This is a genomic window from Antarctobacter aquimaris, from assembly GCF_900184945.1.
Classification (GTDB): Bacteria; Pseudomonadota; Alphaproteobacteria; order Rhodobacterales; family Rhodobacteraceae; genus Maliponia; species Maliponia aquimaris.
On record NZ_FXYF01000008.1, the window covers coordinates 111121 to 167402 of the forward strand.

Genomic DNA, 56282 nt, shown 5'->3' on the forward strand with positions numbered 1-56282 from the left:
AGGGCAACCGCGACATCGACGTGAACGGCGGCGACAAGGTGGTGATGGAAGCGCTGCGCTGGAAACAGGCGTTTTCCGAGCGAACCGACGCGCAGATGGCGCTGGCGACCCAGTTCGCCTTCGAGGCCGATCCGATCATCGCCTGGGCCAACCGCCTGAGCGCCGAGGGCATCACGCTGCCGATCCATATCGGCATCGCCGGCCCGGCCAAGCTGCAGACCCTGATCAAGTTCGCCATCGCCTGCGGTGTCGGCCCCTCGCTCAAGGTCCTGCAAAAGCGTGCGATGGACGTGTCCAAGCTGCTGTTGCCCTACGAGCCGACCGAGGTGCTGACCGCGCTGGCCGCCCACAAGGCCGCCAACCCGGATTTCAACATCGAGCAGGTCCATTTCTTCCCGCTGGGCGGCATCAAGTCGAACGCCGAATGGGCGATCGAACACGGCGGCGCCTCGGCCCGCCCCGCGGCGGCGCACGGCTGAACGGATGACCCGACCGGCCCTGCTGTTCGACCTGGACGGCACCATGCTCATGACCGATGACCTTCATCGGGAGGTCTTTGTCGAGCTGATGAAGCCGCACGGGCTGGACATCACCGAAGAGTTCTACCTGGCGCATGTGCACGGGCGCATGAATGTGGACTTCTTTGCCGAGTTCCTGCCCCACCTCGAAGACCCGCAGGGCCTGTCGGACCACAAGGAGGCGCTGTTCCGCGAGCGGCTGCCCAGCCCCTACCCCGCCATGCCCGGCGTCGCGGCGCTGATCGACCGGGCGCAGGCAGAGGGCTGGGCGCTGGCCGTGGTGACCAATGCCAATCGGCACAACGCCGAGGCGATGCTGGAGGCAGTCGGCCTGCGCGCGGCCTTCGACACCGTCATCATCGGCGAGGAATGCACCCGCGCCAAGCCCGACCCCGAGCCGTACCTGGCCGCGCTGCGCGCGCTGGACGTGGCACCGGAGCGCACGCTGGCCTTCGAGGACAGCCCGTCGGGCCTGCGCGCGGCGGTGGCCTCGGGCGCCTATACCGTGGGCATCCGCTCCGGGCTGACCGACGCCGCCCTGCGCAGCCACGGCGCGCGGGCGACGCTACAGGATTTCAACGACCCCGCGCTCGAGGTGATCCTCGGGCGCCTGACAGGAGACTTTGTTCAATGACCCGCACCATCGTCGAGTCGAAAACCAAAACCGCGATCATCGGCTTTGACCAGCCGTTCTGCGTGATCGGCGAGCGGATCAACCCGACCGGCCGCAAGATCCTGAACGAGGAACTGGAGCGCGGCGATTTCTCCCGCGTGGAGGCCGACGCCATCGCGCAGGTCGCCGCCGGGGCGACGGTGCTGGACGTGAACTCGGGCGCGGTGTTTTCCAACAAGATGGCCGAGGATCCGCGCTACGCCGACAACAACTTTGTCGAACCGACCCTGATGAAACAACTGGTCGAGGTGGTGCAGCGGGTGGTCGACGTGCCGCTGTGCATTGACAGTTCCGTGCCCGGCGCACTGGAAAACGGCCTGGCCGCCGCCGAGGGACGGCCGCTGCTGAACTCGGTCACGGGTGAGGAAGAGCGGCTGGAACTGGTGTTGCCGCTGGTCAAGAAATACAACGTGCCGGTCGTGGCGATCTCGAACGACGACACCGGCATTTCCGAAGACCCGGACGTGCGCTTTGCCGTCGCCAAGAAGATCGTCGAACGTGCCGCCGACTTCGGCATTCCCGCGCACGACATCGTGGTCGACCCGCTGGTGATGCCGATCGGCGCCATGGCGACCGCCGGGCACCAGGTGTTCACGCTGGTCCGCCGCCTGCGGGATGAGCTGGGCGTCAACACCACCTGCGGCGCGTCCAACATCAGCTTTGGCCTGCCCAACCGCCACGGCATCAACAATGCCTTCCTGCCGATGGCGATGGGCGCGGGCATGACCAGCGCCATCATGAACCCGGTGGCGCTGCCCATCGGCCCCAAGGCCATCGCCGAGAAAAAGGCCGCGATCGAGGCCGCCGGCATCGTCCTGCCGCCCGACATGGACGACGAGACCTTTGTCACCCTGTTCGGCATGGGCTCGACCCAGCCGCGCCCGGGCAAGGAGATGGAGGCGATCCGCGCCGCCAACTTCCTGATGAACCAGGACGACGGCGGCGCCGCCTGGATCGAGTTCAACCGCCAGGCGCCCAAGGCCGGTCACGAAGGCCGCGGCCGCGCGGGCCGGACCGGCGGACGCCGCCGCAGCGGCTGAAGCGGACCGGTCCGGCGCGCCCGTCAGCAGCGTCGTGAACAGAGGTTCTCGCAGGGGATGCCGTCATTGTCGGCATCCCTTTTGCGTTGTCCGCACTGGATCAGCTTGAAACAGGCCTCCTCGCAGGACCTCAGCTTCTTGCAGCTGACATCGCGGCAGTCAAAGGCCTGCACGGTGCGGAACGCGTCCAGCCGTTCGCGGGGGGATGGCTGTTCCTGCGCAAAGCCTGTCGATGCCAGGACCCCCGCCAGCGCCAGCCCAAGGACAAACCGAGTCATGCCGGCCCCCAAATCGTTAACGAATGGTTAATGCTCGGGCAGGACGGGGCTCCTGTCAACGGGTCTGCGCTGCGCCCCAGGCCAGTCCCGGCAGGTCGATCACCACGGCCGCATGATCGCTGGCGTGGGGGCGGTGCTGGCCGGTGCCGGGCAGGCGCGGACCTGCCTCTCGTCGCGCCTCGCGGCCCAGGCCGCTGCGGATCACCCTTGGCACCGCCTCCGGCCACCTAGCCGCCAGCGCGGGTGAGGCGATCAGCCCGTCGGGAGTGTCATAGCGCCCGTCGTGCGGCTCGTGGTAGGTCCAGCGGTCGACTTCGGACAGGCGCGTCATCAGGTTGACGCCAAGCGCCTCCAGCGGCGCCACCGCCCTGTCACGCCCCGTAGGTTCGTTCAGGTCGCCGGCAACCAGCCAGAGCGGCCCCGCGGCCGACACCAGCCGCGCCGCCGCCGTCGCCTCCAGCCACCGCAGGGCAAAGGCGCGCTCCTTGTCGGGGTAAGGCGCCTTGAAATGCACCACGAACAGCGTCAGCGCGCCAAACCGCACCTCGAGGCAATCGCGCCGGAACACCGGTTGGCCGGGGTCCATGCCCTCGGGCAGCGCCATGCCGATCTCGGGCGCGGTCAGCGCCGCGTGGCTGATCACCGCGTCCCAGGGCCGGCGCGCCATGACCGCCACGTCCAGCCCGCGCCCGTCGTTGCCCGGCAGGCAACAGCGCCAGGGATAAGGCGCCGTCACCCGCCGCAGGTAGCGGTCGTGAAAGACGTCGAGGCTGTCGGCGTCAAAGACTTCCTGCAAGGCCACCACGTCGGCATCCGCCTCGGCCAGCACCTGCGCCGTCAGGCGCCGGTCCGCCGGGTCGAGCGTCGGGTCCTCGTCATCGTCCCGGTCGCGCGCGCCGTACAGCCTGCCGTCCGGCAGCAACCGCAGGTTCTGCATGTTGAGGGTGGCGATGCGCATGGCGCAGCCTCCGGCGGACCGCGCATGGCGTCAACCCCGCCGAAGCGCCCCACGCCAGTGCTGCACGACAGGCCGTTTGACCCGGCCCCCTGCGGCGGGGGATAGTACCCCATGCCTTTCATGACGGAGCTTCTTGATGAAACGCCTTGCCCTCGGCCTTTGCGCCCTGCTCGCCCTGCCCGGCCTCGCCGCCCAGGCCGCCGATCTTCAGATCATCGGCATGACCAACGAGGCCTACGACATCCAGGAGGCCGACCCGACCTTCGGCTGCACCCACCGCATCACCGGCGCCTTTGGCCCTGGCGACGGCGCGCGGATCGGCGCGGCGATCCGCCAGTCTTCCGACGCCTGGCGCGACCAGGGCCTCTACGGTGTCACCGTGGTCTGCCTCGACAGCCCCGGCGGCGCCTTGCCCGAGGCGCTGACCCTGGCCGCGCAGTTCCGCGAACAGGGCATCGGCACCAGGCTGGAGGCCGGCGCGCGCTGCGAAAGCGCCTGCGCGTTGCTGTTCATGGCGGGCAGCTTCTATGCGCATGAAAGCGGCCTCTACAAATGGCGCATCATGCACCCCACCGCGAAACTGGGCTTTCACGCCTTCAAGCTGGAGGTGCCACAGGGCCAATACGACGGCGCCACAGTCTCCAAGGCCTACGCCCTGGCGATGGAGACGCTGGCCCGCACCGTCGAGGACCTGATGCAGAACCGCGGCTTCGAGGACGGCGAGCACATCAAGCCTTCGCTAGTGGCGGCCATGCTGCGCACCCCGCCCGAAAGCATGATGTACGTCGAAACCGTCGACCAGGCCGGCCGCTGGGGCATCGACGTGGGGCCGCTGCGCACCGCCGGCATGACCCTGCAAGAGATGGACTTTCGTCGTGCCTGCACCAACCGCAAGGCCTGGGAAGCGGACGAGACAGCGACCCGGGACAGCTATTGGCAGGATCATTTCGTCACCTGGACCAGCGAGGACTGGGGCGACACGCTCGAGGTCACCACCAACGACATGAGCGGCGACGGCTGTCAGTACAGCCTGCCCACCGGGGCGGCCCGCAGCCGGTCGGCCCGGCTGGAAGATGCCTATATCAACGCGATCGAACCGCTGGACCCAATGTTGCGGCTGGACCGGCTGCCCTACTGACGGCCCCGAACGCTTGACCCCGATCAAGGCGGTTGCCCCACGCGCCGCCTAGGGTGCCCCCGTCACGCAACGACAGGGGGATGACATGCGCGCCATGGTCTTTGACGGCACATCGCCACGCCTGACGCTGCGCGAGATGCCACAGCCTCGGCCCGCCCCCGCGCAGGTTCTGATCCGGGTGGAGGCTTGCGGCGTCTGCCGCACCGACCTGCACGTGGTCGACGGCGACCTCACCGCGCCCAGGCTGCCGCTGATCCCGGGGCATGAGATCGTCGGACGGGTGGCGGGCCTGGGGGCAGATGTCACCTGGCTGCGTGTCGGACAGCGGGTCGGCGTGCCCTGGCTGGGGCACACCTGCGGCTGCTGCCGCTTCTGCGCGGAGCGCAGCGAAAACCTCTGCGATGCGCCGGGATTTACCGGCTACACGCTGGACGGCGGCTATGCCGAGGCCTGCGTGGCCGACGCGCGCTTTGTCTTTCCGTTGCCGGAGAAGGACGACCCCGCCGCACTGGCACCGCTGCTCTGTGCCGGGCTGATCGGCTACCGGTCCTATCGCCTGTGCGGCCCGGTGCGGACGCTGGGCCTCTACGGCTTTGGCGCGGCGGCGCATATCCTGTGCCAGTTGGCGGTGCACCAGGGCGTGACGGTGCATGCCTTCACGCGGCCCGGCGACACCGCGGCCCAGGATTTTGCCCGCAGCCTGGGCGCGGCCTGGGCCGGCGACTCGACCGATCCCGCACCCGAACCGCTGGACGCGGCGATCCTCTTTGCCCCGGTGGGCGCGCTGGTGCCGCAGGCGTTGAAGGCGGTGCGCAAGGGCGGCCGTGTCGTCTGTGGCGGCATCCACATGAGCGACATTCCCGGCTTTGCCTATGCCGACCTCTGGCAGGAACGGTCGATCCTGTCGGTCGCCAACCGCACCCGCGCGGATGGCGAGGCGTTCTTTCCGCTGGCACGCGCCGCCGGGGTGCGCTGCGAGACGGTGACCTACCCGCTGGAGCGCGCCAACGACGCGCTGGAGGACCTGCGGTCAGGCCGGTTGCAGGGCGCGGCTGTGCTGCTGCCCTGAATGGCGAAGCTGAAGAACGCCCCGCAACCGACTGAAAAGGCGAACCCTCTCAGGCTTTGGCCTGCTTCTTCGCGGCGCTGAGGATGTCCGCCAGGTCGCGGGCGATGGCAAAGGCCCCCTGGATCTTGTCCTTTTCGCGGGTCCAGTCGCGGCGGATGACGATCTTGTTGTCCTTGACCTTGGCCAGCCCGTTCTGATCCTTGAGGAATTCCACCAGCCCCTGCGGCGAGGCGAACTTGTCGTTGTGGAACTGGATGACCGCCCCCTTGGGTCCGCCGTCCAGCTTGGCGATTCCGGCTTTCTTGCACATGGCCTTGATCCGGACGACCAGCAGCAGGGTGTTCACCTCGCGCGGCAGCTTGCCGAAACGGTCGATCAGCTCGGCGGCAAAGCCTTCCAGCTCCACCTTGGTGGTGAGGTTCGACAGCCGCCGGTAGAGGCCCAGCCGCACGTCCAGGTCGGGCACGTAGTCCTCGGGGATCAGCACCGGCACGCCCAGGTTGATCGTCGGCGCCCATTGCCCGTCGGCCTCGGCCAGCCCTTCCATCTCGCCGGCGCGGATCTTGGCGATCGCCTCCTCCAGCATCGACTGGTAGAGTTCATACCCCACGTCGCGCATCTGGCCGGACTGTTCCTCGCCCAGCAGGTTGCCCGCGCCGCGAATGTCGAGGTCCTGCGAAGCCAGCGAAAAGCCTGCCCCCAGCGTGTCGATCGCGCCCAGCACGCGCAGCCGTTTTTCCGCCGTCACGGTCAGCTTGGTGCGCGGCTTGGTGGTCAGGTAGCAATAGGCGCGGGTCTTGGCGCGGCCAACCCGGCCGCGTATCTGGTAGAGCTGCGACAGGCCGTACATGTCGGCCTTGTGCACGATCATCGTGTTGGCGGTGGGGATATCGAGGCCGGATTCGACGATGGTGGTGGCCAGCAGCACGTCGTACTTGCCGTCGTAGAACGCGTTCATGCGCTCGTCGAGGTCGCCCGCCGCCATCTGGCCGTGGGCGACGACGTAGGTCACCTCGGGCACCTGGTCGCGCAGGAACTCCTCGACCTCGGGCAGGTCGGTCAGGCGCGGCACCACGAAAAAGGACTGCCCGCCCCGGTAATGTTCGCGCAGCAGCGCCTCGCGGATCGTCACGGGGTCGAACTCCGACACATAGGTGCGGATCGACAGCCGGTCGACCGGCGGCGTGCCGATGATCGAGAGATCCCGCACACCGGTCAGCGACAGTTGCAGCGTGCGCGGGATCGGCGTCGCGGTCAGGGTCAGCACGTGGATGTCGCTGCGCAACTGCTTCAGCCGTTCCTTGTGCTGCACGCCAAAGCGCTGTTCCTCGTCGATGATCAGCAGCCCGAGGTTGTTGAAGCGGATGCCCTTGGCCAGCAGCGCATGGGTGCCGACCGCGATGTCCACCGTGCCCTTGGCGATGCCCTCGCGGGTCAGCGCCGCCTGCCGGCTGCCGACAAAGCGCGACAGCGGCGCCACCTGCACCGGAAAGCCGCGAAACCGCTCGGCAAAGCCGTTGTAATGCTGGCGGGCCAGCAGCGTGGTGGGCGCGATCACCGCCACCTGCACGCCCGACATGGCCGCGACAAAGGCCGCGCGCATGGCGACCTCGGTCTTGCCAAAGCCGACGTCGCCGCAGATCAGCCGGTCCATCGGCATGCCGGAATGCATGTCCTCCATGACATCCTCGATCGCCTTCAGCTGATCGTCGGTCTCCTGGTAGGGGAACCGCGCGGCGAAGGAGTCATAGGCCCCCGGTGGCGGGTCCATGATCGGCGCTTTGCGCAGCGCGCGTTCGGCGGCGATGCGGATCAGCCGGTCCGCCATGTCGCGGATGCGCTGCTTGAGCTTGGCCTTCTTGGCCTGCCAGGCGCCACCGCCCAGCTTGTCCAGCAGGCCTTCCTCGTGGCCGTAACGGGACAGCAGTTCGATGTTCTCGACTGGCAGGTACAGCTTGGACCCTTCGGCGTATTCCAGCGTCAGGCATTCATGCGCCGCGCCCGCCGCCGTCACCACCTCGAGGCCGTGATAGCGGCCAATGCCGTGGTCGACGTGCACCACCAGGTCGCCGGGCGACAGCGACTGGTGCTCGGTCAGGAAGTTCTCGGCCTTGCGGCGCTTCTTGGGCTGACGGATCAGCCGGTCGCCCAGCACGTCCTGTTCCGAGATGACGGTCAGCCGCCCCTTGGGGCCTGCCGGCTCCCACGGCGCATCAAAACCCGCCTCCAGCGACCAGACCGCCAGGTGCAACCCGCGCTTGCCGATGCGGGTGCCGTTGGCGACGGGGATCGCCTCGGCCAGTCCCTCGTCCTCGATCAGGCCGGTCAGGCGCTCGCGCGCGCCCTCGGAATAGGAGGCGATCAGCACCGGGCCGTCCTGCATCCGCGCCTTCACATGCGCCGCCAAGGCTCCGAAAAGGCTGATGCTTTCCTGCTGGCGCTCGGGGGCGAAATTGCGCCCGATGCGCCCGCCCGCGTCCACCACGCCCGGCCCGCTGGCCTGCGGCAGCGGGTGGAACTGCACCACCCGGCGGCCGTCCACAGCCCTCTCCCAGGCGGCATCGTCCATGTACAGCAAACCCGGCGGGATCGGCTTGTAGACCGTGCTGCCCAGCGACTTCTTCTGGTTCAGGGCGTGGCGGCGGGCGTCGTACTGATCGGCAATGCTGTCCCAGCGCGACAGCCGCGAGGGCGTCAGCTGATCGTCCAGGCAGACCGGCGCGCCGGGCAGGTAGTCGAACAGGGTTTCCAGTTTCTCATGAAAAAACGGCAGCCAGTGTTCGACCCCGGCGTGCTTGCGCCCCGCGCTGACCGCCTCGTAGAGCGGATCGTCGGTGCCCGCCGCGCCGAACTCGATCCGGTAGTTCTGGCGGAACCGGGTGATGGCGCTGTCGTCCAGGATCACCTCGGACACGGGCGCGAGTTCGACCAGCTCCAGCTTTTCGGTGGTGCGTTGCGAGGCCGGGTCAAAGCGGCGCGCGCCGTCCAGCACGTCGCCGAAGAAATCCAGCCGCACCGGCCCGCCCTCACCCGGCGGGTAGATGTCGATGATGCCGCCGCGAATGGCGTAGTCGCCCGGCTCGGTCACCGTGGAGGCCAGCGAAAAGCCCATGCGCACCAGGAAGTTGCGCAGCGCCTCTTCGTTGACACGGTCGCCGACGCGGGCGGTAAAGGCCACCTCGCGCAGCACGCCCCGCGCGGGCACGTACTGCATCGCCGCGGAAAGCGTGGTCAGCAGGATATAGCGCGCCGGCATGCCGTGCACGAGGCCCGCCAGCGTCGCCATCCGCGCGGCGGAGATGTCGGCATTGGGCGACACCCGGTCATAGGGCAGGCAGTCCCAGGCCGGAAAGATCACCACCGGCATGTTGGGCGCAAAGAACGCCAGCGCATCGCGCAGCGCCGCGAGGCGCCGGTCGTCGCGGGCGACATGCACCACCGGGCCGCCGGCCCGTTCCACCTCGCGCAGGAGCAGGCGGGCGTCATGCCCCTCGGGCGCGCCGCCCATGATGATGCGTTCATTCGTCATGTTGGCTCACATGGCGCGGTCGGCGCGGCGCGTCAACCGGCCGGAGTGGATCAGAACACCAGCACGGTCATGTTCACGAACATGCCCCAGAGCGCGGTGACGAAGATCGACACGACGCCGATCAGCTGGGTCAGCATCCGGTGGATCCGCAGCCGGCGCCACAGCGGCTCGCCAGAGTCCTCGCCGCCCTTGATGCGGCGGGCCGAAGCAAGGCTGAGCAGCGCCACCAGCGTCATCGGAAAGGCCAGCAGGAACACCGCCTGCGCCCATTCCAGCCAGTAGACGAAGCCCAACAGCGCCATTCCCGTCAGGAAGGCCGAGCCGAGCGCGACCAGCCACAGACCGGACTCCTGGGCGATGAACAGCAGGCGGTTGGTGTTGATGCGCACCAGGTCTTCGAGGTCCTGCTCGGCCTGCCCTCCGACGCGCCGCGCGCGCGCGACCATGTCGTAGGGCACCCCCAGCACCCAGTGACTGGTCGAGGACCACAGCACCGCCAGCATGATCCAGAACCAGAGGTTCGAAAACGACCTGAGGTCGATCACTTCGAAGACCGTGCTGTACCAGTCCAATAGTCCGCTCTTTTCCTGACCGCGCCTGTCGCGCGCCCCGCTTATCGCGCCTGCCCCGGGCCTCTGCAATGGGCCTTGTGGCCTGACCGCTTCCGTGTCACCCAAAGGTGACGCCGAGACGGAGCCAGATCATGCAACCGACCCTTGCCCCCTTTCCCGCGACCCGCCTGCGCCGGCTGCGCCGCACCCCCGCGATCCGCGCGCTGGTGCAGGAAACCACGCTGAGCCCGGCCGATTTCATCTGGCCGGTCTTCGTCCGTGACGGCGAAGGTATGGTCGAGCCGATCCATTCCATGCCGGGGGTGAACCGGCTGTCTGTGGACAAGGTGGTGGAGGCCGCGCGCGAGGCTCATGCCCTGGGTATCCCGGCGATCTGCCTGTTTCCCTACACCGACCCGCGCCTCAAGACTGAGGACTGCGCCGAGGCCTGGAATCCCGACAACCTGTCGAACCGCGCCACGCGGGCGATCAAGGCGGCGGTGCCCGAGATCGCGGTGATGACCGACGTGGCGCTCGACCCATACAACATCAATGGCCACGACGGCTTTGTCGAGAACGGCGAGATCGTCAACGACCGCACGGTCGAGGCGCTGGTGAAACAGGCGCTGAGCCAGGCCGACGCGGGCGCCGACATCATCGGCCCCTCGGACATGATGGACGGCCGCATCGGCGCGCTGCGCGGGGCACTGGAGGACGCGGGGCACCAGCACGTGCTGCTGCTGAGCTATGCGGCGAAATACGCCTCGGCCTTTTACGGGCCGTTCCGCGACGCGGTGGGCGCCTCGGGCGCGCTGAAGGGCGACAAGAAGACCTACCAGCAGGATCCCGGCAACGCAGACGAGGCGATGCGCCTGATCGCGCGCGACCTGAACGAGGGCGCCGACATGGTCATGGTCAAGCCCGGCATGCCCTATCTCGACATCTGCCGCCGCGCCAAGGAAATGTTCGGCGCGCCGACCTTTGCCTACCAGGTGTCGGGCGAATACGCGATGCTGGCGGGCGCGGGCGAACGCGGCTGGGTGGATGGCGAGAAGGTCATGCTGGAAAGCCTGATGAGCTTCAAGCGCGCGGGCTGCGACGGGGTGCTGACCTATTTCGCACCGGCCGCGGCGCGGCTGCTGAACGGCTGAGCCGGGCGCAAAATCCGCCCCGACGGATTTTGCAAAAGCCTTTCTCAAGGCTTTTGCGCGCAAACCCCCGCCGATGATCTACAAGATGAGGTGACAACCCCTGTCGCCCCCCGTATATTGCGCCGCAACCGGCGGCACGGCCGGAAACGAGGCAATAGCAGGAACAGGCGCATCATGACACTCACCAGACGCAATGTGACTTTCGCTCTCGGCGCGACGGCCCTCCTGGGTGCTTGCGCGAATGGGATCGGCAGCTCCGGCCCCGCCCGCATCGACGCGCGGGTGGACGCAACCCTGTCGCAGCTCTATTCACAGTACCCCGCGACGCGCGACCTCGAGGCGAAATCCGCCGGCATGCTGGTCATGCCGCTTGTGACCGAGGTCGGGCTTGGCCTGGGGGGCGGCTACGGTCGAGGCTCGCTGCGCATCAACGGCGCGACGGTGGACTATTATTCCGTGGCCAAGGCCTCGGGCGGGTTGCAGATCGGCGGGCAGCAGTACAGCCACGTGCTGTTCTTCATGACCAACGAGGCATTGCAGACCTTCCGCCGCTCGGGCGGTTACGCGGCGGGCGCCAACATCCTCTACGCCACCCCCGAACGGGGCGAGACGCTGGCCGCCGAGACGACGACGCAATTGGCGCCGGTGATCGCGGTGATCTTTGGCCAGTCCGGCCTGCGGGTCGGCGCGACGCTGGAAGGCGTGAAGTACTCACGCATCATCCCCTGACCTGACAGATGCTCGGGCGGCAGCGTGGGACCGGGGCTCTGCCCCGGACCCCGGGATATTTCTTTGCCAGAAGAAGCTGCAAGGGGTTTTTCCCAAGTCGCGCTGACGTGCGGGATGGGTCGTCAAGCAGGAAACTGCGACGGAAGAAGCCGAGAAGGTCTCCAACGGCGGATCGGGTGGGAGACCGCCGGCCCGCCCTTGGTTTTGGTGTGGATGTTTCGTTGGCCCGAGTTCCCTTTAGCGGGACTTGGCCCCAGACCGGGTCCGGGACCAAGCGGGGCAGCGCCCCTGCCTCCCGGCTCAGTGATATCGGAACTCGCCCACCACGTTGCGCCATTCGCCAGGCGAGATCATCTTGCGGTGGGTGAAGCGCACCGAGTGCAGCGGACCTTCGATCGTGTCCTGCCAGAACTCGATGAAGCCGAACAGCTTGGGGTGATCCGGCGCAAGGTCGTATTCCTGCCAGATGAAGGTGTTCAGCACGTGTTTGTAATCGGGCATGCGATAGAAGAATTCCGCGGTGGTCAGCCCGTATCCCTTGAGCATCATTTCCGTTTCGGACGCCTGCATCGTGTTTTACCTCGTGTTTCGACGCGTAAGACGATGCTGCCAAGAGAATCTTTACTTTTCAATAAAAACAGTGTGTTAGCACCCTGACCCGCTGGCTGCCAGCCGCCCGGGCACCCCCACCATTGCACCCAATACCTAGTCTCTGATATAAGCGGCTCAACAAGATATGGCAGATCAACCGACAGGCAGCATACGTGAACGATACGCCAGAAACCCCTGAGAACGAAGAAGAAAACCGCCCGAAGTTTGGCGGCCCCTCGATCTCGATCGAAAACGAGATGAAGTCGAGCTATCTCGACTATGCCATGTCCGTGATCGTCAGCCGCGCCATCCCGGACCTGCGCGATGGCCTGAAACCCGTGCACCGGCGCATCCTTTATACGCTCTGGGAAAACGGCCAGACCCGCGCGAAACCTTATCGCAAATGCGCGACAGCGGTCGGCGACGTGATGGGCCGGTACCACCCGCACGGCGACTCAGCGGTCTATGACGCCCTCGTGCGGATGGCGCAGGACTTCTCGATGAGCCTGCCGCTGATCGACGGGCAGGGCAACTTCGGCTCGATGGACGGCGACCCGCCCGCGGCCTACCGCTACACCGAGAGCCGGTTGCAGAAGGCCGCCGAAAGCCTGCTCGAGGACATCGACAAGGAGACCGTCGATTTTGTACCCAACTACGCCAACGAGCGGATGGAGCCGACCGTCCTGCCGGCGCGCTATCCCAACGTGCTGGTCAACGGCGCCGAGGGCATCGCCGTCGGCATGGCGACGCGCATCCCGCCGCACAACCTGGGCGAGGTGATCGACGCGACTCTGGCGCTGATGGAGAACCCGGACCTGTCCAGCGACGATCTGATCGAATACATCCCCGCCCCCGATTTTCCCACCGGCGGCGTGATCCTGGGCCGCTCCGGCGCGCGCAAGGCCTACCTTGAAGGGCGCGGCAGCGTCGTCATCCGCGCCAAGACCCGGATCGAGGAGCTGCGCAAGGACCGCTACGCCATCATCATCGACCAGATTCCCTACCAGGTGAACAAGGCGACGATGATCGAGCGCATCGCCGAGGCCGCGCGCGACAAGAAGATCGAGGGCATCGCCCACGTCCAGGACGAATCCGACCGCGACGGCGTGCGCGTGGTGATCGAGCTCAAGCGTGACGCCACCGCCGAGGTGGTGCTGAACCAGCTGTTCCGCTTTACCCCGATGCAGGTCAGCTTTGGCTGCAACATGCTGGCGCTGAACGGCGGCAAGCCGGAGCAGCTGACGCTGTACGCGTTCCTCAGTTCCTTCATCGACTTCCGCGAGGAGGTGGTGGCGCGGCGCACCGCCCACCTGCTGCGCAAGGCGCGCGAACGCTCGCACGTGCTGTGCGGCCTCGCCGTGGCGGTCAGCAACGTCGACGAGGTGGTGCGCACCATCCGCCAGTCCGCCGACGCCGCCGAGGCGCGCGAAAAGCTGATGGAGCGGCGCTGGCCCGCCGCCGAGATCCTGCCCTACATCGCGCTGATCGACGATCCGACCCACAAGGCCAACGACGACGGCACCTACAACCTGTCCGAAACGCAGGCCCGCGCGATCCTCGACCTGCGCCTGCAACGCCTGACCCAGTTGGGCGTCAAGGAAGTGACCGACGAGCTGGAAGAGCTGGCGGCCAAGATCAAGGACTACCTCGACATCCTGTCCAGCCGTGAGCGCATCATGCAGATCATCGGCGACGAGATGCGCGCGATCCGCGATGAATTCGCCGTGCCGCGCCGCACCGAGATCGTCGACTGGGCGGGCGACCTGGAAGACGAGGACCTGATCGAGCAGGAGGACATGGTCGTCACCGTGACCCAGTCCGGCTGGATCAAGCGCACCGCGCTGGCCGATTTCCGGTCGCAGAAGCGCGGCGGCAAGGGCCTGTCCGGCATGGCGACCAAGGACGACGACGTGGTCACCACGCTGTTTGTCGCCAACACGCACACGCAGCTGCTGTTCTTCACCACCGACGGCATGGTCTACAAGCTGAAGTGCTGGCGCCTGCCGCTGGGCGGGCGCACCTCGAAGGGCAAGGCCATCGTCAACATCCTGCCGATCCCGGCGGGCGTCTCGATCGCGGCGATCATGCCCGTCGACCGTCCCGAAGAGGACTGGGACGACCTCCAGATCGTCTTTGCCACCTCCAAGGGCAGCGTGCGCCGCAACCGGCTGTCGGATTTCACCAACGTCATGCGCAACGGCAAGATCGCGATGAAGTTCGAGGGCGAGGACGAGAACACCCGCCTGATCAACGCTCGCATCTGTTCCGAGGATGACGACGTCATGCTGGTGACCAACTCCGGCCGGGCGATCCGTTTCCCGGTGCCGGAGGTGCGGGTGTTCAACTCGCGCAACTCCACCGGTGTGCGCGGCATCCGCCTGTCGAACGGCGACGAGGTCGTGTCGATGTCGGTCATCCGCCACTTTGACGCGGAGTCCGATGAGCGCGCCTCCTACCTCAAGATGCGCCGCGCCATGGCGGGCCTGACCGACGAGGCCGAGCCTTCGGACGAGGAAGAGGGCAATGCCGACAGCGCGCTGCCGCAGGAACGCTATGCCGAGATGTCGGCGGCCGAGAACCTGATCCTGACCATCACCGCGCGCGGCCTGGGCAAGCTGTCGTCCAGCCACGACTACCCGGTGCGCGGACGCGGCGGCATGGGCGTCACCGCCTGGGAGAAATCCATGCGCGGCGGCGAGATCGTCGCCAGCTTTCCGGTCGAGATGGACGACCAGATCATGCTGGCCACCTCCACCGGGCAGTCGATCCGCGTGCCGGTCGAGGGGATCTCGTTCCGGTCGCGTAGCGCGGGCGGCGTGAAGGTGTTCAACACCGGCAAGGGCGAAACCGTGGTGTCTGTCGCCTGGATCGCCGATCAGGGAGACGAGGACGAACCGGAATAGGTCCTGTCAATCGCCGCACAGGCCCTGTGAAAGAACGCGAGATTTCATTCTTTCGCAGGGCGATACATGAAGCGTATCGGACCTGAACAAAGGAGATGTCTCATGTCCCCGACCCTGACGACCAATGCCGGACTGCTGGCCGCCCGAATCCTGCTGGGTGTTCTTTTCGTGCTGGCCGGATTCGGCAAGCTGGGCGATGTACAGGGCTTTGCCGGCTACATGGCCTCGGGCGGCGTTCCTGCCTTCCTGGCCTGGCCCGTTGTCCTGTTCGAGATCGTCGGTGGTCTTGCCCTGATCGTCGGTTTCCAGACCCGCATCGCCGCGCTGGCGCTGGGCCTGTTCGCGCTGGTTTCCGGTGTGCTGTACCACTACGTGCCGGGCGACCAGATGCAGTTCACCATGCTGCTGAAGAATATCGCGCTGACCGGCGGCTACCTGGCGCTGGCCCTTGCCGGCCCCGGAGCCTGGTCGCTGGATCGGCTGACCGGTCGGGCCGCACTGCAGACGGCCTGAGCCTGTCGACACGTGGAATGCAGGGGGAGGGCCAAGCGCCCTCCCCTTTTCCACCAGGTCAGACGCCGTAGAGCGCCGAGAACTTCTCTTCCAGGTAGTCCAGCAACGGTCCTTCGGTCGGCGCGCCGCCGCTGGCCTTTTCGATCACCGCGCGCGGCGTGTAGAGCCCGCCGTATTGCTGGAGGTTGTCCCGCAGCCAGCTTGTCGCGGCACGGGTATCTCCCTTGACCAGTTGTGCATCGAGATCCGGCACCGCCGTGGTCAGCGCCTTGTACAGGCAGCCGGCGTAGACATTGCCCAGCGAATAGGTCGGGAAATAGCCGAACAGCCCGGCCGACCAGTGCACGTCCTGCAACACGCCGTTCGACGGCGTATCCACGGCAAAGCCGAAATCCGCCTCGAAGCGGTCGTTCCAGGCGGCCTCCAGGTCATCGACCAGCAGGTCACCGGAGATCAGCGCGCGCTCCAGGTCAAAGCGCAACAGGACGTGCAGGTTGTATTGCAGTTCGTCCGCCTCGGTCCGGATGTAGCCGTTGCGCACCGAGTTCACGGCGGCATAGAACCCGTCCTCGTCCTTGATGCCGAAATCGCCGAAGGTGTCGCGCATCTGGCGGTAGAGCCAGCCTGTGAAGGCGCGCGAGCGGCCGAGCTGGTTTTCGTAGATGCGGCTCTGGCTTTCGTGCACGCCCATCGACACGCCCCCACCCAGCGGCGTCAGGCGATAGGCGGGGTTGATGTTCTGTTCATAACAGGCGTGGCCGACCTCGTGGATGGTCGAGTAGAAGCAGTTGAACGGCTCCAGCGGCATGGTCCGGGTGGTGATCCGCACGTCATCGCCCGACCCCGAGCTGAAGGGATGCACCGCCTTGTCGACGCGCCCGCGCTTGAGGTCATAGCCAAAGGTCCGCGCCAGCATCCGCGCCAGCTTCATCTGCCCGGTCTCATCAAAGGTGCCGTCCAGCCCTTTGGGCTGCGGCTGGGACAGGACCGCCTCGCGCAGCGCCACGAGGCGCGGCCGCAACGCGCCGAACATCGCCTTTAGGTCTGCCGCCTTGGCGCCCGGTTCGTAATCGTCCAGCAGCGCGTCGTAGACATCGCCACCGGCAGCCAGCGCCGCGCCTTCCTGCTGGCGCAGGGCGATCACTTCTTTCAGCACCGGGGCAAAGGCGTTGAAATCGTCGTCGGCCCGCGCCTCGGCCCAGATCACATGCGCCCGGCTGATCAGCCGCGCCAGCTCCGACGCCAGGCTTTCCGGCACCCGCACCGCGCGTTCGTGGCTGCGGCGGATGTGGCGCAGCTGCGCCTTGGCGATCGGGTCAAGCTGGTCCTCGGCGATGGCGGCCAGCCATTCGCCGATGCGCGGGTCGGTGCGGCGCTGGTGCAGCACCGCCTCCATCGCCGCGCGCTCGTCGCTGCGCTGGTCGGCCGCTCCGCGCGGCATCATGGTTTCCTGGTCCCAGCTCAGTCTGCCCGCAACCTGTGCCAGCGCCTCGGTGTCGCGCTGGAATGCCATCAAATCTTCATATGCGCCCATTCAGGCTTTTCCTCTTATGCTCTGGGGTGCGGGATACCTTGCCGCAAAACGCGCCCGCAATATCAACGACCAAAGTGCAACCGCCCCAAGCTGATGCACGATGGCCAACTGCCACGGCGCGAAATACACAACCGTGACGATACCCAGCACTACCTGTAGTAGCAATACCGCAAGAACGAGGTTGTAGCGGAACCGCGTGTCGCCATTCGCAGAGCGCCGCGAGCGCATCCAGACCACGATGGCGAAGGCCAGCAGCAGGTAGCCCGCAACGCGGTGCATGAACTGCACGAGCCCAGGGTTCTCGAAGAAGTTGCGCCACAGCGGTTCGATGTCCAGCGCGCCCGAGGGGAAGATCTCGCCGCCCATCAGGGGCCAGTCGTTGTAGCTGCGCCCGGCGTCGATCCCCGCCACCAGCGCGCCCAGCAGGATCTGGAGAAAGCTGAAGTGCAACAGCCCGGTGGTGATCGAGAACAGCCGCGGCTCGGCGCTGCGCCGCGCCTGCATCAACACGCGCTCCTCGAAACTCAGGTGGTAGATGTACCAGGCGATCAGACCCAGGATCACGAAGGCCAGGCCCAGATGTGTCGCCAGCCGGTACGAGGCGACATCCAGCATCTCGCCGCCCAGCCCCGAGGACACCATCCACCAGCCGATCGCGCCCTGCAGCCCGCCAAGCGCACCCAGCCCCAGCAGGCGGCCGGTCCAACCCGGCGGCATCCGGCGCGTCGCCAGGAAACCGAAGAACCCCAGCGCCCAGACCAGGCCGATCACCCGGCCCAGCTGCCGGTGGCCCCATTCCCACCAGTAGATGACCTGGAACTCTTCCAGGCTCATGCCCTTGTTCTGCAACTGGTACTCGGGGATCTGGCGGTACTTGTCGAACTCCACGGCCCAGGCCTCGGCGCTCATCGGCGGCAGCGCCCCGGTGATCGGGCGCCATTCGGTGATCGACAGGCCCGAGTCCGTCAGCCGTGTCAGCCCGCCCACGGCGATCATCACCATGACGAGGACGAACAGCACCATCAGCCAAAGGCGCACCGCCCCGCGCGCGCCGCGCTTTCCGGCGTCGATCATGCCGCCTGCCGGGGCGGTCACCGTACGGGCACCCTCGCCCACCTCTTCGAACAGCTTGCGTTTCTGTGCCATGGCCAGCCTCCGCGTATTTTCGACGGACAGTAGAGCGCCGCTCCCGGGCCTTCAAGCGCATGCGGCATCCCGCCCCAAGGGGTCCGGAATACCTCAGTAATGAATGCCGGACTTATGCCAAGGCGGCGCAAACCGTAAGTTGGGTGCAGAAGACAAACAGCCTGCCACACCCCAGACCCAAAGGACCAACACCATGAAAAAGTTCATCCTTTCCGCCGTCCTCGCCGCAGCCACCATGGGTGCCTCCGCCGCCTCCGCCACCCAGGCCTGGGTCGGCAACTATGCCCTGAACGCCCGCTCGGGCCCCGGCGCCCACTACTACGTGCTCGGCACCTTCGAGGCCTGCACCCCGGTCCACATCGTCGCCTACAAGCACGGCTGGGCCAAGGTCTACTTCAACCACAACTACTACTGGGTTTCGGCCAAGTACCTCCAGGGCCAGCCCTGCTACTGGGTGCCCAAGAAAAAGCACCACAGCAACAAGCATTACTACAACTACTGACCTCCTCCTCCCGACCTCCCCGGCGCCGGTTTCCTCCCTGGCCGGCCCGGCCAACACGCGGATCGACCGAAAGGTCGGTCCGCCCTTTCTTGGGCCTCGCCGGACACGAGGGCAAAAAACGGCGGTCAGGAATGCCTGACTTATGCTACGATGATCGAAGACATAGATTATGGACTCACGATAAAGCACCTGCCCCTTCGACCTCAGGATCATAGACCAAAGGAATGACTTCCATGAAAAAGCTGATTATCCCCGCCATCGTCGCTGTTGCAACTCTCGGCGCGTCGGCGGCCTCCGCCACCCAGGCCTGGGTCGGCCAGGCCCACCTGAACGCCCGTTCGGGCCCCGGCACGAACTACTCGGTCCTCGGCACCTTCAACCCCTGCACCCCGGTGGACGTGATCGAATACCAGTACGACTGGGCCAAGGTGTACTACGACAACACCTATTACTGGGTCTCGGCCAAGTATCTGCAGGACTATGCCTGCACCTACTCCCCGCCGACCTACACGCCGCCCGCCTACACCCCGCCCAAGCAGACCTACAAGGCGCCAGTCTACACGCCCCCGAAAAAGCAGTACGGCGGCAGCGGCAACTACTGACCTCCTCCATACCTCCCCGGCGCCGGTTTCCTCCCTGGCCGGCCCGGCCAACTCGCGGATCGACCGAAAGGTCGGTGCGCTTTTTCTTTTGCTCAATGGGGATGGGCGCGGCAGCCGGTCCGTGCCGCAACCCGCCAGGGCAGCCGAAGGTCCGGAATACCTCAGTAATGAATGCCGGACTTATGCCAAGGCGGCGCAAACCGTAAGTTGGGTGCAGAAGACAAACAGCCTGCCACACCCCAGACCCAAAGGACCAACACCATGAAAAAGTTCATCCTTTCCGCCGTCCTCGCCGCAGCCACCATGGGTGCCTCCGCCGCTTCCGCCACCCAGGCCTGGGTCGGCAACTACGCCCTGAACGCCCGCTCGGGCCCCGGAACCCACTACTACGTGCTCGGCACCTTCGAGGCCTGCACCCCGGTCCACATCGTCGCCTACAAGCACGGCTGGGCCAAGGTCTACTTCAACCACAACTACTACTGGGTTTCGGCCAAGTACCTCCAGGGCCAGCCCTGCTACTGGGTGCCCAAGAAAAAGCACCACAGCAACAAGCATTACTACAACTACTGATCCCACAGCGTATCGCGGGCCGGTTGCCCTCCCCGACCGGCCCGGCCTTCAGGCGGATTGACCAGAGCGGTCAGTCCGCCTTTCGGTCTTTCCAGCGCACGATCTGCCGCATCATGCCGTGCAGCATCTGCACCTCGGCCCGGGTCAGCGGCAGGCGCGACCACATGTTGCGCAGGTTGACCTTCATGCTGTCGGCCTTGTGCTCGGGGAAGAAGAACCCGGCCTCCTGCATCCGCTCCTCGTAGTGCCGCGCCAGGTGCTCGACCTCGTGCTGCTCGGCCAGTTCGGTGCCGGCCAGCGACTCCACCTTGCCCGCCACCGTTTCGGTCGCGCGGCGCCATTCGTAGGCGCAGAGCAGCACGCATTGCGCCAGGTTGAGCGAGGGGAACTCCGGGTTGACCGGGACAGAGATGATGCCGTTGGTCGGGGCGATATCCTCGTTCTCCAGCCCCGCGCGTTCCGGGCCGAACATCAGCGCCACCTTCTCGCCCCCCGCGATTCGCCGCGCCGCCTCGGCCAGGGCGGCCTCGGGGGTCCAGATGGACTTGGTCAGGTCGCGCGGCCGCGCGGTGGTGGCCAGGACAAAGGTGCAGTCGGCCACCGCGCCGGCCACGTCGTCGAACAGCTGCGCCTCGTCCAGCAGGCGGCCCGCGCCGCTGGACATCGCCACGGCGGCGGAATTGGGCCAGCCGTCGCGCGGATCGACGATGCGCATCCGGTCCAGCCCGAAATTCCACATCGCCCGTGCCGCCGCGCCGATGTTCTCGCCCATCTGGGGCCGGACCAGCACGATGGCCGGTTGCGGAATGCCTGTCGCCATGTCTTGCTCCCTGTGATCCGGCGGAGGGGTAATGCCCCGCGCCTTCGGGGGCAAGCCCCCGGAAGCCCGCGAAAAAGCGCCGTGCAAAGCGGCGCGGCCCGCGCTATGAGGGCGACCGGACCAGGAGCAGACCGATGACCAAAGAGCCAGACGCCCCGCAGATCTACCTAGTCACGCCGCCCGAGTTCGACCTGGGCAGCTATCCCGAGATCCTGTCGCGCGTGCTCGACACGGTCGAGGTCGCCTGCCTGCGGCTCAGCCTGGCCACCCGCGACGAGGACCGGCTGATGCGCGCGGCGGATGCCATGCGCGAGGTGGCGCACCGGGTCGACGTGGCGCTGGTGATCGAAACCCATGTGGTGCTGGCCGAACGGCTGGGCCTCGACGGGGTGCACCTGCTGGACGGCGCGCGGTCCGTCCGGGCGGCGCGCAAGACGCTGGGTGCGGATGCCATCGTCGGCGCCTATTGCCGCCAGTCGCGCCACGACGGCATGACCGCCGGCGAGAACGGCGCGGATTACATCTCCTTCGGGCCGGTGTCCGGCAGGCTGGCCGATGGCGCGCTGGCCGAGCCCGAGTTGTTTGCCTGGTGGTCCGAGATGATCGAGCTGCCGGTGGTGGCCGAGGGCGGGTTGACCCCGGAGCTGGTCACCGCGCTGGCCCCGGTGACGGATTTCTTTGCCATCGGCGAGGAGATCTGGAGCACCGAGGATCCCGCCGCCACGCTCAAGGCGCTGGCCGCCGCGATGCGCGGCTAGAGCAGCGCCGGGTCGACGGGCCCAAGCTCGGCCGCGTGACCCTCGCGCACCTGGTCCTCCAGCGCGCGGGCCAGGCTCTTGCGGTTGGCGAAATCGTCCACCCGGAGCGGCGGATGATAGATCACCACCACCTTGCCTTGCCGCGCCTGCGCCGCCAGCCGCAGCAGCGAGCCGCCAAAATCCATGTCGCCCCACCAGCCGTAGAACCGCGGATGTGCGCCGGTCGGCGCATGGTAGACGACGCTGACCGGCTGGATCTGCATCCGGTGGTGCAGGGCCTCGGAATGAAAGGCGGCAAACAGCGTCGTCTTGAAGGGCAGAACCCGCAAACCGTCGGTTGAGGTGCCCTCGGGGAAGAACAGCAGCCGGTGCCCCGCCTTCAGCCGCGCCTCGAAGACAAGAGTCTGCTCCTGCGCCGCGCGCGGGTCGCGCTGGATGAAGACGGTGCCGGTCGCCCGCGCCAGCCAGCCGATGCCGGGCCAGCGGGCGACCTCGGATTTCGCCACGAAATAGATCAGGTCGCGACTGTTCAGCACGAAGATATCCAGCCAGGAGGTGTGGTTGGCCACCACCGCGCCGCGCCCCTCCATCCGCCGGCCACGCGTTTCCGCCGGCAGGCCGAGGATCAGCAGCACGCTGCGGCAGACAAAGCGGGTGATGTGCGGCGTCACCGGCCGCTCCAGCCCGAAAAGCGGCCGCTCGATGAGCCGCACCAGCACGAGCAGGGCCAGGCAGCCAAAGATCACCCCTGCCATGAGCGGCAGCCGCACGGCGACCCGCAGCCATCCCATGGGCGTGATGGGCGGCAGATCGGGTGGCTCGGCGGCGTTCCAGGTCCCGCTCATGCCGCACTTCTCACGACGGGCGATCCTGGGTGTAGAGCGCGCGCTGGCGTTCGTTCATGCGCGCGGAGTCCATCACCAGGCAGACGTCGATGGTGTTGAAGGCGTGGTCGACAAATGCCCCCTCACCCACGAAGCCGCCCAGCCGCAGATATGCCTTGATCAGCGCCGGGACCTGCAACATCGCGTGGCGGCGGTCGATCACGTCCTCGGGCAGCAAGTCCATCGGCTGGAATTCCCGCGCCCGCACCCGCAGGTCACGCGGCGCGAGGTGGCGGTGGTGCAGCAGCGACAGCGGCTGCGCCAGTTTCGCGGGATCGGTGCCGTGAAAGCTGGCGACGCCGAACAGCACCTCGATGTCGTGGTCCTGCACGTAGCGCGCCAACCCCTGCCAGAGGTGGAACATCGCCGCGCCGCCGCGATAGTCGCGGTGCAGGCAGGAGCGGCCCAGTTCCAGCAGCCGCCGCCCGCTGTCGCGCAGCACGGCGAGGTCATATTCGTCCTCGGAATAGAACTGCCCCGCGGCCCTGGCCTGGTCGTCGCGCAGCAGACGGTAGACACCGACGACCCGCCCTTTGGCGGCCTCGTCACACACCAGCAGGTGATCGAAGAAGGGATCGAAACGGTCCCGCTCCATCCGCGCCGCGTGATCGACCAGCGGCCCGTCTCCGCCCAGTTCCTCGACGAAGACATCATAGCGCAGACGCTGGGCCGCGGCGAGATCACCGGCGCTGCGCGCAAGCCGGACCGAGAAATTCTCTGTCACACCCTTGCTCCCCGAACCTTGCCGCCTGACGCCCACGCTCTTAGGCAAGCCTCCGCCCGAGTGCAACTCTTGGCTTCCCGGGGAGGAAGCGGTTAACCTTTCCTCAACCACTGGCCAATTACGTTAACCATCATAAACCGGAACGAGGGACACCCTTGAACTGTCGAGCACAACCTTGCCTTCTTCGCGGAAGTTGACGGTGATACGGCCGCCGATGTTCGATTGCACCTGACCGGTGCCCCAGTCCGGCCGGTCGGGATTGCGAACCAGCATGCCCGGCTCCAGTAACGCGTTCAGATCTGTCAATCCACTCTTCTCCCTCGGAGCTCTATATGTCCAATTCCAGCGCCACCCTTGCCGCCCTTGTCGGATCGCGCCTCTGCCACGATCTGATCAGCCCGATCGGGGCGATCCAGAATGGCCTGGAGCTGATCGCCCTGTCCGGCGCCGGTGGCGACCCCAGCCCGGAAATGGCCCTGATCCAGGACAGCTGCGAAAGCGCGGCCGCCCGAATCCGGTTCTTTCGGGTCGCCTTTGGCAGCGCGGGCAGCACCCAGAAGATGGGCCGACGCGAGACCATGGCAACCCTCACCGCGCTGGGCAAGGGCGGCAGGATGCAGGTCGAATGGATGCCGAACGAGGACCTGCCGCGCACCGAGGTGCAACTGGCCTTCCTCGCCTACCTCTGCTGCGAAAGCGCCCTGCCCTATGGCGGCACGGTCCGCTTTGACCGCGATGCCGCCGGATGGACCGTGACGGCACAGGGACAGCGGCTCGCCGCGCAGCAGCTGCTCTGGGACCATCTGAACGGCGCCGCTCCGCTGGACGACCCCGCCGCCGACCGGGTGCATTTCGCCCTGTTGCCGATCCTCGCCGAGGCGCAGGGTCACCAGCTGATGGCCACCCTGCGGGACGAGACCATCACGCTCAAGATCCTCTGACCCCCGGCGGTCCGGGTCAGGCCCGGACCGTGCCATCGCCGGTGACCAGGTACTTGAAGCTGGTCAGCTGCTCGGCCCCCACCGGGCCGCGCGCGTGCATCTTGCCGGTGGCGATGCCGATCTCGGCCCCCATGCCGAATTCGCCGCCATCGGCGAACTGGGTCGAGGCATTGCGCATCAGGATCGCCGAATCGAGCCGCTCGAAGAAACGCGCGGCCGCGGCATCGTCCTCGGTCAGGATACAGTCGGTGTGGTTGGAGCCGTAGCGGCGGATGTGGGCGATGGCGGCGTCGATGTCGTCGACCACGCGGGCGGCGATGATGCTGTCGAGGTACTCGTGCCCCCAGTCACCCCTGGTCGCCGGAACAGTGCCGGGGATGGTCTGAAGGTCCGCGTCGGCGCGCACCTCGACACCGGCCTCGATCAGCGCGCGGATCACGCCCTGGCCGATGGTGTCGGCCACGTCACGGTGGATCAGCAGGCACTCGGCCGCACCGCAGATCCCGGTACGCCGGGTCTTGGCGTTCTTGACCACGGCCAGGGATTTGATCGGGTCGGCCTCCTTGTCGATGTAGATGTGCACGATGCCCTCGAGATGGGCAAAGACCGGCACCCGCGCCTCGCGCTGCACGAGGCCGACCAGCCCCTTGCCGCCGCGCGGCACGATGACGTCGATGCAATCGGTCATCGCCAGCATCTCGGACACCGCGGCGCGGTCGCGCGTGGGCACCAGCTGGATCGCGGTTTCGGGCAGGCCGGCGGCACGCAGCCCCTCGACAAGGCAGGCATGGATCGCGCCCGAGGAGTGGAAGCTTTCGGACCCGCCGCGCAGGATCACCGCGTTGCCCGCCTTGAGGCAGAGCGCGCCCGCGTCCGCCGTCACGTTGGGGCGCGACTCGTAGATCACGCCGACCACGCCCAAGGGCGTGCGCACGCGCTGGATATGCAACCCGCTGGGACGGTCCCACTCGGCCATGACCTGGCCCACCGGGTCCTGCTGCGCCGCGACCGACCGCAGGCTGTCGCAGATGCCCTTGATCCGCGCCTCGTCCAGCATGAGTCGGTCCATCATCGCCGGGCTCAGGCCCTTGTCGCGGCCATAGTCCAGATCGCGGGCGTTGGCCTCGATGACCTGCGCGCGACGCGCCCAGAGCGTGTCGGCCGCGATCTCCAGCGCCTTGCGCTTCTGCTCGGCCGGGGCACAGGCGAGATCGGCGGCGGCGGCGCGCGCCTTGGTCCCGATGTCCTTCATCAGCGCGGGAATGTCGTCGAAATCCTTCATCGGAAAAGCCCCCTGGCCAGCGGTGCAGTTGAGTATTTCTAAAGAGAAGAAGCCGCGCGGTCAAAGCCTCGGGTCGGACCGCGCGCTCAGACCGCCATGTCGTCGCGGTGAATCAGCACCGCGCGCCCTGGATAACCCAGGATCTGTTCGATCTCCGAGCTGTGGTGCCCGGCGATGGCGCGGGCCTCGGCGGCGGTGTAGCGGGTCAGCCCCTGACCCAGCGTCTGCCCGGCCAGCGTGCGGATGGTCACCGGCTCGCCCCGGCCGAAATCGCCCTCGACCGTGCGCAGCCCGGCCGGCAGCAGCGATTTTCCCGCCGCCAGCGCCCTCGCGGCGCCATCGTCGACGCGCAGGGTGCCCTGCGGTTTCATCGCGGCGATCCAGCGTTTGCGCGCGGCATGCGGGTCGAGGTGCGGGGTGAACAGGGTAAAGGGCGCGCCCTCGGTCAGCCGCCGCAGCGGGTGCATCTCGGCGCCGTGCGAGATGATCATCGCGCAGCCCGAGGCGGTGGCGGTCTTGGCCGCCATGACCTTGGTTTTCATCCCGCCTTTGGACAGGCCGGAGCCGGCGTCGCCGGCCATCGCCTCGATCTGGGGGGTGATCTCGGTCACGACGTCCAGCCGCCGCGCCTCGGGATCGCTGTTGGGGTTGCCGGTATAGAGGCCATCGACGTCCGACAGCAGCACCAGCAGGTCCGCGCCCACGGTCACCGCCACCTGCGCGGCCAGGCGGTCGTTGTCTCCATAGCGGATTTCGTCCGTGGCGACGGTGTCGTTCTCGTTGACGATGGGCACCACGCCAAAGCCCAGCAGCGTGTCCATCGTGGCGCGCATGTTGAGATAGCGGCGGCGGTCGGCGCTGTCCTCCAGCGTCACCAGGATCTGCGCAGCGGTCAGCCCGTGCGGTGCCAACGCCTGTTGCCAGGCGCGGGCGAGGCTGATCTGCCCCACGGCGGCGGCGGCCTGGGACTGTTCCAGCGCCAGCTGCGTCATCCGCAGCTTGAGGATGACCCGCCCCAGCGCGATGGAGCCCGACGACACCAGCACAACGTCCGCGCCGCGCGCCTTCAGCGCGTGGATGTCCTCCGAGATCGCTTCGAGCCAGTCGGTGCGCAGCGCGCCCGTCGCCCGGTCCACCAGCAGCGCCGAGCCGATCTTGACGACGACGCGGCGGGCCTCGGTCAGGATTGCCACTGGTCGCCCTCCTGCTCCTCCTCGGGAGAGACCGGGCGGTCGGCGGCGCGGCGGGCCATGACGTGCGGCTTGAGCGCGCGCAGCACCTCGGTCACGCCTTCGCGGGTGGCGCCGGACATCAGCATCACGTCCTCGGCCCCGGCCGCCTCAAGCTCGTCCTTGAGAAAGACGCGCTCTTCGGCGTCCAGCGCGTCGATCTTGTTCAGCACCGTCACGCGCGGTTTCTCGGCAAGGCCGGCACCATAGGCCGCGAGTTCGTTGCAGATGGTCTGGTAGTCCTCGATCAGGCTGCCGGAGGTGCCGTCGATCAGATGCAGCAGCACCGCGCTACGCTCGACATGGCCAAGGAAGATGTCACCGAGGCCGCGGCCCTCGTGCGCACCCTCGATCAGGCCGGGGATGTCGGCGACCACGAATTCGGTGCCGTCCACCTCGACCACGCCCAGGTTGGGGTGCAAGGTGGTAAAGGGATAGTCGGCGATCTTGGGCCGGGCATTGGAGGTCACGGCGAGAAACGTGCTCTTGCCCGCGTTGGGCAGACCGACCAACCCCACGTCGGCGATCAGCTTCAGCCGCAGCCAAAGGGTACGTTCCACGCCGTCCTGGCCGGGGTTGGCATGGCGCGGCGCCTGGTTGGACGAGGTCTTGAACCGGGCGTTGCCCCAGCCACCGTTGCCGCCCTTGGCCAGCAGGATGCGCTGGCCCAGTTCGGTCAGGTCGGCGACCACGGTTTCCTCGTCTTCCTCCAGGATCTCGGTCCCCACCGGCACCCGCAACACGATGTCGCCGCCATTCGCCCCGGTGCGATTCGAGCCCTTGCCGGCCTCGCCGTTCTGCGCGAACCAGTGCTGCTGGTAGCGAAAGTCGATCAGCGTGTTCAGCCCGTCCACCGCCTCGACCCAGACCGAGCCGCCGTCGCCACCGTCACCGCCGTTCGGGCCGCCGAACTCGATGAATTTCTCGCGGCGGAAGCTGATGCAGCCATTCCCCCCCGAGCCGGAGCGGATGTGGACCTTGCAGAGATCGAGGAATTTCATGGAACGGGCTTTCGGGCGAGGGTGACGGCGGTTTAGCGGGGTTTGGCAACGGGCTCAAGCGGCGCACTTTGCGGCCACAGGCCATCAGGGCCGCCGGGCGTCAGCGGCCCGGGCGGGCGGTCAGTCAGTGTCGCGGACCTCGCGGACCCCGGCTCAGGCCAGCCTGCGAATGTAGGTCCAGGTTGGCACCTTGGCGTTGCGGGCAACGCAGAACGCTTCGGCATCGCCGATGTATTCGAAACCGCAGTTCACCAGCACCCGGGCCGAGGCCGGGTTGTCCTGAAAGACGGAGGCGAACATCGTCGAATTGCGCATCGGGTTGGCTTCGACCAGCGCGCGCACGGCCTCGGACGCAAGGCCGGTGTTCCAGAACGCGGGTGCAACCCAGTAGCCGACCTCGGACTGGTTGCGGTCCATCCGCTCGAGCGAGATCAGCCCCATGAGTTCGGAGCCGTCCACCTTGGTGGCATCCATCGCCCAGACGTCTTCCTTGCGGTCGACCGAGGTGGCGCGGGTGATGAAGGCTTCGGCCGCGCCGGGCGGCAGCGGATGCGGAATCGAGGTGGTCATGCGCGCCACACGCTCGTCTCCGGCGTAAAGCTCCATCAGGCCGATGTCGGACCGGCGCACCGGGCGCAGGTCGAACCTGTCGGTGCTGACGACCGGCTGGATTTCCGTGCTCAGGCCCATACTGATAACTCCTCCCGTGCATGCGCCGGATCGAATTCGGTCATGATCGCCTTCTGGCTGGCCGATCTTTCTGACCAAATGAGGGCCGACCCGGGACGCGAAAAAGACGAAGGGGACCGGCCGGTTCGCCGATCCCCTTGTCTGTCACTCGACAACGTGTCCGGCGTTACTCCGCGGCCTCTGCCGCCGGCAGCACCGAAATGAAGGTGCGGCCCTTGAGGCCCTTGTGGAACTGCACGGCGCCTTCGACGGTGGCGAAGATCGTGTGATCCTTGCCCATGCCGACGTTCTGGCCCGGCCAGAACTTCGTGCCGCGCTGGCGGACGATGATGTTGCCCGGGATCACGGCCTGACCGCCATAGAGCTTCACGCCGAGGCGACGCCCTGCGGAGTCGCGGCCGTTACGGGAGGAACCGCCTGCTTTCTTGTGTGCCATTCGTCTCTCTCCTTAACTCTGTCAGACCAGGGTCTTGGCCTGGTCGACCCATTCGGGCTTGACCTTGGTGGCCGAGAAGGTCTCGGGGTCCACGGCCGCCAGCTGGGCGAAAGTGGTGATGCCGGCTTCGACCAGCTTCTTGGCGGCGGCGGGGCCGACACCGGTGATCTGGGTCAGGTCGTCGGCGGTTTCAACCGCGGCGGCGGCCTTGGGGGCCGCTTTTGCCGCCGGAGCGGCGGTTTTGGGCGCGGAACCTGCACCCAGGGCGGCCTTGACACCCGACGCGTCGGCGCCGTTGGCGAGGATCTCGGTCACGCGCACCAGCGTCAGCTGCTGGCGGTGGCCCTTGGTGCGCTGCGAGCTGTGCTTGCGGCGGCGCTTGACGAAGTGGATGAGCTTGTCACCCTTGATCTGGTCGATCACCTCGGCCTGCACCGCGGCGCCGGCCACGGTCGGCGTGCCGATGACGGTGGTGTCGCCGCCCAGCATCAGGACTTCGTTGAACTGCACGGTCTCACCCGCGTCGGCGGCCAGCTTTTCGATCCGCAGGGTATCGCCTGCCTGGACCTTGTACTGTTTTCCGCCGGTCTTCATCACCGCGAACATGCGCGTCTTCCTCTTCATTGCCGCGTTCTGTGGCCCCTTGCGGAGTTCGTGGGGCACCCTGCCCCGCCTCGAACGGCGCGCCCCGTCAGGAGCGATCATTGACAAAAACAAAAGGCGGGGCCGTAGCCCCGTCCTCGTGGTGGGCGGCTTATGGCCGTGGCGGGCATGGATTGTCAAGCCCTTGTTGCGCTGCGCGGCGGCGGCAAACCGCGGCCGCGCGGCGGCGTCTGTTCAGAGTTCCTGCTGCTGCATCTGCCGCGCCGCAGCCAGGCCCAGGGCATAGGAAATCTCGTCGTACATGGCATTGAAGCCGCTGAACAGCGCCCGGTTCAGCACCCGTCCCTGCACCGTTTCCGACAGCGCGATGTAGGCCTCGAGCTCGTCGTCGCTGAGCGGCTCGTAGGCGAGCAGCAGAAAGGCGTTGAGCCACTCCCGCGTGTCGTCCCGCGTCTCTTCCTCCTGCGCCCAGACGTCGGCGAGGATCTCGGATTCGGTCATCGCCAGCCCGCCGCCGTCCACCAGCCCGCTGTAGAAGCGGAACGAGGCGTTGAGCGCGCCGGCGACATTCGCCTCGAGCAGGTCGTTGACCTCGATGAACCGCGCGATCTGCGCCAGGCGCGGATCGTCCTTGTCCTTCATCTGGCGATAGGTCTGGCGCGCGGCCTCCTCGACCGCGTCGTCGATCATCGCCTCGCGGGCGGACAGCTCCAGCCCGATGATCCGCGCGCCAAGCTCGGAGGTGAAGAAGGCGACCAGCGGGTCGGGATCGGCCTCGGCCAGGACACCCGACATCCCCTGCGAGACGACGCCGCGCATGCGGTCGATGTCGTAGATCTCGTCCAGCTGCACGGTCCAGCTGCGGGTGCCGCCGCCCGGCAGGATGTCGCCCGCCAGTTCACCGCCGTAGGCCAGCCCCTCTTCGCGCATGATCTGCAACATCGAGTCGATCTTGAGCGCGCGCATCAGGTCGCCCACCGGCTCGGCGCGGGCGGGCAAGGCCATCGCCACGACGCAGATCAGCGCCAGCACGCCCGCGAGCATGCGCTGGAAGGGCGAAACGGGCAGTGTCCGGTGAATCATGGCGTCCTCGCGTCTGTCTGAACCTGCGCAAGAGGTAATGCAGCGCGCCCTGTCCAACAACCACCTCCCGCGCCGGCAGGCGGGTCTGCGCCACCGCCGGAACGGCCCGGGAAGGAAACGAAGCTGTCGTGAAGAAACCTGTGATTTGCCGGTTGCGCTGGCTTGGCGAATTGGCTACATGCCGCGTCACCCAGACCCCCGCGGAGAGGTGCCGGAGCGGTCGAACGGGGCGGTCTCGAAAACCGTTGTCCCTTCACGGGGACCCAGGGTTCGAATCCCTGTCTCTCCGCCATTTCTTCCAAGCCATTGATGGCAAAGAAGAAAGCCAGACGATCTCCAGAAAGTCGTTGTCCATAATGGACCACAAGAAGCTGGCTGAGGACATGGACTATCTTATCCAACCACGCGGCCCCGGAACTGGCTGGGTCTTTCGGATGATCACCCCCAGGGAACTGGTGGGGCTTCCAAATCCGTGGACCGGGAAACCCGTCGGCAGGGAGATCAAGCGCGGGCTGGGAACGCGGCACGCGGTGGAAGCACGCAAGCAGCGTGACATTGCGCCTGGCCGCAAGTCCAGTGTCGTGGTCACGATCTTGTCGTTCTGTGCAAGGAACCGGCAGCAGGCCAAAACGCGCACCGTGACCGGACCCAAACCGTGACGGGTCCACTGTCGCGCTGCAACCGGCGGGCGATCTTGATCGCAAGGCTCGTTTTCCATACCTTTCCCGCAGTTGCGGCGCCCGCTTTAAGCAGACAGGGCGCTTTTTCCAAAGGGTTTTTGGGATGTCACCATTTCGAAGCTTGGCTGCTCGCAGCGCACTTCCCGCCGAATTGAGCCGGAGCGCCTTTTTCTGCCTCGTTCTTTGCCTGGTTCCGTCGCTCTCGCATGCGGGGTTCCTCAAGATATGCAACACGAGCAGGGTGCAGGTCGATTTCACCCTGCTCGAGGGGTATGAAAGCGGTATCAGGCACCACGTAACCGGATGGTATCCCCTCGATCCCGGGAATTGCTTCTCAGAGTATCGCAACGCCAGAACGGTGCACGCCTTCACTTTTCGTTTGCGGGACACGACAAGTGGCGATGTTGCGCCGGTGGTCTTCGATCTCGACAAGCCCGGGTTTCTCGGGATCAGCTCGATCTGCGGCAGCCTCATCGACAAGACCGATTACCGGGTCCTCGGAGGGCGCTCGAACGCCGCCATCTGCAGCCAGTCGGGGCACGAGCCTCTGCCGATCTCGTTCGGATTTCGCTTCGGCTCGAACGAATACGATCAGCACACCGTGAACATTGGTGGCATTTCGGCTGACGAGGCACGCAGGAAAATCAAGGCTTACAACGCGCCGAAAGAACCCCCTCCCAAGCCGACTGCGCCCAAGTCGCCCCCCCTCAAGGCCAAGCCGCCCACTTGCTCGCAACAACCCGGCGCCGACATTTCATCCGCCGATCCGTCAGAAGCCTTTGTTCAACAGCAAAAACGGCGCATCGCCGAGTTGTACAAGGAACACTGCAGCGGCAAGAGCGACGCCTGCCGCGGCTACATCCAGTCCCGTCTGATGCTGCCGATCGCGACAAGGCGTGCCGATGTCTGCGAGACGCCGTCGCACGGATTGAAACCCTGCCGCTGCGAGGAACGCCGGGCAGACCTCGCCTATTACACCACGATGAGGAACAGGACCTCGACTTATCCCGAAGAGCATCTGACGATGTTCGAGAAACTGGTATCGGGGAAAGCGGGACAACTGGAAAGAGCGGTAAATCTCGCCGTGGACCTGATGAAAGACGACAGGCCGCCCATTCCCCCTCCCGCCGGCTTTACGACCAAGTAGCGCCAGAGTGTCAATGCCCCGCCCACCCTTCACCTGTCCATGCTGCGGTCTTCCGTCCCTTCGCTGCTGGGGCACTGCCACCTGTTCGATCTGCTGGTGGGAAATCGACTTGATCGACCGCGCCGATGACGAGATCTGCAACGGCCCGAACCGAGGCTACTCGTTGAACCAGGCAAGAGCCAACTTCCGGGCGCATGGACACATGTACGATGCCGACAGGGCGAGCGGGTATCTGCAACTGTGTGGAACCGGCCGGGAGCCACTCATGGCCTATGTCCGGTCGGTGCGCAGCGGTGATACGGCTTTGGATCAGGCGACGCTTGACCGGCTCATCGCCGAAGACCGTGACAGCTGGCCCTGGCGGCAAGAACCCTACGATGCGGCCGCCCATGAGCACGAAGAGGCGCTCTTGCGCGTTCTTCTCAAAGACGGGCCTGGCATGTCCTGATGCCGATCCCGTTCAGGCACAATGGCAACCGGCTGTCCGTGCGAACCGGGTTCACCACCGGGCAAGGCGGCCTCTTGCCTCACAATCCGCAGTTGTAGCGCGTGTGCAAGAGGATCGGTGACGGTGGCGGATCACTGGTCACGCCCTTGTAGAAATCCTCGATCCAGCGGACCGCCTGCGACAGTTCGGCCACGAAGTCATGCGACACCACGTAGTCCATCGTGCCCGAGGTCAGCAGTTGCTGCGACACCGGCGTGAGTTCGTGGCCGACAAAGATCACCGACTGCGCCCTGCCGGTCTGCTCCAGCGCCCAGGCGACGCCCCGGTTCGCCCCGGCGACGTTGTAGATCGCCTGCGGCACCCCGTGCGTGTCGAAATGGCCGGTCAGCTGTGCCTGCGTGCTGGCCGGAACGTCGTCCGAGATGACGCGTTCCTCGATCCGCAGGTGCGGAAAGACCGTGCGCAGCACGCGGCGAAAGCCCAGCTCGCGCTCTTTCTGGCAGCGGAAGGCGGCGCTCATGACCAGCAGGATGCGCTGGTCCTTGCGTGACAGCGCATGGCCGATCAGCTGCGCTGCAACGCTTCCGGCGGCGTGCTGGTCGTTGCCGACATAAGTGTTGCGGCGGCTGCTGGGCAGGTCCGTGGTCAGGCAGACCACGGGCTTGCCCGCCCGGCGCAGCTGGCGGATGGCACCGTTGATCGCCGGGTGCTCGCGTGCGACGACAAGGGCGCCCCCCGCCGTCTTGCCGGCCTCCAGCAGGCCCGAGGCAAAGACCTGCGGGTCAAGGACGTTGGTCAGGGCATAGCTGCCGCGGATGTCGACCCCCGCAAGGGTCCGGTGAACGGTCTGTACCGCCGCGTCCATGGTCGCGTTGAAGCTGGCTCCGGATTCGCAGAACAGCGCCACCTGCAACGGTTCCGCCTGGGTGATTTCCAGCCGCAGCTTGTCATAGGCGGCGCGGACACGCTGGCGCGTTGCCTCGCGCACGTTGGGCCGGTTGTTCAGCACCCGGTCGACGGTGGCAGGCCCGACACCGGCCAGCTCCGCCACCTCGTGGATCGTCGGACCACGCCACCCGCTGCGTCCGTCCCGCCGTGCCATGACCCTGCCCCACCCCGTCCGTCCGCGCGTATCTCGACCTGCCTTCTGATGCTTTTCACATCATTTTTTGCCTGTCTAGAGGGTTTGAGGTCGCGCGGTAACCCTGCATACTCCAAGTCGAAAATGATGGGAGGACGCCCCCGCAAGAGGGGCGCAAACAGATTGAAATCAGGGATCCCCGCAAACGGCTCGATCGGCACCAGGCGGCGAAAGCCGGTTTCGGACCCCAGGGTCCTGCGGTGCGCGATGGCGGGACTGGACCCGCGCAGGTGCTGCCCGGCAATGACAGTTGACACGAATCCAGCGCCGCAATAATCATTTCTAGGCTGGCAATTCCGCAGCAAATGTTGCGACGGCCGACCTGAGGGGGAACAAGCTTGGCTCTTCTGGAATTGAAAAACATCACCAAGAGCTTCGGTGCGATCCATGCGCTCAACGGCGTCGACCTCACGCTTCAGCCGGGTGAAGCCGTCGGCCTGATGGGCGACAACGGGGCGGGCAAATCCACGCTGATGAAGATCATCGCCGGGAACTTTCCGCCCACCGGCGGCGAAATCCGCATCGACGGCAAGCCGGTCCATTTCAGCAGGCCCATCGACGCGCGCGAGAACGGGATCGAGATCGTCTACCAGGACCTCGCGCTGTGCGACAACCTCACCGCTGCGGCGAACGTCTTTCTCGGGCGCGAGCTCAAGTCCGGTCTCTGGCCCTTTCGCAAGCTCAACCACCAGGCGATGTACAACCGCGCCGGGGAACTTTTCGGCGAGTTGAAGTCCGAAACCCGGCCCCGCGACCTGGTCAAGCAGATGTCGGGCGGCCAGCGCCAGGCGGTCGCCATCGCGCGCACCCGCCTGTCCGACCCCAAGCTGGTGCTGATGGACGAACCCACCGCCGCGATCTCGGTCCGGCAGGTGGCGGAGGTGCTGAACCTGATCAAGCGGCTGAAGGCCACCGGCCACGCGGTGATCCTGGTCAGCCACCGCATGCCCGACGTCTTTGAGGTCTGCGACCGGGTGGCCGTGCTGCGGCGCGGATCCAAGGTGGCCGACAAGAGGATCAAGGACACCAGCCCGGAAGAAGTGACGGGGCTCATCATCGGAGCGATCGAGGCAGCATGACCGACAGCACGCAGACCCCGCAGGCCCGCAAGGACCACGCCGCCATCGACGACAGCATCACCTCGCGGCGCGAGGTGTCGGGCCTGGGTGCGATCCTCAGGACCCAGCCGTTCTGGGTCTTCGTGGCGATCCTGGCCATCGGCACGGTGATGACCTTTGTCTCGGACGCCTTCCTGACCGAACGCAACATGTTCAACATCACCCGCAACATGGCCTTTTTCGGCATCATGGCGCTGGGGATGTCGGCGGTGATCTGCACCGCCGGGATCGACTTGTCCGTCGGCTCATTGCTGGGGCTCTGCGGCATCAACCTGGCGCTGGTGCTGAACGCGGAATGGAGCGTCGGCGTCGGTTTCCTGGTCTGCATCGGCACGGCGGTGGTGGTCGGGATGATCAATGGCATCCTGATCGCCTACGTCCGGCTGGCCCCCTTCGTGGTGACGCTGGGGATGCTGGCGATGGCGCGTTCCATCGCCATGGTGATCTCGAACAACAAGATGGTCTACGAGTTCGGCCCCGACCAGGAGATATTCGAATGGATCGGCGGCGGCAGCGTGCTGGGCGTGCCCAACGTGGTCTGGGTGCTGACCTTCATGACGCTCTTCTTTCTCTGGGTCTGGCGCTATTCCCAGTGGGGCCGCTGGGTCATCGCCATCGGCGGCAACGCCCACGCGGCCAAGCTGTCGGGCATCCCGGTCGAACGGGTCATCGTCTCGGTCTACGTGGTCTGTTCGGTCTGCACCGGCATCGCCGCCTTCATGTTCATCGGCTACACCGGGTCGGCCACCAACGGAATGGGCGCGACCTACGAGCTGAACGTGATCGCGGCCAGCGTGATCGGCGGCGCCAACCTGATGGGCGGCGTGGTCTATGCGCTCGGCGCGCCGATCGGCGCGGCGCTGGTCGAACTCATCCGAAATTCGCTGCTGCTCGCCGGGATCCCGGCGCTGTGGCAGCAATTCTTTGTCGGGCTGTTCCTCATCCTAGCGGTGCTCCTGGAACAACTCCGCAACCGCGGGGGCAAATGATCGCCCCCGACTTCATGGCAACCTGGGAGGAAAACTCATGAAGAGACTGTTGACTGCGACCGCGCTTGTGATGCTCGCGCCGGTGATGGCTTCGGCCGACTACACCTTTGCGCTGGTGCCCAAGGCGATGAACAACCCGTTCTTCGACCTGGCCCGTGACGGATGCTACAAGGCTCAGGAAGAACTGGCCGACGTGACCTGCGAATACATCGGCCCCGGTGAACATACCGAGCTCGAGCAGATCCAGATCGTTCAGGACCTGATCACCAAGGGTGTGGATGGCATTGCGGTCGCGCCCTCGAACGCGCCTGCCATGGGCAAGGTGCTGAAGGCCGCTGTTGACGCGGGCATTCCCGTCATCACCTGGGACTCGGACCTGCTGCCCGAGGACAAGGGCCTGCGCACCACCTACGTTGGCACCAACAACTACAACATCGGCGTCCACCTGGCCGAGCTGGTGATGGCGCGCCACCCGGACGGCGGCACCATCTGCCTGCAGACCGGCGGCGCCGCGGCGGCCAACCACAACGAACGACTGCTGGGCGCGCGGGAAACCCTTGCCGGCATGGAACTGGGTGACCCGCCCGGACGCCCGCTGGCCGGTGACAACGGCTGGACCGAGATTTCGGGCTGCCCGCTGATCACCAACGACGACGGCAACGTCGCCGTGCAGGGCATGACCGACATCCTGGCCGCCAATCCGGACCTGACCGCCTTCCTGTCGACCGGCGCCTTTACCCAGTGGTTCGACAACGCCTACCGGAACGCCGCCGAGCCCTACAAGGGCAAGATGGATGCCGGCGAGCTGACCATCGTCGTCGCCGACACGCTGCCGATGCAGCTGGCGCAGACCAAGGACGGCCTGGGCAACGGTCTGGTCGGCCAGCGTCCCTACGAGATGGGCTACAAGGCCATGTACATCCTGAAGGACATCGCCGAGGGCAAGACGCCTGAGGATCCGATCTACACCGGTCTCGACATCTGCAACAACGACAACGTCGACACCTGCGTGAACTGATCTTTCCCGAAACGGATGGCGGCGGCGCAATTTGCGCCGCCGTTTTCCTTTCCGGACGGATCGTGCCCCCTATGGCGGGATCGGCGGCATGCGTCTTCTCTCGGACCCACTGCCCAAGGCTGACCAGCGCAACGATGTCGCGATGGTCCAGGGCCTGGAATCGCGAAACGCGGGTGTCGGACAGGGACAGACGCCTGCCGCCCGTTGGGCTGCCGCGCTTTGGCGGGATGTTATCCGGTCTTGACGCCCCCTCGCAGCCGGACCCGCCTCAGCGCAAACCCCAGCTGCGAAGATACGCCTCGGCGAACCAGCGGTGATCCGGCTCTTCGCCCTCTTGCAGCGTCACCCCGGAAGACGACAGCTTGCGCTGCCACTCGGCCGTGGCCACCGACAAGACGTTCGGCAGCCCCATGCCCGCCAGCATCTTGGCCACCTCGTCCATCTCTGCCGCGCGCCGCTGCCCGTGCACCAGGGTGCGCTCGAAATTGTAGGCCGCCCGCGCGGGCACATCCATGTTCGGATGCGCCGTTTTCATCGAGGGGAACACCTCCTCCTCGACCCCCGCCAGCACGGCGGCCAGCACGCATTCCGCCGTGAGCGCCTCCATCCCCTTGACCAGCACGGACCGCACCATCTTGACCGAAGACGCGCGCCCCACCGCATCGCCCACCACGCGCACCGCCATCGGCAAGTCGGCCAGCAATGGCGCCACCTCTGCCGCCTCCGGCCCCGAGAGCAGGCAGGGCACCATGTTTCGCTTGGGGTAGACTGGCGCCATCACCGCCACGTCCAGGTAGCGCGCCCCCGCCGCGGTGATGATCCCGGCCGAGGCGACCTTGGTCTGCGGCGCGCAACTGTTCAGGTCGCACCACAGCGCACCCGGCGCCAGCAGCGGCGCACAGGCCGAGGCCGCCGCGCCCGCCTGGTCCGCCGTCACGGTGCAGAACACCACCTCGGCCCCCTCAAGCGCCTCGGCCCGCTTCGCACAGGCGGTCACACCCAGCCGCGCCGCGCGCTCCGCGATCTCGCCCGCTGTCTCCGGCGCCTCGGACTTGATGTCAAAGGTCCGCACCCCGCGCACCTGTTCCGGACCCCAGCCCGACAGGATCGCCCCCGCCGCCTCGCCCAGCCCGATGAATGCCATACGCATGCCGTCTCTCCCTATCCCTCAGCCACCCGCCAACTCACTGGCGAAAACCATGCCGTCCATCAGCTTGCGCGCCGTGCGCAGCACCTCGGCGCGGGTGACCACGCTGCCCTCCACGTGGCCCACCACGGTCATCTCCCCGGTCGGATGCTCCACCGACAGCGCCTTGGCCGCACCCTCCGGCAGCACCGCCACGTCATGCCCCACCGCCCCCGGCGTCAGGCAGGACGTGGCGACCGACACCGCCCCCAGCACGCCGATTGTCTTGTGACAGCGGTGCGGGATGAAGGTCCGGGTGGAGATCGAACCGCCAGCAAAGGGTGCGCTGACCATGCACATCTTGGGCACCGACTTCGCCGCCACGTCGCCCAGGGTCATCAGCGGGCCGGCCTTCAGCCGGATCGCCTCCAGCCGCGTCCGCAGGCCCGTATCCGCCTCCAGCGCCTCGGGCGTCTCCTGCCCGGTGATCCCCATGTCCGAGGCGCGCAGCACCACGCAGGGCATCCCGTTGTCGATCAGCGTGACCTCGACGCCCTCGATCACGTCCACAACGTTGCCGCTGGGAAACAGCGCGCCGCAGGTGGACCCGGCCGTGTCGCGGAATTCGATCGGCACGGGCGCCGCCCCCCCCGGCACCCCGTCAATGCGCGCCGATCCGGTGTAGGACACGCGCCCGCCCGGCGTCTGCACCCGCGCCACGGCCACCTGGCCGGTGTTCTCCATCCAGATCGTGACCGTCGTCTCGTCCCCCTGCGCCGCCACCAGCCCGCGCTCGATGGCAAAGGGGCCAACCCCGGCCAGGATGTTGCCGCAGTTCTGCGCATCGGTGACGATGGCCCTGTCGACGAAGACCTGGAGAAAGAGGTAGTCCACGTCCACCCCCGGCCGCGCCGAGGGCGACACCACCGCGACCTTCGAGGTCAGGGGATCCGCGCCTCCCATGCCGTCGATCTGGCGCGGATCGGGCGACCCCATGACCCCCAGCAACAGCGCATCGCGCGCCGCCGCGTCCGCGGGCAGGTCCGAGGCCAGGAAGTATCCCCCCTTCGAGGTCCCGCCCCGCATCCACATGCAGCGGATTCCGTCAGACATATGTCAGCCCCTTCTCCGCCAGCCGCCCGCGCATGTCGTAGATGTCGAGGCCCAACTCCCCCGCGGCCAGCCGCTGTCGCTTGGCCTCTTCCGCCGCCAGCCGCTTTTGCGCGGCGGCCAGCACCGTCTCCGCCTCAGCGCGCGGCACCACGCAGACGCCGTCGTCATCGGCCACGATCACGTCACCGGGATTGACCAGCGCGCCCGCGCAGACCACCGGCACATTCACGCTGCCCACGGTCTCCTTCACCGTCCCCTGCGCCGAGACCGCCGTCGACCAGACCGCAAAGCCCATGGCGCGCAAGTCCCGCGTGTCCCGCACGCCTGCGTCGATCACCAGGGCCCGGCAGCCCCGCGCCATGGCCGAGGTCGCCAGCAGGTCGCCGAAATAGCCCATGTCGCAGGGGGCGGTCGGCGCCAGCACCATGAAATCCCCCTCTTGCAGCTGTTCGATGGCGACATGGATCATCCAGTTGTCCCCCGGCGGCGCCGAAATCGTCACCGCCGACCCGGCCAGCCCCAGGTCCTGCTGGATCGGCCGCATGGTCGACGCCATCAGCCCGCGCCGCCCCATCGCTTCGTGCACAGTGGCGACACCCGCCGCCCCCAGCCCCGTGATCACCTCGGCCGAGGCCCGCTCGACATCCCGAACGACGACTCCCATGACCCGCTCCTCCCTGCTTCTTCTCTGTCCAAATACCCAAAAACGGGGCGCAAGCCCCGACTCAGACCTCCACCGGCGGTGTGCCGTGGGTGTGGAAGGTCGGGATCGTCTTCAGCCCCCAAGGCCAGCCCCTTCTCGCGGTCCTCCTCGGTCCAGCAGACCGGCTCCCAGTCCGGCGCCAGCATCAGTCGCGCCCGCGTTGCTCGGAACAGGGCAGGTCTTGTTGTTGCAGGTGAACCAGACCCCACCGGGCCGCACGTTGTCGAACTGGATGCATTCCTTCACCCGGTTGTCCGGCGCGGCCTCGACGAAGGCCCTACTGGCCGACACGTCCTCGCCCAAGAGGGTCACACGGTCGATCCGGCGCGGCGCGACGCCCCGCGCATGGTAGTGCGAGGCGTTGTTTTTCAGCGCCGGGGCATCCGCCGCCGCGGGCAAGTAGCGCATCGTATCCCAGCCGATCTCGAAGAGATGGCCGAAGGGGAACTCAAAGCGGTAGGCGCGGCCGTGGCCCATGTCGTCCTCGACCCTGCCATACGACCTGCAGCCCGAAGCCTCGATCGCCGCCACCCGCCGCTCCAGCGCCTCGGGCGAGTCCACGCGATAGCCGACGTGGCCGATGCCGGTGGTCGCCGCGCGGGTCAGCTTGAGCGCGTGGACCTCGTACTCGTCCCAGGCGCGCAGGCAGGCGCTGGACTCGTCCTGGCACGACAGCTTCAGCCCGTAGACCCGGGTGAAGGAATCGAGGCTCTCGTCGCACCGGTCGGTCAGCATCTCGACGTGGGCCAGGTGGGCGATGTCGAGGCTGGGATCGGTCGGTCTGCTCATCTGGGTCCTCCCTCGATGCCGGGTGCTGGAAAGGGGTTTCGAAACCCCTTTCCGCCTCCCTCCACCGGTGCGCCCCGGCTCTCGAAAAACCTCAGGCACCAGGCGCCGGAAAGGCGTTTCGAAACGCCTTTCCCCTCACAGCTCGTCCACGGTGCGCGGAAAGACCGACTCGAAGCCCTCGGCATAGGTGCAGTCGCGCCCGCCCGACATGCCGCCGGAGTTGCGCTTGAAGTGGTTCGCCCGCTGCTGTGCCACCCGGGTGTAGTAATCCCACAGGTGCACCTGACCGTTCATGTGCTCCATCGCGGCGCGCTTCTTGTCCCAGACCGGCGTGATGTCCAGGAAGGTGTCCGGCTTCCAGCCCATCTGTTCGGTCTGGTGCGGCTCGAACAGGTAGAGCTGCGGCGCGCCCAACACCTTTTCGCCCGGGTTGTGCCCCCAGGCCTGCGCGACCATCCGGCACTCCAGCGCCACCTGCGTCATGTACATGTGGTCGGTGTTGTAGGGGTCCCACCTGGAATGGCTCATCATCCAGGCCGGCTGCACCTTGCGGATCAGGTCCACCAGCCGGACCTTGTCGGCCCGGTCCAGCTCCAGCGGATAGTCCCCCAGGTCGAAACAGGCCAGTTCGTGCACGCCCAGCACCCCGGCCGCCGCCTCGGCCTCGGCGCGGCGGATGTCCTTGACCTCCTGCAACGACTTGCCTTCCTTCCACAGCCGCGCGCTCTCGCCGCGCTCGCCAAAGGACAGGCAGGCCACCGTCACCCTGTAGCCCATCTCGGCGTGCAGCGCGATCGCGCCGCCGCACCGCCAGACGAAATCCGCCGCATGCGCCGAGATCACCAGCGCCGTCTTGCCCTCGCTCATCGGGGTCTCCTTCCGCTCCTCGCGCAGGCACTCTGGACCACCGACAGGCAAACCGCCAATTCGAAAGCGGACAATTGCATAAGGTCAGGCTATACCCACTTGCCGCCTTGCGACCCAGCGACTCCCTTGCCCGCGGCCACCCCGGCGTGCGACACTGTGGACATTCCTCTTTGCATTGGAGAGCACCCGTGACGCGTTGGTTCCAGGCCCTCTGCCTTCTCGTCCTCACGGCGGGCGCGGCCACCGCGCAAGACCTGCGCGACTGCGGCTTCGGCTTTGACGTCGACCGGCAAAGCTCGGCCTTCCAGTCGATGATCGTCGACGGCCAGGTCAAGCGCGGCTTCTGGCTGTCGATCAACCGCGCCCCCGCCGACGTGCGCAGCCTGGCCCGTCATGTCGGGCGGCTCCAGGTCTGCCTGATCACCCCGGACGGCAAGCCCCGCACCATCACCCGGGGCGGCGAGACATTCGAACTCGAAAGCCCCTTCCTGTCGAACTGCACGGCAGCCCTTCTGCCCGACAATCGCCTGCTGACCAACAACCACTGCTACTACGATCCCGACCTCGTGAAGGCCGGTTTCACTGTCGTGCGCGAGGCGCGGATCAACTTCAACTACACCTCGCGCGATGACACCGGCGCGGTGCGCACCTACCTTGTCAGCCCGCGCGAACTGGCGCTGGACAAGGACCTGGACGCGCTGGTGCTCCAGATCGTGGGCGGCGACGCCAACACCGACCTGGGCGGCCACATCCCGATGAAGATGATGAGCCGTGTGGAGCCGTTCCAGGAGCTGCGGATGATCCACCATCCCGGCGCCGAGCCGCAGCAGTATTCCACCGGCACCTGCCAGGTCCACCGCCGCCAGACCGAGATCCCCGACGACCGTTCGCCGCTGCGTCACACCTGTGAAAGCACCGGCGGCTCTTCCGGGTCGCTGCTGTTGGACGCGCAGACGCTGGCCGTGGTGGCGCTGCACAACCAGGGCGGGCTGGAGCCCAGCGGCGACAGCTTCAACAGCGGGCACAAGATCGCCATGATCAACCAGGTCCTGAACCTGGGCTTTGAGGAGTTCCGGCCCGAGACCGGCAGCGACGGCGATGCCGCGACGCGGGCGCTGGCCAACGCGCTGCTGATGTTCGATCCCGTCGCGCGGGCCGAGGCGCTGAAAAAGCTGACCGCCGATTTCCCCGGAACCGACGCGGCGGACAAGGCGGTGCAGGCCCTGGGCCAGATCGAGGACGCGGCCCGCCGCGACCGCGAAACCCGGGCCGACCGCGCCTTGACCGCCGCGCTGCTGACGGCCGACCGCGACGAAAAGATCGCCGCCCTGGCGGCGGTGACCAGGGACCATGACGGCCTGCCCGCCGCGCAGCAGGCGGCCCTGGCGCTGGAACGGCTGACCGCCGCGCCGGCCCCCGCCCCCGTGCCCACTCCGGCCCCTGCACCGACACCCGTCGCCACACCGCTGCCCGACAAGCCGAAGGATCCGCCCCCAGCCGTCGCCACCGCGGCGCCGGCGCTGCCGGAGATGACCCTGGCCGACCTGTCGCGCACCGCCGGAAGGACGCAACAGGACGTCATCGCGCGCGGCCGGCTGAACTGTGGCGTGAACACCGGCCTGCCCGGGTTTTCCGCCCCCGACGATCGCGGCCGCTGGAGCGGTCTCGACACCGAGTTCTGCCGCGCCATCGCCGCCGCCGTGCTGGGCGACCCCGAGGCGGTGGAATTCGTGCCGCTGACGGCGATCACCCGGTTCACCGCGCTCGCCTCGGGCGAGGTCGATGTGCTGGCGCGCAACACCAGCTGGACCCTGTCGCGCGATTCCGACCTTGCGTTCAACGCGGCCGGAATCACGCTCTACGACGGCCTCGGACTGATGGTGAAGCGCGATCTGGGAGTGACCAGCGCGCTTCACCTCGATGGCGCCACCGTCTGCACCACGCTCGGAACCAACGCGGAACGCGACGTTGACGCCTATTTCAAGGCCAACGGCATGAGTTACGAGCCGCTGCTGCTTGGCAGCTACGACGAGCAGGTGCAGGCCTACAACGCCGGACGCTGCGACGTGCTGACCAGCGACCGGACCCTGCTGGCCGTGACCCGCGCCGCGCAAGGAAACCCGCAGGCGGACATGATCCTGCCCGAGATCCTGTCGCGCGAACCCCTCAGCCTGATGGTGCGCCACGGCGACGAGGGCTGGCGCCGGCTGGTGGCCGGGGTGGTCGACGGGCTCAAGCGGGCCGAGGAACTGGACATCCGCCAGGTCGACGCGGCGCGGTTGCGGCGTTCGGACGATCCGCTGGTCCGCGCGCTGACCGGCGGCGGCGCGGCGCTGAACCTGCCGCAGGACGCGATCCTGCGCGTCGTCGCGGCGGTGGGCAACTACGGCGAGATCTATGACCGCACGCTGGGCGACGGGACCGAGTTGAACCTGCCGCGCGGGCTGAACGCGCTCTGGACCCAGGGCGGGCTGACCCACGGCAGCCCGATCCGCGCCGCCGCCGCCGCCAGCTACGCCGAGCCGCGCAGCGCCGCCTACAACGTCATCGACACGATCCGCAGCCGCGACAGCCTGAACTGCGGTGTGCAGGTCTTTCTGCCGCCCTTGGCCCAGCCGGACAACACCGGCGGCTTTGCCGGCCTCGGGCCGGACCTCTGCCGCGCGCTGGCCGCGGCGATCCTCGGCGATCCGGCCAAGGTGACCTGGGTGCTGGGCACCGACAGCGACTGGTCCGCCATGCTGATGTCCGGCGCGGTCGACATCGTGCCGGCGCCGCAGGGGTTTGACGCCCCGCTCTGGGCCGAGCCGCATGTCGTCGCCTCGTCCCCCTACCTCTATGCCGGGATCGGCGCCATCGTGCCGCGCAGCAGCGGGATCGTCCGGCTGGCCGATCTCGACGGCCGCCGGGCTTGCATGGTCGAAACCGCGCCCTGGCGGGCCGAGTTGTCCTATTGGCAGGCGCGCAGCGGCGTGCACCTGACCGATGTGCCGGCAAAATCCACCGCTGACGCCTATCGCCGCTACCTGCAACGCGACTGCGACAGCGTCATCGACGAATCGCTGGCGCTGGCCTCCGCCGCGCTGATCGACGGCAAGGCGCTGCGTGACCACGGTCTGATCGGTGACGCGCTCAGCCTGCGGCCGCTCTCCGCCGCCCTTCCGGCCGGGGACGACCGGTGGGCCGACGTGGTGAACTGGACGATCTTCACCCTGATGGCGGCCGAAGAGCTGGGCATCGACGGGTCGAACGTTCGCGCGCTGGCGCAGGGCGGCACCGGGTCTCCCGAGATCGATCGCCTGCTGGGAACCGAGGGCGATCTTGGCGCGCGGCTTGGCCTGGACACCCGTTGGGCGGTCGAGGTGATCGCGGCGGTGAGCGGTTACGACGCCCTCTATGGCCGCAACCTCGGGTCGGGAAGCGGGCTGAACTGGCCGCGCGGGCTGAACGCGCAATGGACGAAGGGCGGGCTGATCTACGCCCCCCCGGTCCGCTGACGGCAAGGGTTCAGAACCTTTCGCCCCAGCGCGGGTGCAGATCGTCGATCACCAGCGCGTGCCGATGGTGCCGGTGCCCATCCGTCAGGTGCGGGTGATCCGGCGGCAGGCTGTCGTGGCTGTGGTCGACCTCCACCGGGTCGCCCTTGGGCCAAAGCCGCAGTCCCAGCCCGATGCCCAGCGCCGCCAGCGCCGCCAGCCCCAGCAGCGCCGGCACCGGCCCCAGCGCCGTCATCAGCCAGCCGGACAGCGGATAGGTCAGCAGCCAGCAGGCGTGGCTGAGCGCGAACTGCGCGGCAAACAGCGCGGGCCGGTCGCCGGCATGGGCCGACCGCCGCAACAGCCGCCCCGAGGGTGTCAGAACTGCCGAATAGCCAAAGCCCACCACGACCCAGGCCGTGGCCAGCAGGGGCCAGCTCAGCCCCGCCAGCGCGATCCCCGCGGCCAGCCCCAGCAGCGCCGCCACCATGACCGCCGCCCCGGCCAGCATCACCGGCCGGTCGCCCGTGCCGTCCAGCACCCGGGGCAGCACCAGTGCCGCCAGCATCGACCCCGCGCCAAAGCAGAACATCGTCCAGGCCAGCGCGCTGTCGTCCAGCCCCAGCTGCCCGCGCACCAGCACCACCGAGTTCACCAGCACCATCGCCCCCGCCGCGGCCGCCGCCAGGTTCAGCGCCAGCAGGCCACGCAGGCGCGGCGTGGCCAGGTAGATGCGGGTGCCCCGCGTGGTGCGGTCATAGACCCCGCGCGCCGGCTGTGCCTGCGGGCTGGGCAGCAGGACCGAGACCACCAGCAGCGCCGAGGCCACGAACCCCGCCGCCGTGCCCAGGAACAGCCCGTCAAAGCTGACCAGCGCCAGAAGCAGTGCCGCCAGCGTCGGGCTGGCGATGTTCTCGAGATCGTAGGCCAGCCGCGACAGCGACAGCGCGCGGGTGTAGCGCGCCTCTTCCGGCAGCACATCCGGGATGGTCGCCTGGAAGGTCGGGGTGAAGGCGGCCGAGGCAGCCTGAAGGACAAAGACCAGCGCGTAGACCTGCCAGACTTCGCTGACAAAGGGCAGGCACAGCGCCGCCCCGGCCCGCACCACGTCCAGCGCCACCAGCAGGCGCCGCCGGTTCACCCGGTCGGCAAAGGCCCCTGCCACCGGGGCGACCCCGACATAGGCCACCATCTTGATGGCAAAGACGGTGCCCAGCACCATCGCCGCGCCGTCGCCGGCCAAATCATAAGCCAGCAGCCCCAGCGCCACGGTGGCCAGCCCGGTGCCCAGCAGCGCCACCACCTGCGCCAGGAACAGGTGGCGATAGGTGCGGTCGGCGAGAATGGCGAGCATGGCGGTCTCCCTGGCTTTGGTGGGCGCGCCCTGCATGGCTAGCGCGCCGGCGGCCGGTCGGGCAAGCCCCTTGGCACGGCCCGCCCCGGGCGGGACACCTCAGGCGCGGTCGCGGCCCGCCACTTCGGCCTCGGCCCGGTCGGCGTTGCGCCACGACACGATCTCGGCCAGCACCGACAGGGCGATCTCCGACGGGTCCACCGCGCCGATGTCCAGTCCTGCGGGCGATTTCAGCCGGGCCAGCGCCTCCTCGGCCATCCCGGCCTGGCGCAGCTTGGCGCACAGCGCCTCGGCCTTGCGCCGCGAGGCCACCATGGACACCCGCCGCGCCGGGCTTTCCAGCGCCGCGCGCAGACAGGCCAGGTCCTGCACCCCCTGCGAGGCGACCACAACGAAATCCCGCCCCGTCAGCCCCAGCGCGCCGATCTCGACACCGTCGAACCGCAGCGCTGCCTCCCCATGCGCGCCCTCGGCCAGCGCCACGCGGTAGCCCGCGAGGCCTGCATGCACCGCCAGCGCGCGGGAAATCGGCGTGTCGCCGAAGAGGCACAGCACTGGCGGCAGCACATAGGGTTCGATCAGCAGGTCGACCGTCCCGCCCGAGGGGCAGCCGCTGCGGTAGACCTCGGCGCCGTCCTCGTCGCGCAGCGCCACCACCCGCTCGGAGGGTTTCACCCGGATCACCCGGGGCGCGCCCTCGGCCAGTGCCGCCAGCCCCGCCTCGCGCACCGCGCGTTTGACGCAGGCGCCGCCCAAGTGACCCAGGATCTCGCCCTCGGCGGTCACCACCGCCTTGGCCCCCGCCTTGGCCGAGGTGACCTCGGCCGTGCGCACCACGGTCGCCACGCAGAACGCCCGCCCCGCCGCGCGCTGTGATGCCACCGCGTCGAAGATGTCGAATGTGCCCATGACCTGCTCTCCCTCAGAAACGCGCAAAATCCCGCTCCAGCGCCGCCAGAGCCTCGATGGTATTGGCCGGACGCAGGGCCTCCAAGTGCGGCAGCGCCGCCTGCATCGCGCGGGCCACGGGCGCATGGCCCTCCCAGCCCGGCAGCGGTGTCAGCCAGACGATCCGTCCGGCGCGCCGCCGCAGCCGCGCAAGCGCCCCGGCCAGAACCTCCGGCGCGCCGGTGCAGTAGCCGTCGCTCAGCACGATGACCACGGTGCGCCCGTTGACCGCCCGCGCGGCGTGCCCCTCGCAGAAGGCGGTGAGCGAGCCGCCGATGTCGGTGCCGCCGCCAAAGCCCTCGGCCATCAGGCTCAGCCGCCCGGCGGCGCGCAGCGTGTCGCGGTCGCGCAGTGCGTCGGTGATGCGCATCAGCCGGGTGTGAAACAGGAACGCCTCGGCCCGCGTGTCGACCGCGATCAGCCCCTTGAGAAAGGCCAGGAACACGCGCGACACGGACTGCATCGACCCGCTGACATCGCAGATCGCAACGATGCGCAAGGGCCGTTCCGGCCGGCGCCGACGAAACAGGTCCAGCGGCTCGCCGCCGCGGGCCAGGCTGGCGCGCAGGATGCGCCGCATGTCCAGCTGCGCCCCCCGCACCGCCTGCCGGCGCCGGCGCGACCGGCGGTCGCGGATCGCCCGCGCCAGGTCGCGCGCCACCCTCTCGGCGGCGCGCAGGGTCTCGTCATCCATCAACTCGCGCAGGTCACGCTTGCGCAGCGTGTCGGTCCGGGTGGCGACCAGCCGGCCGTCCATGCCCTCGGCCTCGCCCGTACCGTCCGTGTCTGGCACCGTCTCGCCGCCATCCCCGCCTTCGGGACCGTCCTCACCCAGGTGCGCCTGCCAGAGCGCCGGTTTCGACGCCTGCACCCGCACATGCGGAGAGGGCGGGCGCTGCTGTATCCGCCCCATGTTGAACCAGTAGGCATCGAACAACTCGTCAAAGCGACGCCACCCGTCTGCATCGGGCACCAGCACCACCTTGAGCGCACGCCGCGCCTCGGCGGGGTCCGTCGCCCGCACATGACCCAGCGCCGCCAGCGCCGCCGCCGTCTCACCCGGGCCCAGCGTCAGCCCGTTCATCCGCAGATGCCCGATGAAGCCGGACAACCGGTCGGCCAGCCCCTCGGCGCGCGACGGAAAGCGCGTGACCGCCATCACGCCACCTTGCCGACGATCCGCGCCATGACCTCGGGCGGCAGCGCGTCGCGGTCGACGGCGGTCTTGAGCAGGCAGACCAGCGTCGCCTGCACCCGCTCGGCGCTGGCGCTCAGGTCGTTGATCCCCAGGCCCGAGAGCGCCGCCGCCCAGTCCAGCATCTCGGCCACGCCCGGCTTTTTCTCCAGATCTTCGCGCCGCAACGCCTGCACCACGCCGACGATCTGCCGCGCCAGCCGTGCCTCGACCCCGGGGGCGCGCCGCCGCAGGATCGCCAACTCAGTATCCCTGTCCGGGTAGTCGACATAGGCATAAAGGCAGCGCCGCCGCAGCGCGTCCGACAGGTCGCGCGTGCCGTTGGCGGTCAGGATCACCACGGGCCGCGTGACCGCCGTCACCGTCCCCAGCTCCGGAATGGTGATCTGGAACTCCGACAGGATCTCCAGCAGGAAGGCCTCGAACTCCTCGTCGGCGCGGTCGATCTCGTCGATCAGCAACACCGGCGCTTTGGTCTGCGAAATCGCCTCCAACAAGGGCCGCTTCAGCAGGAACTTGTCGGAAAACAGCGCCGCCTCGTCCGCTCCATCGGCACGGAGCGCCAGCAACTGCCGCTGGTAATTCCATTCGTAGATCGCGTGCGAGGCATCGAGTCCCTCGTAGCACTGCAACCGGATCAACCGCGTCTCCAGCACTTCGGACAAGGCCCGCGCGATCTCGGTCTTGCCCACGCCGGCCGGCCCCTCCACCAGCAAGGGCCGCCCCAGCGCCAGCGCCAGGTGCAACGCCATGGCCAAGGTATCGTCGGCCACGTAACCAGTGGCCGCCAGACGCCCTGTCAGATCCGACACATCCATCGCCTACATCTTCTTTGGTTTGAAAATACCTCGGAGGGGGTCCGGGGGAGGCAGCGCCTCCCCCGGTCGGTCGCCGCGCGACAGCGCGGCGAAACCCCTCTAGCCATGCAGCCCCAGCCCGTTGGCGATCTTCCACACCCGCCAGTGGTCGTGCGGCATGTGGCTCTGCACCAGCCCGAACGGACGGAAGGCATCGTGCACCGCGTTCGAGAAACACGGCACCGACCCCACGTTCGGGCTTTCCCCCACGCCCTTGGCGCCGATCGGGTGATGCGGGCTGGGCGTGACGGTGAAATCGGTCTGGTAGGTCGGCGTCTCCCAGGAAGTCGGCAGGAAGAAGTCCATCAGCGTCGCGGACTTGTGGTTGCCCATGTCGTCGTAGGCGATCTCCTGCCCCATGGCGATGGCATAGCCTTCGGTCGCGCCGCCGTGGATCTGGCCCTCGATGATCATCGGGTTGATCCGCGTGCCGCAGTCGTCCAGCGCGTAGAACGACCGGACCTCGTGCTCGCCGGTGTCCACGTCGATCTCCATGACGCAGATATAGGCGCCAAAGGGGTAGGTCATGTTCGGCGGGTCGTAGTAGCTGACCGCCTCCAGTCCCGGCTCCAGCCCCGGAATCGCCTTGTTGTAGGCGGCAAAGGCGATCTCCTTCATCGTCTTGAAGCGGCTGCCGTCGCCCTTGACCACGAAACGGTCGACGTCGAACTCCACGTCGTCGTCATGCACCTCCAGCAGGTAGGCGGCGATCATCTGCGCCTTGGCGCGGATCTTGCGCCCCGCCATGGCCGTTGCCGCCCCGGCAACGGGGGTCGAGCGTGACCCGTAGGTGCCCAAGCCATAAGGCGCGGTATCGGTGTCGCCCTCTTCGATGGTGATGTCGTCCGCCGGGATGCCGATTTCGGAGGCGAGGATCTGGGCAAAGGTCGTCGCGTGCCCCTGCCCCTGGCTGATGGTGCCCAGCCGCGCGATCGCCGATCCGGTGGGATGAATGCGGATTTCACACGAGTCGAACATGCCCAGGCCAAGGATATCGCAGTTCTTGACCGGCCCGGCGCCGACGATCTCGGTGAAATGAGTCAGCCCGATGCCGATCAGCTTGCGCGTCTTGCCGGCCTTGAAGTCCTCCAGCCGCTGCGCCTGCTCCTTTCGCAGATCATCATAGCCCACGGCCTTCAGCGCCTTGTCCCAGGCGGTGTGATAGTCGCCCGAGTCGTACTCCCAGCCCAGGGCGGACTGGTAGGGGAACTGGTCCTTGCGGATGAAGTTGATCCTACGCAGCTCGGCCGCGTCCATGTTCAGCTTGATCGCCAGCACCTCGATCATGCGTTCGATGAAATAGGCGGCTTCCGTCACGCGGAAGGAACAGCGATAGGCCACGCCGCCCGGCGCCTTGTTGGTGTAGACGCCATCGACGGACAGGTAGGCCACCGGGATGTCATAGGAGCCGGTGCAGATGTTCATGAAGCCGGCGGGGAACTTCGTCGGGTCCGCGCAGGCGTCAAAGCCGCCGTGGTCGGCGGTGGTGTGGCACCAGAGGCCGGTGATCTTGCCCTCCTTGGTGGCGGCGATCTTGCCCTGCATCCAGTAGTCGCGGGCAAAGGCGGTGGACATCAGGTTGTCCATCCGGTCCTCGACCCATTTCACCGGCTTGCCGGTCACGATCGAGGCCACGACCGAGCAGACATAGCCCGCGTAGGCGCCAACCTTGTTGCCAAAGCCGCCGCCGATGTCCGGCGAGATCACGCGGATGTTGTGCTCGGCGATGCCCGAGATCAGCGAAACCACGGTGCGGATCGCGTGCGGCGCCTGGAAGGTGCCGTAAAGCGTCAGCTTGCCCGTCACCTTGTCCATCGAGGCGACGCAGCCGCAGGTTTCCAGCGGACAGGGGTGGGTGCGGTGGTAATAGATCATCTCCTCGGCCACCACGTCGGCCTCGGCCAGCACCTGTTCGGTGGCCGCCTTGTCACCCTGTTCCCAGGTGAAGATATGGTTGTGATGCTTGCGCGGGCCATGCGCGCCCTCGGTCTGGCCGGCCAGGTCCTCGCGCAGGACCACGTCCGATTCCAGCGCCTCGAAGGGGTTGGTGAGCACCGGTAGTTCGTCGTACTCGACCTCGACCGCCTCGACACCGTCGGAGGCGGCATAACGGTCGGTGGCGACGACATAGGCCACCTCCTGGCCCTGGAACAGCACTTTGCCGTCGGCCAGCACCATCTGCTTGTCACCCGCCAGCGTCGGCATCCAGTGCAGGCCCAGCGGTGCGAGATCGGCGGCGGTCAGCACCGCCAGCACGCCCGGCACCTTCAGCGCCTCTTCGGTGTTGATCGAGACGACCTTTGCGTGCGCATAGGGCGAGCGGACGAAATCGCCGAACAGCATCCCGTCCAGCTTGATGTCGTCGACGTAGTTGCCCTTGCCTTGCGTGAACCGCACGTCCTCGACCCGCTTGCGCGAGCAGCCCATGCCCTTCAGTCCGGCGCTGCGCGCTTCGGGGGTTGCCACCTCGTCCTTCATTCCGCGGCTTCCTTCTGTGCATTGAGCGTGTCGGCGGCCGCGAGGATCGCCTTGACGATGTTCTGGTATCCGGTGCAGCGGCAGAGGTTGCCGGCCATGCCGAACCGCACCTCTTCCTCGGTCGGGGTCGGGTTCTCCTGCAACAGGCGGTGCGCGCGGGTGATCATCCCCGGCGTGCAAAAGCCGCACTGAAGCCCGTGATGCTCGCGGAACATCTCCTGGAGGACCGAGAGCGAGCCGTCGGCGTTCACCAACCCTTCGACCGTGGTCACGTCGGACCCGTTGGCCTGGGCGACGAAGACGGTGCAGGACTTGACCGACTTGCCGTTCATGTCGACGGTGCAGGCTCCGCAATGCGAGGTTTCGCAGCCGATGTGCGGGCCGGTGACGCGCAGGTTTTCCCGCAGGAAATGGATCAGCAGGGTGCGCGGCTCTGCCAGCCCCTCGACCTCCTGCCCGTTTACGGTCATCTTGACGTGCATCTTGCTCATGTCGTCTCTCCCTCAGCCGGCGACGCGCAACAGCGCGCGGTCGATGGCCCGGCGCAACACGACGCCCGCCACGTGTTTCTTGAACTCGATCGGTCCGCGCATGTCTTCCTGCGGGTCGATGGCGGCCAGCGCCGCGGCCACCGCGCCGTCACGGTCCCCGGCGGCCAGCGCCGCGCCCGCCTCTTCGGACCATATCGGCGTGTCGGACAGGTTGGTCATGGCAATGGACGCGCCGCCCTTGCCGACCAGCACCGCCGCGGCGGCGGTCGCGTAGTCGCCAATCTTGCGCTTCTGCTTTTCGTAGGCATAGCCGGTGCCCACGGCCGGGACGGGAATGGTGATCCGGGTCAGGATCTCTTCTTCCTCGCGCGCGGTCACGTAGGCGGACTCGTAGAAATCGCGCGCCGCGATGGTCCGCGTTCCGTTCGGGCCCTGCACCTCGAAGCTGGCGTCGAGGCACTGCATCAGCCCCGGCATGTCGTTGCCCGGATCGCCATTGGCGACGTTGCCGCCCAGCGTGCCGACGTAACGCACCTGCGGGTCGGCGATCTGCAGCGCCGCCTCGCGCAGCAGCGGGATGGCGGCGGCAAGGGCCTCGTGGGTGATCAGCTCGTGCTGCGTGACCATGGCGCCCAGCGTGACGCTGCCGGCGCCGATCTCGATGCCCTTCAATGCCGCGATGGCCTGGAGGTCGACAAGGTGGCTGAGGTCGGTCAGCCGCAGCTTCATCATCGGTATCAAGCTGTGGCCGCCCGCGACGACACGCGCGGCGTCGCCATGCTCCTGCAACAGCGCGATGGCCGACGCGACATCGTTCGGCCGATGGTATTCGAACCCGGCGGGTATCATGTATGTATCCTCCCCTGCGGTCTTGTGCCGCACGCCTCGACGCTGCATCCAGCCCCGGCGCCGACCAACAGATCAGCCATGAAAAACAGGGATACGCGCACGAAATGCGAATGCGCTTCACGAACTGCGAAACACGTTTCACATGCCTCGAAACGGGGTCAGGCCGCGATGCCGTGGTTCGGCTGCGCCGGCGCGGGGCGGCCCCGGTCAGACGCCCAGCACTTGCCGCACCTCGGCCAGGCGGGACCGGCTGACCGGCACCTTGGGCAGCGCGTCCACCCCTTCGAAGAAACACAGGCCGGTGTCCTTGGTGCGGCGGAACTCGGTCACGAAGGCAGGATTGATCAGGTAGCTGCGGTGCGTGCGGAGGAACCCCGCCGCGCCCAGCCGCCGCGCGGATTCCGAGATCGACCAGGGGCAGAACAGCTTGTCCTTGCCGGCATAAAGCACGGTGTAATGCCCCTCGGCCCGCACCGCCGCGATATCGCGCGCGTCGATGAACTGGGTACGGCCCTCGCGTTCATAGGGCACCGGCACGCGCCCGCCCGGGACGGGTGGCGGCAACTCCGGTTCCTCGGGTGCGGTCGGGCCGGCAACGGCCACCGGCGGCGCTGCCTCCGGCTCGGCCTGCGGTGCGAGGAAGGTTGCGCCCGACAGCAGGAAGGCGCCGCAGATCGCGAAGGACGACAGGGTCACGCCGATGGCCAGGCTGTGGTTCGACAGCGCCGGCCCCGCCCCCGACAGCGGATCGAGCGCCAGGAACCCGGTGCCCGCCATGGCAATGAAATGCACCGCAAAGACCGACACGCCAAAGATCAGCGTGCCCAGCAGCAGGCTGCCGCGCGTCCTCTCGCCATAGGCGACCCAGATGGCCAGCACCGACAGCGCCAGGGCCGCCACCAGCGCCACCGCCACGCCACCCAGGCTGTAGACCGGGCGGCACAACTCCATCCCGCTCATCCCGACATAGTGCATCGCGGCGATGCCCAGACCGACAATCCCCCCCGCCACGGTCAGCGTGACCCGCGTGCGCGGGCGGAAATGCAGGATCAGCAGCGCCAGCCCCACCATCAGGATCGCGATCAGCGCCGAAATCAGCGTCACCAGCCCGTCGTAATAGAACAGGATCGGCAGTTGCAGCCCCAGCATGGCGACGAAATGCATCGACCAGATGCCACCGCCCAGCGCCACCGCCGCGATCGCGACCACCACCTTGCGCCGCGACAGGCTGAGCGCATTGGCCCCGCGCGTCAGCGACAAGCCGCTGAACCCGGCCATCAGCGCAACCGCCAGCGAGGCCGCCACAAGGGCCGGCTGATGCGTGAAATCCAGCACGCGGACGCTCCTCCAGATGGGCGAGACTTAGCCAATGCCCCCTTCCCGCGCAAGCCGGGCGGCGCGACTCGGCCTCGGGATCGGCACAATTCGCGGTAGAGTTTTCTCGAATTGTCCGGTCGGAAACGGGGCGATCCGGAAACACTTCCCGTTAACCCTGGTTAACGGTTGCTTAACCGGCACCAATGACCTGCTTTGAACATTTTCCCGCCCAGCGGACCGCCAATTCGTTGGCCTTGATGCAGGTGTGACCGGTCTGCTCCGGTCCATCGCTCGCCAAGCTGCCACAGGACGGACATGACCGACGACACGATCCCCGACCGCCTCGCGCGGCGCAGCATCCCGTGTGCCGTGCCGACATCCGACCGACAGCAGCTCCCGTTCCCCGGCGCGCCCCTCGCGGACGCGCGCCGGATCCGACAGACAGGAGCCTGATCCATGTGCTTTCTCTGCCAGAGCCTCGATCCCAAGATCCAGATCCATGACATGCACGGCCTGAGCGGAGAGCTGGCCGGAACGACCGGCGGCGGCACATCGTCGACCAGCCTGCCGACCTTCACGCTGGACCAGGTGGCCTTGCAGCTGACCCACGGCTACTGGCAGTCCACCAGCCGCGACTGGCGCGCCTTCGACGTACAGGCGGGCGGCACGCTGAGCGTCAACCTCAGCGGCCTCGATCCCACCGGGCAGGCGGCCGCCATGGCCGCGCTGGCCGCCTGGACCGCCGTTTCGGGACTGGTTTTCCAGGTGACCACGGGCGGCGCCGACATCACCTTCGATGACAACGAGTCCGGCGCCTACTCCTCGTCCTGGGTCTATTCGTCGTGGAACATGATCTCCTCGTCCACCGTCAACGTGCACCCCAGCTGGCAGGGTTACGGCGACTACTACCACCAGACCTACATCCACGAGATCGGCCACGCGCTGGGCCTGGGTCATGGCGGCAACTACAACGGCGGCGCCAGCTTCTCCAGCAACGCGCATTACGCCAACGACAGTTGGCAGACGTCGATCATGTCGTATTTCTCGCAGTCCGAGAACCCGTACACCAACGCCAGCTACAACTACCTGGCAACGCCGATGATGGCGGACATCCTGGCGATCCAGACCCTTTATGGCACGCCCACCAACGTCAACACCGGCAACACGGTCTACGGCGACAACACCACCCTGACGCGGCTGGGCATGGATCTCAGCCGCGCCTGGGCGGTGACGATCTTCGACAGCGCCGGCATCGACACGATCGACCTGGGGTCGCGCTCGTACAACCAGCGACTCAGCCTGATGGCCGAGAGCTTTTCGGATATCAACGGCGAGATCGGCAACTTTGCCATCGCGCGCGGCGCGGTGATCGAGAACGCAGTCACGGGGTCGGGCAATGACGAGGTGACCGGCAACTCGGCCGCCAACCACATCCAGACCGGCGAAGGCTCGGACACGCTGAGCGGCGGCGAAGGCAACGACACGCTGGATGCCGGCGGCGGCGAGGACCTGCTGGTCGTCGCGGGCGCACCCACCGACTACGCCTATTTCTTTGACAGCGCCGACAGCTCTGTCCTGATCACCGATATCAACCTGACCGACGGCAGCGACCAGGGCACCGACCGGCTGATCGGCATCGAGACGCTGCACTTTGTCGATGGCTACTACGGCGAGGTCGAGACCGACGGCGCGATCAAGACGCTGCGGGTGCATGTCGCCGGCCAGGCGCTGA

General features: G+C 67.4%; 54 protein-coding genes and 1 tRNA gene (2 of these 55 only partly in view). 23 read left to right on the forward strand and 32 right to left on the reverse strand.

Going from position 1 to position 56282, the window contains the following annotated elements:
• The 3 genes in view from MAA8898_RS15245 to MAA8898_RS15255 are tightly spaced (at most 4 nt apart) and all read left to right on the forward strand, a layout consistent with a single transcriptional unit that may run on beyond the window.
• A protein-coding gene (locus tag MAA8898_RS15245) for a methylenetetrahydrofolate reductase (RefSeq protein ID WP_094021997.1) crosses the window boundary here: on the forward strand, positions 1-479 show its 3' portion. Its footprint begins 454 nt before the window's first position; only the last 479 of its 933 coding nucleotides appear in the window; its start codon lies off the left edge, out of view; its stop codon occupies positions 477-479.
• Positions 480-483: 4 nt separating this feature from the next.
• On the forward strand, positions 484-1152 hold the full coding sequence (locus MAA8898_RS15250; RefSeq protein WP_094021892.1) for an HAD family hydrolase: 669 nt from the start codon (positions 484-486) through the stop codon (positions 1150-1152).
• The gene (locus MAA8898_RS15255; RefSeq protein WP_094021893.1) at positions 1149-2231 is read left to right on the forward strand and encodes a dihydropteroate synthase; all 1083 of its coding nucleotides are present in this window, start codon (positions 1149-1151) and stop codon (positions 2229-2231) included. The genes MAA8898_RS15250 and MAA8898_RS15255 overlap by 4 nt, the downstream gene beginning before the upstream one ends.
• A gap of 23 nt (positions 2232-2254) precedes the next feature.
• Here the strand turns inward: MAA8898_RS15255 and MAA8898_RS15260 are convergent, their stop codons facing one another.
• Both MAA8898_RS15260 and MAA8898_RS15265 read right to left on the reverse strand, forming a co-directional pair.
• On the reverse strand, positions 2255-2509 hold the full coding sequence (locus tag MAA8898_RS15260; protein ID WP_094021894.1) for an excalibur calcium-binding domain-containing protein: 255 nt from the start codon (positions 2507-2509) through the stop codon (positions 2255-2257).
• A 55-nt stretch (positions 2510-2564) separates the two neighbouring features.
• Positions 2565-3467 (reverse strand): endonuclease/exonuclease/phosphatase family protein, encoded by a 903-nt coding sequence (locus tag MAA8898_RS15265; RefSeq protein WP_094021895.1) that lies wholly within the window; start codon positions 3465-3467, stop codon positions 2565-2567.
• Positions 3468-3603: 136 nt separating this feature from the next.
• Here MAA8898_RS15265 and MAA8898_RS15270 point away from each other — a divergent pair, with 136 nt between their 5' ends.
• Positions 3604-4605 (forward strand): COG3904 family protein, encoded by a 1002-nt coding sequence (locus MAA8898_RS15270; protein WP_094021896.1) that lies wholly within the window; start codon positions 3604-3606, stop codon positions 4603-4605.
• A gap of 85 nt (positions 4606-4690) precedes the next feature.
• Positions 4691-5674: a zinc-dependent alcohol dehydrogenase family protein gene (locus MAA8898_RS15275; protein WP_094021897.1), complete on the forward strand. Its 984-nt coding sequence runs from the start codon at positions 4691-4693 to the stop codon at positions 5672-5674.
• Between the two features lie 49 nt (positions 5675-5723).
• On the opposite strand, the gene mfd is transcribed toward MAA8898_RS15275, so the two are convergent.
• Both mfd and MAA8898_RS15285 read right to left on the reverse strand, forming a co-directional pair.
• Positions 5724-9203 (reverse strand): transcription-repair coupling factor, encoded by a 3480-nt coding sequence (gene mfd / locus MAA8898_RS15280; RefSeq protein ID WP_094021898.1) that lies wholly within the window; start codon positions 9201-9203, stop codon positions 5724-5726.
• A 50-nt stretch (positions 9204-9253) separates the two neighbouring features.
• A complete protein-coding gene (locus MAA8898_RS15285) occupies positions 9254-9775 on the reverse strand; it encodes a component of SufBCD complex (RefSeq protein ID WP_094021899.1) in 522 nt (173 codons plus the stop codon).
• A gap of 131 nt (positions 9776-9906) precedes the next feature.
• Between MAA8898_RS15285 and hemB the strand changes: the two genes are divergently transcribed.
• Positions 9907-10905 carry a porphobilinogen synthase gene (gene hemB / locus MAA8898_RS15290; protein WP_094021900.1) on the forward strand — a complete coding sequence of 333 codons (999 nt, stop codon included), beginning with the start codon at positions 9907-9909 and terminating at the stop codon, positions 10903-10905.
• Positions 10906-11079: 174 nt separating this feature from the next.
• Positions 11080-11634 carry a lipid-binding SYLF domain-containing protein gene (locus MAA8898_RS15295; RefSeq protein WP_094021901.1) on the forward strand — a complete coding sequence of 185 codons (555 nt, stop codon included), beginning with the start codon at positions 11080-11082 and terminating at the stop codon, positions 11632-11634.
• 300 nt (positions 11635-11934) lie between these two features.
• Here the strand turns inward: MAA8898_RS15295 and MAA8898_RS15300 are convergent, their stop codons facing one another.
• A complete protein-coding gene (locus tag MAA8898_RS15300) occupies positions 11935-12204 on the reverse strand; it encodes an usg protein (protein WP_094021902.1) in 270 nt (89 codons plus the stop codon).
• A gap of 194 nt (positions 12205-12398) precedes the next feature.
• On the opposite strand from MAA8898_RS15300, the gene gyrA reads away from it, so the two are divergent.
• Entirely contained in the window at positions 12399-15128 is a 2730-nt protein-coding gene (gene gyrA, locus MAA8898_RS15305) for a DNA gyrase subunit A (RefSeq protein ID WP_094021903.1), read from the forward strand.
• 102 nt (positions 15129-15230) lie between these two features.
• The gene (locus MAA8898_RS15310; RefSeq protein ID WP_094021904.1) at positions 15231-15641 is read left to right on the forward strand and encodes a DoxX family protein; all 411 of its coding nucleotides are present in this window, start codon (positions 15231-15233) and stop codon (positions 15639-15641) included.
• Positions 15642-15699: 58 nt separating this feature from the next.
• Here the strand turns inward: MAA8898_RS15310 and MAA8898_RS15315 are convergent, their stop codons facing one another.
• Positions 15700-17175 (reverse strand): carboxypeptidase M32, encoded by a 1476-nt coding sequence (locus MAA8898_RS15315; RefSeq protein WP_094021905.1) that lies wholly within the window; start codon positions 17173-17175, stop codon positions 15700-15702.
• Positions 17176-18321, reverse strand: a complete 1146-nt coding sequence (gene ctaA, locus MAA8898_RS15320) for a heme A synthase (RefSeq protein ID WP_094021906.1) — start codon at positions 18319-18321, stop codon at positions 17176-17178.
• A 193-nt stretch (positions 18322-18514) separates the two neighbouring features.
• Here ctaA and MAA8898_RS15325 point away from each other — a divergent pair, with 193 nt between their 5' ends.
• From MAA8898_RS15325 to MAA8898_RS15335, 3 genes are all read left to right on the forward strand, one after another.
• Positions 18515-18823, forward strand: coding sequence for an SH3 domain-containing protein (locus tag MAA8898_RS15325; protein ID WP_094021907.1), 309 nt, complete (start codon positions 18515-18517; stop codon positions 18821-18823).
• A gap of 233 nt (positions 18824-19056) precedes the next feature.
• Positions 19057-19425, forward strand: a complete 369-nt coding sequence (locus MAA8898_RS15330) for an SH3 domain-containing protein (RefSeq protein WP_176445182.1) — start codon at positions 19057-19059, stop codon at positions 19423-19425.
• 261 nt (positions 19426-19686) lie between these two features.
• Positions 19687-19995 carry an SH3 domain-containing protein gene (locus MAA8898_RS15335; RefSeq protein WP_094021909.1) on the forward strand — a complete coding sequence of 103 codons (309 nt, stop codon included), beginning with the start codon at positions 19687-19689 and terminating at the stop codon, positions 19993-19995.
• A 70-nt stretch (positions 19996-20065) separates the two neighbouring features.
• Here MAA8898_RS15335 and MAA8898_RS15340 read toward each other — a convergent pair whose 3' ends face one another.
• Positions 20066-20815: an RNA methyltransferase gene (locus MAA8898_RS15340; protein WP_094021910.1), complete on the reverse strand. Its 750-nt coding sequence runs from the start codon at positions 20813-20815 to the stop codon at positions 20066-20068.
• 134 nt (positions 20816-20949) lie between these two features.
• Here MAA8898_RS15340 and MAA8898_RS15345 point away from each other — a divergent pair, with 134 nt between their 5' ends.
• Complete coding sequence (locus MAA8898_RS15345) at positions 20950-21573, forward strand: thiamine phosphate synthase (protein ID WP_094021911.1); 624 nt, start codon at positions 20950-20952, stop codon at positions 21571-21573.
• Here the strand turns inward: MAA8898_RS15345 and olsA are convergent.
• The 3 genes from olsA to MAA8898_RS15360 form a co-directional block, all read right to left on the reverse strand.
• Positions 21570-22418, reverse strand: coding sequence for a lyso-ornithine lipid O-acyltransferase (olsA, locus tag MAA8898_RS15350; RefSeq protein ID WP_094021912.1), 849 nt, complete (start codon positions 22416-22418; stop codon positions 21570-21572). The genes MAA8898_RS15345 and olsA overlap by 4 nt on opposite strands.
• Before the next feature lie 10 nt (positions 22419-22428).
• Entirely contained in the window at positions 22429-23181 is a 753-nt protein-coding gene (gene olsB, locus MAA8898_RS15355; RefSeq protein WP_094021913.1) for an L-ornithine N(alpha)-acyltransferase, read from the reverse strand.
• A 123-nt stretch (positions 23182-23304) separates the two neighbouring features.
• Positions 23305-23487 carry a DUF3553 domain-containing protein gene (locus MAA8898_RS15360; RefSeq protein WP_094021914.1) on the reverse strand — a complete coding sequence of 61 codons (183 nt, stop codon included), beginning with the start codon at positions 23485-23487 and terminating at the stop codon, positions 23305-23307.
• A gap of 26 nt (positions 23488-23513) precedes the next feature.
• On the opposite strand from MAA8898_RS15360, the gene MAA8898_RS15365 reads away from it, so the two are divergent.
• Entirely contained in the window at positions 23514-24122 is a 609-nt protein-coding gene (locus tag MAA8898_RS15365; protein ID WP_094021915.1) for a histidine phosphotransferase family protein, read from the forward strand.
• A gap of 16 nt (positions 24123-24138) precedes the next feature.
• On the opposite strand, the gene MAA8898_RS15370 is transcribed toward MAA8898_RS15365, so the two are convergent.
• The 7 genes from MAA8898_RS15370 to MAA8898_RS15400 form a co-directional block, all read right to left on the reverse strand.
• Positions 24139-25404, reverse strand: coding sequence for a glutamate-5-semialdehyde dehydrogenase (locus MAA8898_RS15370; RefSeq protein WP_094021916.1), 1266 nt, complete (start codon positions 25402-25404; stop codon positions 24139-24141).
• 86 nt (positions 25405-25490) lie between these two features.
• Positions 25491-26597, reverse strand: coding sequence for a glutamate 5-kinase (gene proB, locus MAA8898_RS15375; RefSeq protein ID WP_094021917.1), 1107 nt, complete (start codon positions 26595-26597; stop codon positions 25491-25493).
• Positions 26585-27634: a GTPase ObgE gene (gene obgE / locus MAA8898_RS15380; RefSeq protein ID WP_094021918.1), complete on the reverse strand. Its 1050-nt coding sequence runs from the start codon at positions 27632-27634 to the stop codon at positions 26585-26587. Before obgE ends, proB begins: the two co-directional genes overlap by 13 nt.
• A 153-nt stretch (positions 27635-27787) precedes the next feature.
• On the reverse strand, positions 27788-28324 hold the full coding sequence (locus MAA8898_RS15385) for a GNAT family N-acetyltransferase (RefSeq protein WP_094021919.1): 537 nt from the start codon (positions 28322-28324) through the stop codon (positions 27788-27790).
• Between the two features lie 166 nt (positions 28325-28490).
• Positions 28491-28760 (reverse strand): 50S ribosomal protein L27, encoded by a 270-nt coding sequence (gene rpmA / locus MAA8898_RS15390; RefSeq protein WP_094021920.1) that lies wholly within the window; start codon positions 28758-28760, stop codon positions 28491-28493.
• 21 nt (positions 28761-28781) lie between these two features.
• Positions 28782-29366: a 50S ribosomal protein L21 gene (locus tag MAA8898_RS15395; RefSeq protein ID WP_094021921.1), complete on the reverse strand. Its 585-nt coding sequence runs from the start codon at positions 29364-29366 to the stop codon at positions 28782-28784.
• A gap of 231 nt (positions 29367-29597) precedes the next feature.
• Entirely contained in the window at positions 29598-30446 is an 849-nt protein-coding gene (locus tag MAA8898_RS15400; RefSeq protein ID WP_245853432.1) for a DUF2059 domain-containing protein, read from the reverse strand.
• A gap of 202 nt (positions 30447-30648) precedes the next feature.
• On the opposite strand from MAA8898_RS15400, the gene MAA8898_RS15405 reads away from it, so the two are divergent.
• The 4 genes from MAA8898_RS15405 (at position 30649) to MAA8898_RS15420 (ending at position 32721) form a co-directional block, all read left to right on the forward strand.
• A tRNA-Ser gene (locus MAA8898_RS15405) sits at positions 30649-30738 on the forward strand.
• Positions 30739-30829: 91 nt separating this feature from the next.
• A complete protein-coding gene (locus MAA8898_RS15410; RefSeq protein ID WP_176445183.1) occupies positions 30830-31105 on the forward strand; it encodes a hypothetical protein in 276 nt (91 codons plus the stop codon).
• Between the two features lie 142 nt (positions 31106-31247).
• Complete coding sequence (locus tag MAA8898_RS15415) at positions 31248-32273, forward strand: hypothetical protein (protein WP_141194870.1); 1026 nt, start codon at positions 31248-31250, stop codon at positions 32271-32273.
• Positions 32274-32286: 13 nt separating this feature from the next.
• Positions 32287-32721, forward strand: a complete 435-nt coding sequence (locus MAA8898_RS15420) for a CPCC family cysteine-rich protein (protein ID WP_094021924.1) — start codon at positions 32287-32289, stop codon at positions 32719-32721.
• 79 nt (positions 32722-32800) lie between these two features.
• On the opposite strand, the gene MAA8898_RS15425 is transcribed toward MAA8898_RS15420, so the two are convergent.
• Positions 32801-33823 (reverse strand): LacI family DNA-binding transcriptional regulator, encoded by a 1023-nt coding sequence (locus tag MAA8898_RS15425; protein WP_094021925.1) that lies wholly within the window; start codon positions 33821-33823, stop codon positions 32801-32803.
• A 377-nt stretch (positions 33824-34200) separates the two neighbouring features.
• On the opposite strand from MAA8898_RS15425, the gene MAA8898_RS15430 reads away from it, so the two are divergent.
• From MAA8898_RS15430 to MAA8898_RS15440, 3 genes are read left to right on the forward strand one after another with little or no spacing between them, the layout of a single operon-like run.
• Positions 34201-34941 (forward strand): ATP-binding cassette domain-containing protein, encoded by a 741-nt coding sequence (locus tag MAA8898_RS15430; RefSeq protein WP_094021926.1) that lies wholly within the window; start codon positions 34201-34203, stop codon positions 34939-34941.
• The gene (locus MAA8898_RS15435; protein WP_094021927.1) at positions 34938-35969 is read left to right on the forward strand and encodes an ABC transporter permease; all 1032 of its coding nucleotides are present in this window, start codon (positions 34938-34940) and stop codon (positions 35967-35969) included. Before MAA8898_RS15430 ends, MAA8898_RS15435 begins: the two co-directional genes overlap by 4 nt.
• A gap of 37 nt (positions 35970-36006) precedes the next feature.
• Positions 36007-36987 (forward strand): sugar-binding protein, encoded by a 981-nt coding sequence (locus tag MAA8898_RS15440; RefSeq protein WP_094021928.1) that lies wholly within the window; start codon positions 36007-36009, stop codon positions 36985-36987.
• Between the two features lie 268 nt (positions 36988-37255).
• Here the strand turns inward: MAA8898_RS15440 and MAA8898_RS15445 are convergent, their stop codons facing one another.
• From MAA8898_RS15445 to MAA8898_RS15465, 5 genes are all read right to left on the reverse strand, one after another.
• On the reverse strand, positions 37256-38137 hold the full coding sequence (locus MAA8898_RS15445; protein WP_141194871.1) for an NAD(P)-dependent oxidoreductase: 882 nt from the start codon (positions 38135-38137) through the stop codon (positions 37256-37258).
• Positions 38138-38155: 18 nt separating this feature from the next.
• On the reverse strand, positions 38156-39226 hold the full coding sequence (locus tag MAA8898_RS15450; protein WP_094021930.1) for a 4-oxalomesaconate tautomerase: 1071 nt from the start codon (positions 39224-39226) through the stop codon (positions 38156-38158).
• Positions 39219-39890 carry a 4-carboxy-4-hydroxy-2-oxoadipate aldolase/oxaloacetate decarboxylase gene (locus MAA8898_RS15455; protein WP_094021931.1) on the reverse strand — a complete coding sequence of 224 codons (672 nt, stop codon included), beginning with the start codon at positions 39888-39890 and terminating at the stop codon, positions 39219-39221. Before MAA8898_RS15455 ends, MAA8898_RS15450 begins: the two co-directional genes overlap by 8 nt.
• 111 nt (positions 39891-40001) lie before the next feature.
• Positions 40002-40718 (reverse strand): VOC family protein, encoded by a 717-nt coding sequence (locus MAA8898_RS15460; RefSeq protein ID WP_245853433.1) that lies wholly within the window; start codon positions 40716-40718, stop codon positions 40002-40004.
• 135 nt (positions 40719-40853) lie between these two features.
• The gene (locus MAA8898_RS15465; protein ID WP_094021932.1) at positions 40854-41585 is read right to left on the reverse strand and encodes a PIG-L deacetylase family protein; all 732 of its coding nucleotides are present in this window, start codon (positions 41583-41585) and stop codon (positions 40854-40856) included.
• 188 nt (positions 41586-41773) lie between these two features.
• Here MAA8898_RS15465 and MAA8898_RS26290 point away from each other — a divergent pair, with 188 nt between their 5' ends.
• Positions 41774-45082 (forward strand): transporter substrate-binding domain-containing protein, encoded by a 3309-nt coding sequence (locus tag MAA8898_RS26290; RefSeq protein ID WP_176445184.1) that lies wholly within the window; start codon positions 41774-41776, stop codon positions 45080-45082.
• A gap of 10 nt (positions 45083-45092) precedes the next feature.
• Here MAA8898_RS26290 and MAA8898_RS15475 read toward each other — a convergent pair whose 3' ends face one another.
• The 8 genes from MAA8898_RS15475 to MAA8898_RS15510 form a co-directional block, all read right to left on the reverse strand.
• A complete protein-coding gene (locus MAA8898_RS15475) occupies positions 45093-46415 on the reverse strand; it encodes an MFS transporter (protein ID WP_094021999.1) in 1323 nt (440 codons plus the stop codon).
• Between the two features lie 99 nt (positions 46416-46514).
• Positions 46515-47324, reverse strand: coding sequence for an XdhC family protein (locus tag MAA8898_RS15480; RefSeq protein ID WP_094021933.1), 810 nt, complete (start codon positions 47322-47324; stop codon positions 46515-46517).
• Between the two features lie 13 nt (positions 47325-47337).
• Entirely contained in the window at positions 47338-48522 is a 1185-nt protein-coding gene (locus MAA8898_RS15485) for a vWA domain-containing protein (RefSeq protein ID WP_176445185.1), read from the reverse strand.
• Entirely contained in the window at positions 48522-49376 is an 855-nt protein-coding gene (locus MAA8898_RS15490) for an AAA family ATPase (RefSeq protein ID WP_094021935.1), read from the reverse strand. The genes MAA8898_RS15485 and MAA8898_RS15490 overlap by 1 nt, the downstream gene beginning before the upstream one ends.
• Positions 49377-49475: 99 nt before the next feature.
• The gene (locus MAA8898_RS15495) at positions 49476-51893 is read right to left on the reverse strand and encodes an aerobic carbon-monoxide dehydrogenase large subunit (protein WP_094021936.1); all 2418 of its coding nucleotides are present in this window, start codon (positions 51891-51893) and stop codon (positions 49476-49478) included.
• Positions 51890-52384: a (2Fe-2S)-binding protein gene (locus tag MAA8898_RS15500; protein WP_094021937.1), complete on the reverse strand. Its 495-nt coding sequence runs from the start codon at positions 52382-52384 to the stop codon at positions 51890-51892. Before MAA8898_RS15500 ends, MAA8898_RS15495 begins: the two co-directional genes overlap by 4 nt.
• Before the next feature lie 12 nt (positions 52385-52396).
• Positions 52397-53233, reverse strand: a complete 837-nt coding sequence (locus tag MAA8898_RS15505; protein WP_094021938.1) for an FAD binding domain-containing protein — start codon at positions 53231-53233, stop codon at positions 52397-52399.
• 207 nt (positions 53234-53440) lie between these two features.
• Entirely contained in the window at positions 53441-54568 is a 1128-nt protein-coding gene (locus MAA8898_RS15510; RefSeq protein ID WP_094021939.1) for an MHYT domain-containing protein, read from the reverse strand.
• A 438-nt stretch (positions 54569-55006) separates the two neighbouring features.
• Between MAA8898_RS15510 and MAA8898_RS15515 the strand changes: the two genes are divergently transcribed.
• A protein-coding gene (locus MAA8898_RS15515; protein ID WP_094021940.1) for a M10 family metallopeptidase C-terminal domain-containing protein crosses the window boundary here: on the forward strand, positions 55007-56282 show its 5' portion. It continues 890 nt past the right edge of the window; only the first 1276 of its 2166 coding nucleotides appear in the window; the start codon lies at positions 55007-55009; its stop codon lies beyond the right edge, outside the window.

Bases quoted from the DNA above. Each gene is read 5' to 3' on its own strand.
- MAA8898_RS15250 (WP_094021892.1), top strand. From the start codon at position 484: ATGACCCGACCGGCCCTGCTGTTCGACCTGGACGGCACCATGCTCATG.
- MAA8898_RS15255 (WP_094021893.1), top strand. From the start codon at position 1,149: ATGACCCGCACCATCGTCGAGTCGAAAACCAAAACCGCGATCATCGGC.
- MAA8898_RS15260 (WP_094021894.1), bottom strand. From the start codon at position 2,509: ATGACTCGGTTTGTCCTTGGGCTGGCGCTGGCGGGGGTCCTGGCATCG.
- MAA8898_RS15265 (WP_094021895.1), bottom strand. From the start codon at position 3,467: ATGCGCATCGCCACCCTCAACATGCAGAACCTGCGGTTGCTGCCGGAC.
- MAA8898_RS15270 (WP_094021896.1), top strand. From the start codon at position 3,604: ATGAAACGCCTTGCCCTCGGCCTTTGCGCCCTGCTCGCCCTGCCCGGC.
- MAA8898_RS15275 (WP_094021897.1), top strand. From the start codon at position 4,691: ATGCGCGCCATGGTCTTTGACGGCACATCGCCACGCCTGACGCTGCGC.
- mfd (WP_094021898.1), bottom strand. From the start codon at position 9,203: ATGACGAATGAACGCATCATCATGGGCGGCGCGCCCGAGGGGCATGAC.
- hemB (WP_094021900.1), top strand. From the start codon at position 9,907: ATGCAACCGACCCTTGCCCCCTTTCCCGCGACCCGCCTGCGCCGGCTG.
- MAA8898_RS15295 (WP_094021901.1), top strand. From the start codon at position 11,080: ATGACACTCACCAGACGCAATGTGACTTTCGCTCTCGGCGCGACGGCC.
- MAA8898_RS15300 (WP_094021902.1), bottom strand. From the start codon at position 12,204: ATGCAGGCGTCCGAAACGGAAATGATGCTCAAGGGATACGGGCTGACC.
- MAA8898_RS15310 (WP_094021904.1), top strand. From the start codon at position 15,231: ATGTCCCCGACCCTGACGACCAATGCCGGACTGCTGGCCGCCCGAATC.
- MAA8898_RS15315 (WP_094021905.1), bottom strand. From the start codon at position 17,175: ATGGGCGCATATGAAGATTTGATGGCATTCCAGCGCGACACCGAGGCG.
- ctaA (WP_094021906.1), bottom strand. From the start codon at position 18,321: ATGGCACAGAAACGCAAGCTGTTCGAAGAGGTGGGCGAGGGTGCCCGT.
- MAA8898_RS15325 (WP_094021907.1), top strand. From the start codon at position 18,515: ATGAAAAAGTTCATCCTTTCCGCCGTCCTCGCCGCAGCCACCATGGGT.
- MAA8898_RS15330 (WP_176445182.1), top strand. From the start codon at position 19,057: ATGAAAAAGCTGATTATCCCCGCCATCGTCGCTGTTGCAACTCTCGGC.
- MAA8898_RS15335 (WP_094021909.1), top strand. From the start codon at position 19,687: ATGAAAAAGTTCATCCTTTCCGCCGTCCTCGCCGCAGCCACCATGGGT.
- MAA8898_RS15340 (WP_094021910.1), bottom strand. From the start codon at position 20,815: ATGGCGACAGGCATTCCGCAACCGGCCATCGTGCTGGTCCGGCCCCAG.
- MAA8898_RS15345 (WP_094021911.1), top strand. From the start codon at position 20,950: ATGACCAAAGAGCCAGACGCCCCGCAGATCTACCTAGTCACGCCGCCC.
- olsA (WP_094021912.1), bottom strand. From the start codon at position 22,418: ATGAGCGGGACCTGGAACGCCGCCGAGCCACCCGATCTGCCGCCCATC.
- MAA8898_RS15365 (WP_094021915.1), top strand. From the start codon at position 23,514: ATGTCCAATTCCAGCGCCACCCTTGCCGCCCTTGTCGGATCGCGCCTC.
- MAA8898_RS15370 (WP_094021916.1), bottom strand. From the start codon at position 25,404: ATGAAGGATTTCGACGACATTCCCGCGCTGATGAAGGACATCGGGACC.
- obgE (WP_094021918.1), bottom strand. From the start codon at position 27,634: ATGAAATTCCTCGATCTCTGCAAGGTCCACATCCGCTCCGGCTCGGGG.
- MAA8898_RS15385 (WP_094021919.1), bottom strand. From the start codon at position 28,324: ATGGGCCTGAGCACGGAAATCCAGCCGGTCGTCAGCACCGACAGGTTC.
- rpmA (WP_094021920.1), bottom strand. From the start codon at position 28,760: ATGGCACACAAGAAAGCAGGCGGTTCCTCCCGTAACGGCCGCGACTCC.
- MAA8898_RS15395 (WP_094021921.1), bottom strand. From the start codon at position 29,366: ATGTTCGCGGTGATGAAGACCGGCGGAAAACAGTACAAGGTCCAGGCA.
- MAA8898_RS15400 (WP_245853432.1), bottom strand. From the start codon at position 30,446: ATGATTCACCGGACACTGCCCGTTTCGCCCTTCCAGCGCATGCTCGCG.
- MAA8898_RS15410 (WP_176445183.1), top strand. From the start codon at position 30,830: ATGGACTATCTTATCCAACCACGCGGCCCCGGAACTGGCTGGGTCTTT.
- MAA8898_RS15420 (WP_094021924.1), top strand. From the start codon at position 32,287: ATGCCCCGCCCACCCTTCACCTGTCCATGCTGCGGTCTTCCGTCCCTT.
- MAA8898_RS15425 (WP_094021925.1), bottom strand. From the start codon at position 33,823: ATGGCACGGCGGGACGGACGCAGCGGGTGGCGTGGTCCGACGATCCAC.
- MAA8898_RS15435 (WP_094021927.1), top strand. From the start codon at position 34,938: ATGACCGACAGCACGCAGACCCCGCAGGCCCGCAAGGACCACGCCGCC.
- MAA8898_RS15440 (WP_094021928.1), top strand. From the start codon at position 36,007: ATGAAGAGACTGTTGACTGCGACCGCGCTTGTGATGCTCGCGCCGGTG.
- MAA8898_RS15445 (WP_141194871.1), bottom strand. From the start codon at position 38,137: ATGCGTATGGCATTCATCGGGCTGGGCGAGGCGGCGGGGGCGATCCTG.
- MAA8898_RS15450 (WP_094021930.1), bottom strand. From the start codon at position 39,226: ATGTCTGACGGAATCCGCTGCATGTGGATGCGGGGCGGGACCTCGAAG.
- MAA8898_RS15455 (WP_094021931.1), bottom strand. From the start codon at position 39,890: ATGGGAGTCGTCGTTCGGGATGTCGAGCGGGCCTCGGCCGAGGTGATC.
- MAA8898_RS15460 (WP_245853433.1), bottom strand. From the start codon at position 40,718: ATGAGCAGACCGACCGATCCCAGCCTCGACATCGCCCACCTGGCCCAC.
- MAA8898_RS15465 (WP_094021932.1), bottom strand. From the start codon at position 41,585: ATGAGCGAGGGCAAGACGGCGCTGGTGATCTCGGCGCATGCGGCGGAT.
- MAA8898_RS15475 (WP_094021999.1), bottom strand. From the start codon at position 46,415: ATGCTCGCCATTCTCGCCGACCGCACCTATCGCCACCTGTTCCTGGCG.
- MAA8898_RS15480 (WP_094021933.1), bottom strand. From the start codon at position 47,324: ATGGGCACATTCGACATCTTCGACGCGGTGGCATCACAGCGCGCGGCG.
- MAA8898_RS15485 (WP_176445185.1), bottom strand. From the start codon at position 48,522: ATGGCGGTCACGCGCTTTCCGTCGCGCGCCGAGGGGCTGGCCGACCGG.
- MAA8898_RS15490 (WP_094021935.1), bottom strand. From the start codon at position 49,376: ATGGATGTGTCGGATCTGACAGGGCGTCTGGCGGCCACTGGTTACGTG.
- MAA8898_RS15495 (WP_094021936.1), bottom strand. From the start codon at position 51,893: ATGAAGGACGAGGTGGCAACCCCCGAAGCGCGCAGCGCCGGACTGAAG.
- MAA8898_RS15500 (WP_094021937.1), bottom strand. From the start codon at position 52,384: ATGAGCAAGATGCACGTCAAGATGACCGTAAACGGGCAGGAGGTCGAG.
- MAA8898_RS15505 (WP_094021938.1), bottom strand. From the start codon at position 53,233: ATGATACCCGCCGGGTTCGAATACCATCGGCCGAACGATGTCGCGTCG.